Raw genomic sequence first — 56,447 nt, 5'->3', positions numbered from 1 at the left:
TCCATTGAGCAAGCCATTGAACGTGCAGGAACGAAAGCCGGCAATAAAGGCTGGGAAGCTGCAGTTACGGCCATCGAAATGGCGAACCTGACTAAAGTGCTTCAAGGCTAAGAGCGAAGACGAGAACATTGTAGGAGTTGGCTTTCACCATGGCGGTGACGTATAAGCTGGAATCGTTCGAAGGACCGCTCGATCTTCTGCTTCATCTCATCGATAAAGCAGAAATCGACATTCACGAGGTGTCCATCAGCGAAATTACGGATCAATATATGGACTACTTGAATGCGATGCAAGAGCTGGAGCTGGAGGTCACGAGCGAATTTCTCGTCATGGCGGCCACACTGCTTTCCATCAAAAGCAAACAGCTGCTGCCGAAGCCGCCGGTCATCGATCACGACGACTATAACGACGAATGGCCCGATGATGGGCTAGACCCTCGTGATGAGCTTATCGCGAAGCTGGTGGAGTACCGGAAGTATAAGCAAATCGCCGAGCAGCTCCGCGAACAGGAATTCGAGCGGAGTCTTGTCTATACGAAGGAGCCGGAGGATTTGACGCCTTTCATGAAGGCCATTCCGGAAAACCCGGTTAAAGGACTGAATATCGGCGACCTGATCGCAGCTTTTCAGAAGGCGCTGCGCAAAGCGTCAAGACGTAATGTCATTGCGACCATTCAGCGTGACGAAATTTCGGTCAAAGACCGTATACGCGATATTATCGAGGTGCTTCGCGAATTCGAAACGGTCCGCTTCTCCAAGCTGATCCGCGACGATATGAGCCGGCACGAGGTAGTCGTTACCTTCCTGGCGCTGCTTGAGCTGATGAAAATGAAGCATATTCGTTGTTATCAGCACAGCCTGTTTGAGGATATCGTCGTGCATTGGAGAGGAGAAGCAGTCGAAGGTGGATTTCTCGAAACTGAAGTCGATTATTGAGGGTCTGCTGTTCATGGCCGGGGATGAAGGGCTGACGACAAAGCAGCTATCCGAAATTCTAGAACTGGATGCAGCTGTGACGGCAGACATCGTGAAAGATCTCACGAAGGATTTAAAGAGCAAGAAGCGCGGCATACAGGTTTCCTTCGTTGCCGGTGCTTACCGGCTTACGACCAACCCTGCACATGCTGCTTACTTCGAGCGCATGGCGCACTCGCCGACTCGTTCAAGCTTATCGCAGGCGGCACTTGAGACGTTATCGATCGTTGCTTACAGACAGCCGATAACGCGTGTCGATATCGAGGAAATTCGAGGCGTGAAGAGCGATCGGGCGATTGCATCGCTGGTGAACAAAGATTTAATCGAAGAGATCGGCCGCGCCGAGCAAATCGGAAGACCGATTCTGTACGGCACGACGAAGTCGTTTCTCGATTACTTCGGACTCGCTGGTCTTGATGCGCTTCCGGAGCCATCGGCAGTCATCGACGATTCCTTGGACGAGCAGACGCAAGCGCTGTTCGAGAGGCTGGAAGGCCGTCAAATGACGCTCGAAGAGATGCCTTCGCCAATAGAAGAAAGCTAGAAACAAGAATGAGATTTGTCCGCTAGGTCATACTATATCCGACCAATTAAGGGAAACGGGGGAAACGCCATGTTAGGCTACCCGCTCGGATGGATGATCGGGACAGGTCTCTTTTTTTTGCTCTTGATCATTGCGTTATCGTCTCCCGTTGTGATTCGCGGCCATATGAAACGGATCGGCAACGACGATGATGCGGAATTGCGCATTCGGGCACTATTCGGTTTGATTCATTACCATTGGCAGCTGCCTATTGTGAAGTTCAAAGGAATGAGCATCGAATTGAAACAGGAAATGACGGCTGAGAATGCAGGCGGGGTTGATCTGGATGCCAAAATGAAAAACGTGGATTCGAATTCGATTCTGAAGTCCATCGACAAGGCGAATTTACTGCTCAAGCATACGGACGACATGCTGGGATGGGTTCGCATAACGCTGGGACATGTAAGACTGACGGAATGGCAATGGCGAACCGCAGTTGGGACAGGCGACGCGATGTGGACAGCCATGCTGACCGGCATGGTCTGGTCGGTGAAAACAACGACGATCGGCGTTCTGTCGCAGCTTGTTCGATTAACTGCGAATCCAAGCCTAGTCGTTGAACCGGTATACCAGAAGGCTCATTTCTCAACGGAAGGCCAATTCACCGCAAAGGTGCCGTTCGGTTATGCAATCTTTGCCATTATGAGGTTGTTCGGCCGGATTAAGAAGGCTAACGGCCTTCCTGGCGGTTTGCACGGCTTACAGCGTATTCTGCTCCGCGGTTGATTACATAATGCTCCTGAAGCAGGGGAACGATATGAACGGCAAGGTGCAGCTACCGACTTTGAACCAAGGAGGACTTTTTGAGATGACAGACCATCCGATTCAAGGCTTAATGCAGACAGCAATGGAAAATATCAAAGAAATGGTCGACGTAAATACGATTGTCGGTGATCCGGTCCAAACACCTGACGGCAGCGTCATCATGCCGATTTCGAAAGTAGGCTTCGGCTTTGTCGCAGGGGGAAGTGATATCCGGTTCGACGAGCACAAGCAAGGCGACACGCATAACGCAGCCGTTCAACTGCCGTTTGGCGGCGGAAGCGGCGGCGGGGTATCCATAACGCCAATCGCATTCCTTGTCGTAGGCACGCAAGGGGTACGCATTGTTCCGCTGGATAATCAGACTCATTTGATGGAAAAGGTCATTGATTCTGCGCCGCAAGTGTTCGAGAAAATTCAGAGCATGTTCAAAAAAGGCACGGCAAACAGTGACAGCGGGCTGGAATCAGTCCTCATCGAAAGTATGGATGGCCACTAATCGCATATGGAACCGTCCCTGCGGGGCGGTTTCTTTTTTTTTCAGGACGGGCTCGGTAGTATATCTCATGGACCCGTTCATATACTGGTACAAGACCATGTTCTTGCCCGCCAGTTTCGAAGGAGGAAGTGTATGAGGTCGAGATTCATCCGAAATGTGTACAAACTGCTGCTGCTTGCAACCGCGATATTACTCTTCCTGTCCGGATTGACGGCTGTTGCTGCTGCTTCGAAACAGACGGTTTCGACTCATGCCAGAGGCGCAGCGCTTATCGATGTGGAGTCAGGCCGCATTCTCTACAGCTACAACGGGGACAAGCCCATGCTCATTGCCAGCTTAACGAAGATCATGACGGCTATTGTAGCCATTGAGCACGGCAAGCTCACCGACAAAGTGAAGACGAGCATACGAGCTGCAGGCAAAGAAGGATCGTCCATCTATTTGCAGCGCGGCGAGGAAATGAGCTTGCAAAATATGCTTTACGGCTTGATGCTAAGGTCCGGCAACGATGCAGCAACAGCGATTGCGGAACATGTCGGCGGTACGGAGGAAGGGTTCGTCCATATGATGAATGAGAAGGCACAGATGCTGGGCCTCTCAAATTCCCAGTTCATGAACCCGAGCGGCCTGGACGCCGAGGGACATTATTCATCTGCGAACGATCTGGCGAGGCTGACTGCCTACGCCATGAAGAATCCGGTGTTCAAAGAAATCGTGAAGACGAAGGAGAAGAAGGCTCCTAATCCGAATGACAGCTGGGACTACCAATGGCGGAACAAGAATAAAATGCTCACGATGTACGAAGGAGCGGACGGCGTCAAAACGGGCTATACGAAGAAGTCGCTTCGTACCTTGGTCAGTTCGGCTACACGGAATGGCCAGCAGCTTGTTGCCGTTACCTTAAATGACGGGGATGATTGGCAGGATCATCGGAAGCTTCTCGATTTCGGCTTTGCGAATTTCCGCTTAACCGAAGTGACTCGCAAAGGCCAGTCGATAAACGGATATCCGCTTGCCGTCGGACGGACGCTGCTTTATCCGTTTGCGGAAGGCGAGCAGCAGCAGCTGCGCTCGAAGCTGACGCTGATTGATGCCAACTCGACAGCATACAAGCTGGGCGAGCGCGGGAAGCTGGAGTGGTTTATCGGCGAGGAGAGGATTGGCTCGACGCCGGTATTCGATCCGCAAAGTCAGCGTATTACAATGCCGGAGAAACCGGCTTGGGTGATCGGTGATCAATCGGAGTCTGCATATGGCGGCTTATCATCAGCTTCCTTCCGCAGGGCACTGACGGTCACGCTGTCTACTTTGTTTGGAGGGAAGGAGGCCGGGGGATGGTAAATTTCATTTGGCTTTTCTTTATCGCGGTCAGCTTTGTAGCAGCAATCGTGAATGGTCGAATGGAAGCCTTGACCGAGGCCGCATTTGAAGGAGCGAAGAGCGGAGTCACCGTCAGCTTCGGGCTCATCAGCGTGATGGTGTTCTGGCTGGGGCTTATGCGTATCGGCGAGGATGCGGGTCTGCTCCGCAAAATCGCCGCCTTGCTGCAGCCTGTTGTCCGATTCCTATTCCCAGACGTGCCGAAGGGTCATCCGGCCCTCGGTTACATAATGAGCAACATGAGTGCAAACATACTTGGGCTCGGCAACGCGGCTACACCGATGGGGATTAAAGCGATGCAGGAGCTGCAGAAGCTCAATCCAGATAAGGAAACCGCTTCGGCGGCCATGTGCACGCTGCTCGCGCTCAATACGTCCAGCATTACGCTTGTCCCAACGACGTTAATTGCAATTCGCATGACTTACAGCTCGGCGCATCCGGCGGAGATTGTCGGGACAACACTAGCGGCTACCTTGGTTGCGACAGCCGCGGCAATTGCTGCCGATCGCTGGTATCGCAAACGATATCGCAATAAGCCGCCGCGATTTACCAGTCGCGATGGAACGGCAGCTCCTCGAAGTGTGGAGTCGCTCACGGCAGACGGCCAAGGAAAGGGTGAGGCCGTTGTATGAATGGATAACGGCCGTCTCAGCCTGGATCATCCCGTTCATGATCGTGTTTATTCCGCTCTATGCCGCATTTAAGCGCGTACCCGTGTATGAAACCTTTATCGAAGGAGCCAAGGACGGTTTCGGCACGGCGATTAATATTATTCCGCATCTGGTCGGGATGATGGTAGCGATCAGTATGTTTCGAGCATCCGGCGCGATGGATATGATGGCTTCGCTCATACGGCCATTGTTTGATGGCTTAGGTATTCCAAGCGAAGTATTGCCGCTCGGACTGCTAAGGCCGCTTACCGGAGCGGGGTCACTTGCATTCACTACCGAGCTTATCAAGACATATGGGCCGGACTCCATGATTGGTCGGATCTCATCCACGATTCAAGGCAGCACGGATACGACACTGTACGTACTCACGGTTTATTTTGGAGCGGTAGGCATCAGGCGCAGTAAGTATGCGCTTAAAGTAGGGTTATTTTCAGACTTCGTCGGTTTTTTCGCTGCTATCATCATTTGTTTATTCGTGTTTGGTTAAGTTAACCGGATCATGCCCGCAAGCGTACTGCACGATCGTGCATTCGCTCTTGCGGGCATATTTGTTGTGCACTTTCTTTCCACCTGTCATTTAGGGTATGATGGTGGGTGAGGTGAAATCATTGGAACGTTTACAGAAGATTTTGGCGCAGGCGGGCGTTGCATCACGCCGCAAATGCGAGGAGCTCATCTTGTCCGGTCAAGTACAGGTCAATGAGGAGACAGTGACTACACTGGGAGTCAAAGCAGACCCGGCCGTTGATATCATTACGGTGAAGGGCCGCAGAATCCAGAGTGAGAGCAAGCTTTACTTGATGCTTCATAAACCCAAAGGCGTCATTACAAGTGCGAGTGACCCGCAGGGACGCAAGATTGTGGCGGATTATCTGCCCGGCATTACAGAGCGCGTCTATCCTGTAGGCCGGCTTGATTATGATACGGAAGGTTTGCTGCTGCTCACGAATGACGGCGAGTTTGCGAACTTATTGACGCATCCGAGCCATCACGTACCGAAGACTTATTGGGCCACCGTTAAAGGGGTACCGCACGGCACGGCGCTGGAGCGGCTGCAGCAAGGCATTCTGCTTGAGGACGGAATGACGGCACCTGCAGAGGTCGAGTATCACGATGTAAATACGGAGAAGAATCAGGCGACGATTACGATTACGATCTACGAGGGACGCAACAGACAGGTTCGTCGGATGTTCGATGCGATTAATCATCCGGTACTGCTGCTTCGCCGCGTACGATTCGGGGAATTGGGACTGCACGGATTGGCGCGTGGAAAGTTCCGCCATTTAACGCCCAAAGAGGTCCAAGAGCTGCGCGCAGCGGCTGTCAAGACACATAAAATTCAAAAATAACGAGCGACGGCAACCTCAATTGCCGTCGAATTTTCGTTATAATGAAAGTATTGAAATGCAAGAAAATTGCAGCATAGGAACAGGCGGTGACTAACACTTATATGAAATCGAACCGCAGACTTATTCAGATTGTTATTTTTCTAGGCGTACTGCTCCTCGGGGGTTACGCGATCGGCAATGCTCTGTTTAGTTCTCATGACGGTCTGCCGCGGAAAGGCTCGGAGCCGCCGGATTTCGCTTTGCTTGGCATGGACGGCCAAACACACCGGCTCGCAGACTACAAAGGCAAGGCACTTGTCATCAACTTCTGGGGTACATACTGTCCGGGCTGCGTAACGGAGACGCCGGATTTGGTCGCCCAATACGCGAAGCATAAAGACAAGTCGTTTGAAGTCGTCGGGATTAATCTTGGCGAGGACAAATTGACCGTTTCTAATTTTGTGAAGCAGTTTGATGTCAACTATTCCATTCTGCTTAACGAGAATAATGACGTACAGCGAAAGTACGGTTTGAAGTCGTATCCCACTACCTTCTTTGTGAAGCCTGATGGAACGATTCAAGACATCTTTGTCGGACCGATGGCGGAAGCGGACATGGACAAGCGTATCGAGAAATTGCTTCAGTCCTAGTCGAAGGAGGTTTTTTTGCATGTTGACTTTTGAAAATACGAAATGTGAATGCGGTCACCAGAATCCGGTCGGAACCGTCCTTTGCGAGCATTGCGGCAACCCGCTGGACGGCGAGGAAGCAGAGAACGATGCGCCGCTCGAAATGCGCTACGACGGCATTGCCCGTCGCTCGCAGAAGGCGAATCCGTCGCCGATTGATCGCGTTTGGAACTTTTTCTCTTCGGTTAAAATTGCTGTTCGTTTGATCGTGATTACACTGATTGCGGCTATGGTCGGCACGATTTTCACGCAAGAGAATGCCTTTATCTCATTTGATCCTACAACGTATTACGAAGAGCGCTACGGCTGGATCGGCAAATGGTATTATAAGCTTGGCTTGTCCAATACGTATGAGTCTTGGTGGTTTATCGGCCTGCTGGTTATGATCGGAACTTCGCTCGTTATATGCAGTCTTGATCGCGTGCTGCCGCTCTATCGGGCATTGAACAAACAACAAATTCGCAAGCATAACACGTTCTTGACCAGACAGAAGACCGTGTACACCGGTGATATTGAAGGATCAGCAGAGAATTGGACCGCTGCTATGGCTAAAGAGCTAAAACGCAAGCATTATAAGGTTCATCATGAAGGCGACGCATTGCTGGCGGAGAAATATCGGTTCAGTCGCTGGGGCCCTTATATTAATCATATTGGCTTGATCGTGTTCTTGCTCGCGGTGCTGCTGCGCACGCTTCCGGGCTGGGCCATGGACAATTACGTAACGGTAACGGAAGGGGATACGGTTCAAATCCCGGAGACGAACTATTACGTGAAGAACGAGAAGTTTACGATTAACTATTATACGGATGCAGAGCTTCCGGAATCGATGAAAGGAACAGCTCGGGCGAAGCTCTACGAGACGAAAGCCGTGCTGTATGAATGCGAGGCGGATTGCGATGATCCTTCCAAGCAGCCGCAGCTGAAAGAAGTGAAACGTCACGCTATTATCGTGAACGATCCGCTTTCCTATAAAGGCATCAAGGCGTATCAGTTCGGCTTCGACGAAACACCGAAGCTGAAGGCCGTTCATCCGGTGCTGATCGATCATAAGACGGGCAAGACCTATGGGCCAATCGATCTCGTCATGCGCAATCCGGAATTAACCTACAAGCTTGGACCGTACACGCTTGAACTCCGTCAGACGTACATGGATTTTGCGCTGAACTCGGAAGGCAAGCCGACTACGAAATCCAAGGAGCCGAACGCGCCGGCATTTGTGTTCGTGATGAAAGGTCCGGATTTGGCGGCGGATGGCGAGCCGTACATGTACTTCCCGAAACAAACCGACAAAGCGCGATTCAGCCAGGATCTCATCAATGGGGAAATGGGCAAAAGGTTTGAGCTGAAGGTGCCGACTATGGAAGGTGTCGAGTTCGCAGGTGTGATGACCTCGCTTAACATTCGCTCCGATCGGGCGATGCCTTATATCTGGGTAGGGGCCGGCATATCGATGTTCGGGCTGTTGCTGGGTTCTTATTGGCATCACCGCAGAATTTGGCTTCGCATAGAGGGCGGCCGCGTCACGTTAGGCGCACATACGAACAAGAATAATTACGGCATGCGTGCCGAGGTCGCTTCCGCGTTGCGCGGGTTAGGCGTCGTCGTAGAGCCGAAGACGCTCGATAACGGGAGGAACAAATCGTGAGTTTGCTTGATTTTAGCAGCGACGCGTTTATCGTCGCATTTTTTCTGTACTGCTTCGGATTTATGTTTTACGGCGTTGCCGCGCTCGGTCGCAAGTGGAGCAACCGCAGCCCGGAAGAGCATATTCGCCGCTGGGGCCGGGTCGCTTACGCGGTCTCGATACTTGGATTTGCTTCACACGTCACTTTCTTTATTACGCGCTGGATCGGCGGAGGCCACATCCCGACCAGTAACATGTATGAGTTTATGACTTTTCTGGCGATGGCCATTATGTTTGCTTTCGTCATCGTCAATGCGATCTACCGCAAACCGCTGCTTGGTTTGTTCACATTGCCATTAACGGTTATCATCGTTGCCTATGCAGCGGTATTCCCTCAAGAGGTTCAGCCGCTCATCCCGGCACTGCAGTCGATTTGGCTTAAAGTTCACGTGACGACAGCGGCAACAGGCGAAGCTTTCTTCGCAGTCGGTTTTGCAGCCGGACTGATGTACTTGCTTCGTACGGTCGACTTCAAGAAAACGAGTCCGCAAGCAAGACGCGAACAACGCTGGGTCGAATTTACACTATTTGTCATCGTGATCATCATTGCTTTTATCGGTTCGGTCTTCTCTTTCCGTGGCGCCGGTTATGAAGCGACGTTCAAGAAAGAGAATGTTGTCATTGATGACAAAGGAATTGAGAGCACGACGACTGAAACCGTTGAATACTCCCTTCCGCCAATCTTCAAGCCGTATAACAGCCAAGATGTATCGATTGATGCCTTCCTTGGCGTGAAGAAACCGCTGATGGAGACTCCTTCTTGGATGAAAGGCGTCAACGCGGCTCGTAAACTGAACACGATTACGTGGTCAATCATTAACGGGGCCATACTATACGGTATCCTGCGACTTGTCTTGCGCAAGCGGATCGGGGCCGCGATTCATCCTCTGATGGATGATATCGACGAAGATGATATTGATGAAATCAGCTATCGCGCCATTGCGATCGGTTACCCGATCTTCATGCTTGGCGCGCTAATATTCGCAATGATCTGGGCTTACATTGCCTGGTCGCGTTTCTGGGGCTGGGATCCAAAAGAAGTATGGGCGCTTATTACTTGGCTGTACTACACGGCTTACCTGCACTTGCGTCTATCGCGCGGGTGGCACGGTTCCAAATCGGCATGGCTTGCGGTTATCGGCTTTGTCATTGTGTTGTTTACGCTGATAGGGGTTAACTTGGTCCTCGTCGGCTTGCACTCCTACGCAGGCGTTTAATGAAGATTAGCAAGATTTGAAAGGAGACAACGGACATGTCTGAAGAACTTCACCGCATTCTTGTAGTTGATGACGAAGAACGAATTCGCAGGCTGCTCAAAATGTATCTGGAAAAGGAAGGCTATCTCATTGAGGAGGCTGAGGACGGAGAAACGGCACTTCGCCTTGCAACGGCAGGTGAATTCGACCTGATACTGCTGGATGTCATGCTGCCGGGAATTGATGGCGTAGAAGTCTGTTCCAGACTGCGTCAGGTAAAGGCGACGCCTGTTATTATGTTGACGGCTAAAGGCGAGGAAATGAACCGCGTGCAAGGGTTTGAAGTAGGCGCTGACGACTATGTCGTGAAACCATTCAGCCCTCGCGAAGTCATTTATCGCGTGAAAGCCATCCTACGCCGTTCGTCCGCTACCGCCTTCTTAACGAAGGAAGCGTTGACGAGCAATAATATCGTGTTCCCGCATCTCATTATCGAGCATGATGCACATCGTGTCATGGCTGGCGGTCAAGAGGTCAGTCTAACGCCGAAGGAATATGAGCTGCTTCATTACTTGGCGATTTCGCCGGATAAAGTGTTTTCCCGCGAAGAATTGTTGAAAGACGTCTGGAACTATGAGTTTTTCGGAGATCTTCGTACCGTGGATACCCATGTCAAACGACTTCGCGAGAAGCTGAACAAAGTTTCTCCGGAAGCGGCGATGATGATCACGACGGTTTGGGGCGTAGGTTATAAGCTTGAGGTGCCGAAGTAAGTGATGATCTGGCGAAGTGTTGTCGGGAAGCTATGGATTACAATTATCGCGCTTGTGGCTGTCGTATTGCTTATACTGGGGATGTTCCTGCTTCAATATATCGACATTGCCTTCAAGAACTCGCATGATGTCAAGGTGCTTTTTGTTTACACGGCCATCATCGGGTTTCTGTTATCGACGTTCTTTGCGTTCTTCCTCTCTACCAAAATCACGCAGCCGCTGCTTCAGCTGAAGAAAGCGGCTGATCTGATCTCCCAAGGCGAGTACCGTACACGAGTGCCTATTCGCTCAACGGATGAGATCGGTGATTTGGCCACCACGTTCAATAATATGGCTTCTGAGTTGGATACGTTGATCCATGACCTCAATCATGAGAAGGATCACTTGGCGAGCGTCCATCGGAGCATGGCTGATGCGGTCGTGACCTTCGATGCCGAAGGTCAAATCATACTGGCCAATCCACATGGACAGAAGTTAATTGACAAGTGGAATGAGCTGGAATGGACCGAAGATTATATTGGCTCACATACACAGGTGCCCGAGCCGATGTTTGACCTCTACCGCAAAGTGCTTCGGGAAGGTCGGGACTTATCCGATAAAATCCATGTGCAAAGCGGTGTGTGGGATGTAGTAATGGCTCCGCTCAAATCGAATCATACCGTTCGCGGCGCGGTTGCGGTGATGCGGGACGTAACGGAGGAGACGAAGCTGGAGAAGCTTCGCCGCGACTTCGTCGCTAACGTCTCCCATGAGATCAGGACGCCATTATCGATGCTGCAAGGCTACAGCGAAGCCTTGCTCGATGATATTGCAGGTTCACCGGAGGAGCGCAAGGAGCTCGCGCAGGTGATTTATGAGGAGTCGCTGCGAATGGGGCGGCTCGTGAAGGATTTGCTCGATCTGGCGAGAATGGAAGCCGGTCATATTGAGATGAAGCTGGTCGAGACGGACCTGACCGGACTTCTGAAGCGAGTACATCGCAAGTTCTTGGTACGTGCGAAGGAGCAGGACATCCATCTTCATATTGAACTTCCGCCAGATCCGCTCGTCATCGCGCAAGCAGACGAGGATCGTATGGAGCAAGTGCTGACGAACCTGCTGGACAATGCGATTCGCCATACGTCGATGCAAGCGTCAATCACGCTTAGCGCCTGCAACGTGATCGTGGATCAGAAGGCTTATGTCGAGATTAAAGTGACAGATGAGGGTGAGGGAATCCCTCAGGGTGACCTTCCGTATATTTTCGAGCGATTCTATAAAGCGGATAAAGCTCGTACGCGCGGGGCAGGCGGAACCGGCCTGGGTCTTGCCATTGTAAAGAACATTATCGAATCCCATCGGGGTCAAATTAAAGCGGACAGTGTAATGGGTGCCGGTACGACATTTACCATACTACTGCCTGTTAAATAGCCAGATCGAAGAGGGACTGTCCCAAATGTCATTCATAATGACGAAGGGACAGTCCCTTTTTCTTTGTTTAATGGGTTGAAGTCCCTTTCAAAAAAGTTTCAGAAAAGAGCTTGGTTGCTATAGAAGGCTATATTGACTGGTCAAATTATACTAATTTAAACTGAGCTTGCATTCACACTTCCACTTCAAAGGAGGATGTTTATGAAAGCCAATCAGGTGAAGAAATGGGTTCTGTTATTTATCTCTACTGTCTTGATGACCGGCATGTTTGCAGCAACGGCGACAGCAGGCGCCAACCCATGGGCCGGGGGCGATATCGTTTCGCTCAGTGTAACGAATGACGCTAGCGGTACTGCGAACAAGTATATCTACAAACGAATATCGAACAAAGCCTATACGTTTGTTTCCGGTGATTACATCGAATACGATGTAAAGATTTCGAATGGTATCGATGGCGCCGGGGGTATCGAAATTATGAACACCGATGGGACTTACTTCCGGGATACCGGATCATCCGTTTGGAAGGACCAGAACAATATAAGCGGCCATCCGAATGCAAATATCTCCGCATATGCCACTAACAAATGGTATCACCGCAAGCTGGCGGTTCCAGCCTCCATGATCGGCAAAACCTCATCCAAATGGGATATCGTCGGGGAGAACGACAGTGCTTCCCAGTCTTATTCCGCTCAGTACGACAACCTTAAAGTAACAAACGGAATTACGACCACGAAGAGCATCGTATTCGTGAACGCATCAGATTTCAACTCAGCTGCAACGGATATTGGGCCTGCTGCCGTATCCACCGGCAACGTGACAACCTCGAATATCGCATCCAACATGTCACATTTGATGGATAATCAAGCTTTTATAAAGCTGGACAAAATCAATCCCTTTATCGGCACATCGTTTTCGATGCATTTTATTTCTACCCTCAAAGTGAATGGCGAAATATGGGCGTATTACATCAAATGGGATGCCTTCGGCAAAGGCGGCGTCGGCTTAGCGAAGTCAACCGATGGCGTCAATTTCACGGATAACGGCTTTGTCTTGACGGCAGGGTCGCCGGGACAATGGGATGACTCGTTTGCTACGTTTCCCGGCATGTGGTACGACGGAGGCACCTTCTATCTCGTTTATGAAGGAACAGGTACGGGGTCACCGGGACAAATCGGCTTGGCAACTTCGACGGACGGCGTTAACTTCACTAAACAAGGCCAGATTCTGACGCATAATTCTTCAGGCTGGGAAAGCGTCAATATTGGGACACCTTCTCTCTATAAAGAAGGCAGCACATGGTATTTATTTTATCATGGGTATGACGGTTCTGATTGCCGCATCGGCGTAGCCACGGGAACGAGCTTGACCTCACTGACCAAGTATTCCGGAAATCCGGTAATCGATACCGAACCTGGCACTTGGGAGGCCGGAACGGCGGGTCATCGCGATATTGTTAAAGTAGGAAGCACGTATTATATGACCTACGAAGGCAGCGAGGATCCTCCTTACAACACGGCCAAATGGTCTTCCGGGGTGGCGAGCTCGACTGATTTGGTGCACTGGAGCAAGTTTAGTCAGAATCACATCTTGCCTCAGACGGACAATACGTTCGGAAATGATGGACCGAGCTTCTTGTCGGTGGACGGAGAGAACTTCATCTATTATCGGACCAATCCTACAAGCAGGGCGCTCATTGCCAATGAAAGCGACGGTGGTTTCGATCTGAAATGGGGGATGGCGGATGCCGGAATCGGTCATGTTATCGGACGCACCGATGGCGACGGCTGGTCGGCTTCAACCAGCTTAGACGGTCCGGATTACATGCAATATGGTCCGTATACGACTAATACACCGGTAGGAGATAACATCGCCACATGGAAAATGATGGTCGATAGCAACAGCGGGACAAATGATGTTATCAGACTCGAGGTTGTCGATGCAGACGACTCAGGTGCCGTGATCGCATCGCGTGTTCTGCAGCGCAACGATTGGAAGCAAACCAATCGATACGAATATTTCTCCGTGCCGTTTCATTGGTCTGCAGGAAGAAGCGGACATCGCATTGAACTTCGTGCACATTGGTATGATTCGACTTATGTAAAGATGCAGCTGGTCGGTGTTAGCTAAGCGCCGAAAAGTCGGTTCTTGTTGAAGGAAGTAGACAAATCTTGTTGGTCGTGAAACATTTTCATGTCAGATGCCTGCACAAAAAAGCTCCGACCCTCGAAAAGGGTCGGAGCTTATTGAAATTAATAGAGTTTAATTTCTTTCGCTTTGTTCAGATCCGGCAGATTGACCAGCTCGGCGATAACGTCCTTGGACACGCCTTTGTCTACAGTCAATACCATGATTGCAGAGCCGCCAACAAGCTCGCGACCAACCTGCATCGTTGCGATGTTCACGTTGTTGTTTCCGAGCAGCATGCCGACGTTACCGATAATACCTGGTTTGTCGTTATGCGAGATCAAGATGATGTTGCCTTCCGGAGCAACGTCAACAGGGAAACGATCGATTTGTACAATTCGTGGTCCATATCCTGTCAACATTGTACCTGTTACCAGGCGAGTCGCAGATTTAGAGCGAAGTGTAACGGTAATGGAGTTCGTGAAGTCACGTGCTTCGTGCGTCTTCTGTACCACGATGTTCACATGGCGTTCTTTAGCCAGATGCATGGAATTCACGACATTCACTTGATCCGATCCGAGGTGGTGAGAGAGCACACCGCGTACAACATAACGTGTCAACGGCTGCGTATCGACCTCTGCCAGCTCACCTGCATAGCTGACTGTAATTTCTTCTACGGCACCTTCAGTCAATTGAGCAATAAAGCTGCCCAGTTTCTCGCCTAGGCCGAAGTACGGTTGCAGCTTGTTCAGCACGTTAGCCGGAATCGGAGGCATGTTGACCGCGTTCATAAACGGTTTGTCGCGAAGGATGTTCAATACTTGTTCCGATACATCAATAGCTACGTTTTCTTGTGCTTCAACAGTAGATGCGCCAAGATGCGGGGTTACGATGATTTTCGGGTGCTTCAGGAAAGGATGATCGGCTGCAGGCGGTTCAACCTCGAATACGTCGAATGCTGCACCTGCTACGATACCTTGATCGATCGCTTCTACGAGAGCTTGCTCATCAATGATACCGCCGCGTGCACAGTTCACGATACGCATGCCTTTCTTCATTACTTCAAATTGAGCACGAGAGATCATGTGACGCGTTTCCGGCGTAAGCGGCGTATGCACCGTCATAAAGTCTGCATTGCGTACGATGTCATCTACGCTGGAGAGACGAATGCCAAGCTTTTCAGCACGCTCTTCTGTGAGGAATGGGTCATAACCCCAAATTTCCATGTCAAACGCTTTCGCGCGTTTCGCCACTTCGCTGCCGATACGGCCCATACCGAGTACGCCGAGTACTTTGCCGCGCAGTTCGACGCCAAGGAACGACTTGCGATCCCACTCGCCGCCTACTGTCTTGAGGTAAGCTTGTGGAATGAAACGAGCAACAGACATCATCATGGCAAACGTATGCTCACAAGTTGTGATTGTGTTGCCGTCTGGTGCGTTGATAACGATAATTCCGCGTTGTGTAGCTGCTTCCAAGTCGATGTTGTCCACTCCGACGCCGGCGCGACCGATAACCTTAAGCGATTTGCCTGCATCCATGATGCGCGGTGTAACGCGTGTCTGGCTGCGTACAAGAAGTGCATCGTATTCGCCGATAATGGCTACGAGCTCGTCCTCGCTTAATCCAGGCTTCTTGTCGACAACGACATCCTCTGCATCCATAAGTTTCTGAATGCCAAGATCGCTGATTGGATCTGAGACCAATACTTTAAACATGTTGGGTTGCCTCCTGAGCGTTTGTATGATGGATGTATAGTAGAAGTGAAAGACCCTCGTAAGATGCCGCACAGCGCAGCAGCTTAGGCGAGGGTCTGTCACACGATCACACGTCAAAGCTATTGTTGTACCGGATGGACCAACAGAACCAGGCTACATTAATGTTTACTATTTTAATGCAAGTAGAACTCAAATTGCAATCATTAAAACTTGCCCAAATGTGAAATTTTCGTTATGATCGACCGTAAAAAGGGGGTATTCTTGTGGAACAATGGAGTAATATCGAACCGGAGCCGTTCATGGCGCTCGTACGCGAAGGGAAGCTCTCGCCGGATCAGATCATCGATGTCAGAGAAATGAACGAATGGAATTATTATCATTTGGATAACAGCACGCTGATGCCGCTGTCGACCTTCGATGGAGACGCGGAAACGATTCAAAAGGATCGAACGGTATATGTCATTTGCGCACACGGCGTCAGAAGCGCAGCCGTCTGCCGCTATCTAAGCGAAAGAGGATACGGCAACCTCACCAATGTTAGTGGCGGAATGGCTGCGGTATCCTCTTTGGATGGTTTTCAATACGATTAAAGTCCTTATTCACTCTCCGGGAAGAAGAACGGCAGCTGTGGAAGCAGCTCTTTGGCATACAGGACGGCTTTGCTGTCACTGAAATCGCCTGATCGAACAGCTTCCGTGCTGATAAGCAGATCGACGATGGAGTCGACCGTTTTCATCTTCATGCTGCTGGCTTGTCCGGAAACAATGAATTGATCGACGCGAGATGCCAGATCCTGCGGATAGAACGGCGCCAGTGTTTTGCGGGCATTCAACATATCCGCCATCAGCTTGTTCTTAATAGTCAGCGGCAGCGTCTTCCATTGCTGGATGCTCAGTACAGAGGTGCTGTCGTAATGGTCCGGAATGTTCGGGTTGACCGACGCGCTCCATTTCAGCATCGCAATGTAGTAACTTTGCTGACCTGCCATTGCGAACTTCACACCTTGCGTGTAGTAGGCATCTTTCATTAAGGCTTTCAAGAGTTCGGTATTGTTCATGTCCTTGGCTGATCCCGCACCGCGCTGCGCGGCTTCGCTGAACATTCGCAAGCTCTTAAGCAGTTGGAGTTGAGCGGATTCGAGAAGCGGTGAGCTCTTCGGTACGGATGCATGTTCGGCCTCACCATACTTCTGCTCAGCAATGTTCGATAGTTCTTTCAACGAAGAGCTGATGTCCGTTAGCTCTTGAGAGGAAAGTTTATGGATGGTTTCGAACCAATTGGATTGAAATTCACGATAAGGCAGAAATACAGTATGATAGAATGAAACCAGATCCTGTTGTTGATAGGCACCTGCACTTGCGTTTTTGCTACTGCTAAGATGCTTAGCATTTTCAATGATTTTTGCTTCGGTTTTGTCTGAGCCTATCTTCACGCCATAGAAAAAGGCTGCCACGGCGAAAACGAGCATGAATAGGAAGCCTAAGCTAAATAGCATTTCAGTACGAGTCAGTCGTTTCTCCATGATAATCTCCTTCATCCGATATTTCGCCAAAATGCCAGTAAATATAAGGCTTGCTCTTAAAATGTTTGTCGAATTCTGGGGTTGATTAGATCGTTCTCCTAGTATAGGGGAAAACCTTTGAAAAGGAAATATGAACCTTTCATAGTGTATTAGGGAGCTGGATATGAAAAAATTCGACATTCGCAAATTGAAGATTAAACCGGTGAGCATCGATCAAATCGATGACCGGATGCTTCTTATAAATCTATATGCCACACAAGCGATTACTTTAGTTATCGGTTTCATCTGGTTATTTTTTCAGCATCGCAATCCATTTTTATTATTTGTTTTGCCGGAAGGCCTTCCATTTCTGTATTTTGGCGCCGGATTGGCAGCTGCGGTGCTCGCAATTGATCTGCTTTCGGCCCGATTTGTACCCGATGCAGCCAATGATGACGGCGGCGTCAATGATCGCATTTTTAAACGCCGCGCGATATGGCATGTGGTGGTGTTGTCCTTAATCGTTTCCATCTGCGAGGAGACGCTTTTCCGTGGTGCCATTCAACATCAATTCGGACCTTATTGGACAAGCATTATTTTTGCAACCATTCATGTACGGTATTTGAAGCATTGGATTCCGACAGGGCTTGTATTTGCCATCAGCTATGCGTTAGGCTGGATTTATATTCAAACCGACACACTATGGGCGCCCATATTAGCACATTTTCTGATTGATATGATTATGGGATTCGTAATCCGTTTCCGGAGGGAAGAATGAGCAGAGTTCAGAAATTTGGCAGCAGGAAATCGATTTCCTCGATTGCGGCGAAAAAACAGGCGGAACAGGCTGCTTCCGAAGCGGCTGCAAGCAGTGAAGTGCCTTTTCCTTCCAGAAGGAAATCACATCCTTCTAATAAGCAGCAGATGGCAGGCTGGTTTTACAAAATCATTATTTTTCTATTCTTACTCTTATTAGTTGGGCTTCTTCTTTGGGGAAAGCAGTTTGAGTAGTCGATTGAGTCCTAGGAGAGGAGTGCTTCGTTTCTCATGTTGATTTGGATTTCGGCGTTGGCGGCGGCGCTAATCGTGCTGGTTGCGGCTGTATTAGTAAGGACATCGTATCAATATACATTGGACCGGCAGACCGTCATTATGGATAGGCTGCCTTCGTCATTCGACGGTACAACCTTGCTGCTTATCACAGATATTCATAGAAGAAGTCTGTCAGATGAAGTGATAGATGGGCTTATCGCAGCCGGCGGAGCTGATTTGGTGCTGATTGGCGGTGATCTGAGAGAGCGGAGAGTGCCGCTTGCCAGGTCTAGGCGCAACATCAAGCAGCTTGCGCGAATTGCGCCGGTCTATATGGTTTACGGCAACCATGATTACGACGAGGATATGAGGCCGCTTGAGGTCATGCTGACGGAAGAGAGGGTACGCCTTCTCGTCAATGAAGCTGTTGTGTTGGAGCAAAGGGACGGCAGCCGCATTCGCCTCGCAGGCGTAGATGATCCGCGCTTGGAGCGTGATCGACTGGATTTAGCGTTAAGTGACCCGGCAGCTGACGCCGGCAGCGAGCCCCTGTTTACGATCGTTCTGGCGCATGATCCGATTCTTCTGGATCGCATGAATGCACAGCAGAAACAGGAAGTGGACTTGGTCCTCTCCGGCCATACACACGGCGGTCAAATCGCACTGCCTTATATTGGACCTGTTTTGCGCGGAACTGAGGATTCAGGTTACTGGCGCGGCTGGTTCGACTTCTCTGCACAACAAACAACCGGAGCCAGCAGAGGACCCCGGTTGTTTGTCAGTTGTGGATACGGGACTTCCAGATTGCCCATTCGGTTGCTGGTACCTGCCCAATATCACCTTATTACTTTGCGGTCTGCGGCTGTTCCGCAAGCCCTAAGTCAATCGTTGCAGGATCAATGAAGCCGTAACCTTTGCTCTCAAGTTTAGTGAGCAGCGTATCGAGTGCTTCTGTTGTCCAAGGAAGTTCGTGCATCAGGATATTCACGCCAGGGTGGAGCTGCTCAAGCACGTTGGCGATCACTTTGTCTGGTTTATCCTTTGTGCTGCTATCCCAGTCGAGCGAGCCGTTTGACCAAGTCATATAGAGCATGCCATGATCGCGAACTAGGCCTTTTACATAATCGTTACCGTTACCAAAAGGTGGGCGGAAGAACTGCGGCTCGGTGCCGACGACTTCCTTCACGATTTGCTGAACGTCCTCAATCTGATTCTTCACCGACGCTTGAGATTCTTTCTTCAAATCGATATGATCCCAAGAATGATTGCCGATCGTTTGCCCGCGATCGGCTATTTTTTTGAGCAATTCCGGATGCTTCTTTACCCGATAGCCATTCACGAAGAAGATCGCTTTCGCTTTATGTTTATCAAGCGTGTCGAGCAGGGAGCTGACCATTTTGTCTTCTTTGGGGCCGTCATCGAAGGTCAGCAGCACTACCTTATTGCTCGTAGTCGCCTTATCAATCGGAACGAAGCTGTATACTTTATTCATCTTGTACAGCTTTTTGACCGGTTGCGGATCCGTCGCGGCATTAGAATCCGGCTCAGGTGCAGTCGTATTCTCCGAAGGTGTTGTTGTCGAATTCGTACCATCGTCCTCTGCAGGCTGATTGCTCTGTCCCTGATTATCGGGCTGTTCACCGGCTGTATTTCCAGTGCCTGTCGCGGGTTTCGTGGTATTGTTTGCCTGGTTTGGCGCAGGTTCATTCACTGTCGCCTGCCCATTGTTCGCTGCATTGCCTGTTGAATCCGAAGGGGGAGTGTTAGGCTGGTTTCCGTTGCTGCTGCATCCGGATGTAACCAGCAGGGCCATCATAATGACGATGGAGATGAGGTGAGGTTTACGAATCGGCATGTTGTCGCCCTCCTGTGGCCTTGAAGTTGATTTCGCCAAAAAACAATGCACTTATTGTATCATATTTCGAAATGGAACCGAACTTTACTACTTCCTTAATTTGTGCTGGAATGACCTGAACTCGCCCTAGGCAAACTAAACGCGAGTCGTAAGCAGCATTCAGCATAGGAGGATTGCCAATGAAATTGTCCGGTTTTCTGATTGGAGGACTTGCCGGTATGGCAGCGGCGGCTTATATTGCGAAGAAGAGGCCAGGCATGTTCGCCTGGGCGAGCAGCGCAGCCGGCACTGCCGTTAACGGAATGACGAAGAGGGCGATGGGTGCGGTCATCAGTCGAAAGTTTAGCGGAGACATGGTGCAGCATGCAGCCCCAAAGCATTCAGACGCTTCCGCAAAAGGGTCCGGCAACGCTTGGGGACAGATTGAGCTGCTGCTTAACAGTGACCCTGCTGTGAAAGAGCAGGTCGATCAGATAAAAGCAGAAGCGAAACCTCACTGAACCAATTTATAGACAAATTGTTATAAATACGATAAGGACAAAAAGAATCGTTTTGCCGTTCAATTGCGTATTACCAATTGGCGGCGGGGCGATTCTTTTTTTTGCGTCTGTAGTGCATTCCACCCACAGACATGCTAACATAGCAACATAAACACATTTTAATCACCCAAATAACCGTTGCTTCATACGCTATGTATAACAGATACTATCCGCGTTCAATGTGCTTTCGAAGACGGTTTTTGCTCCGAGAATACGAAGCAGACACTACTCGAGAAGGAGGATCCTATCATGAAAATCGAACGGCTCAATCAAGACAAGATACGAATATTCCTGACGTTCGACGACTTGCTGGAACGGGGGATCCAGAAGGAAGACATGTGGCGCGAAATTCCAAAGGTGCACGAGCTGTTCAGTGAAATGATGGACCAAGCTTACAGCGAGCTCGGCTTTGACGCCAGCGGACCGCTCGCCGTCGAAGTGTTTGCCCTTCCTGCCCAAGGTATGGTCGTCATCGTTACACGAGGCAAAGTGAACGGGAAGTCCGAAGATCATATTCAAGAAGAAGACAATGAGGAAGACGTTTACGAGATGGAAGTAACGCTCGAGCAAAGTGACATTGTGCTATACGCGTTCAGAGACATCGAGGATGTCATTTCAGTTTGTAAGCAGCTTAAGAGCGCTGAACTGATTGAGGATGGACGTCTTTATGCCTACAACGGCAAATATATGCTGGCCTTTGAGCCAGTCGGCATCGAGCTTCCGCGCTACCACGCCATTATTGCGCTGCTGGCAGAGTACGGAGAGGCGACTTCCATTACGACTGCCATTCTCGAGGAGTACGGCAAAGTAATCGTCCCAGCCAAAGCCGTCAAGGAAATTTGCACTCATTTTTAAGGTAACCCGATTAGAGAAGCATCAGCTTACGGCATATTCCGTAGGTCTGGTGCTTTTTGTTTGTTGCAGCTTGTGCCCGGAAATAAGTTCACCGCATAGCCGATTCGGTTACCGCTCATATTACAAAGGAAAAGGTGGTGAACATTCCTTTGAATGGAATGGAGAGCAGCAACGTACTGACATCGACACAAACCGTGATTGAAGAAGCGCTTAGGAAGCTTGGCTACGGTGATGATATGATTGCTTTACTGAAGGAGCCGATGAGGCTGCTGACCGTGCGTATACCGGTACGGATGGATGATGGCAAGACAAAGGTGTTCGTCGGCTACAGGGCACAGCATAACGATGCGGTAGGGCCTACGAAGGGCGGAGTCCGGTTTCATCCGGATGTCAATGAAATCGAAGTGAAGGCGTTATCCATTTGGATGAGCATTAAATGCGGCATCGCCGATTTGCCTTATGGCGGCGGCAAGGGCGGTATTATTTGTGATCCGAGAAAGATGTCTTTCCGTGAGCTGGAGCGCCTAAGCCGAGGGTATGTCCGGGCGATCAGCCAAATTGTAGGACCGAACAAAGATATTCCGGCGCCGGATGTGATGACGAATTCGCAAATCATGGCATGGATGATGGATGAATACAGCCGAATCCGTGAATTTGACTCGCCTGGTTTTATAACCGGGAAGCCGCTTGTTCTGGGAGGTTCACTCGGCCGTGAGAGTGCTACTGCCAGAGGCGTAGCGATCATGATTGACGAAGCGATGGCGAAGAAAGGCATTGCGCTTAAGGGCGCGCGTGTCGTCATCCAAGGGTTCGGCAATGCAGGCAGCTACCTGGCGAAATTCATGTTTGAAGCCGGTGCGAAGGTTGTGGGTATTTCCGATGTCAACGCTGCGTTGTATAATGATCAAGGACTCGACATCGAAGATTTAATGGACCGACGTGATTCGTTCGGTACAGTCACGAATTTGTTCAAGAATACCATCAGCAACGAGGAGCTGCTGGCAATCGATTGTGATGTTCTGGTGCCTGCCGCAATCGAGAACCAAATAACGGCAAGCAACGCGAACCAAATTCGTGCTAAAATCATTGTAGAGGCCGCTAACGGTCCTACGACGTTGGAAGCAACGCAGATGATTACGGATCGCGGCATTCTGCTAGTGCCAGATGTCCTGGCCAGCGCCGGCGGCGTTATTGTGTCTTATTTCGAATGGGTACAGAATAATCAGGGCTATTACTGGTCTGAGGCCGAAGTTGATTCTAAGCTGCGTGATATGATGATTCGCGGCTTTAATAGTGTCTATGAATTGCATAAGCTTAAGAAAGTGGATATGAGGCTCGCTGCTTATATGGTGGGCGTCCGCAAAATGGCAGAGGCCGTCCGCCTGAGGGGGTGGGTGTAGCCGATTGCCGATCAAACGAGCTTTGCCTGCAACTTGCAGGGAAAGTCCGTCTCTCGGAAGGTGACTTCAACGATGCTGCTCTTTTCCATCCTGACAGCGGCGGTTGCTCCGGGCATCTCGCTGCTGACTTACTTTTATTTAAAGGACCGATATGACGCGGAGCCGATTCACATGGTCGTCCGTGTATTCTTGCTCGGTGTATTAATCGTACTGCCGATCATGGTGATCCAGCGCGGCTTGCTGCTATGGCTTGGAGATGGTCCCATTCTGTTCTCGTTTACAGTATCTGCAGGCGTTGAAGAGCTGCTGAAGTGGTTTGTGTTGTATCATATCATTTTTAACCATACCGAATTCGATGAGCCTTACGATGGGATCGTCTACGCAGTTGCGATTTCACTTGGCTTTGCAACGGTGGAGAACGTGCTCTACGCCGTTTTCCAGCCTGCGTCGGTTGGTTCCTTGCTTATTCGCGCTCTGCTGCCTGTATCCGGGCATGCCTTGTTTGGCGTAACGATGGGTTACTACGTGGGCAAAGCCAAATTTGCCCGAGAGGCGAACAAGAAGCGCAATTATCTCATGCTGGCCGCCGCAGTACCGCTCGTAGAGCATGGTGTATATGACTATATCATGGGCTCAGGCAGTACCTATTGGGTTTGGTTTATCGTACCGTTAATGGGATATCTGTGGATTAAAGGCGTGCGTAAGATGAATCGCGCCAATGCCCGATCGCCGTTTCGAATGCTGGGACATGAGGAAGAGATTAAGCTTTAGCATTTCCGTCTATAATAGGAAAAAAGCTGCATCTTACTCAGGAGGATACAATGATTTCGGCTCGTGTAAAGGTAACCATCCGCTGCAATTTATGCGGTGAGAAATTCGTCCTGCGCGGACGCAGGGAGAAAGATAAGATCGATACCGGGTTCAAACAATGTCTATGCAACAATCTGAGCGATTTCGACGTCGAAGAACTGGCATTGTAAGAACAGCCATGTAAGCAAAATCATACCAATAACATGCATAAAGCTCCTTTCCGCAAACCAAACTAACACCAGGTTTTGCATACGAAAGGAGCTTTTGCTATATGTACCGTCGTTTAAGCGCAGTGCTGTTTCCGGTGATGACACTGTTTTTTATCGGCTCAATCTATTGGGGCTATCAAGAGCATCAAGAGAAAAACTCGATCCTGATTAAGGCGGAGAATCAGTACCAACGTGCCTTCCACGATCTGACTTACCATGTAGAGCAGCTCCATCGTGAACTCGGAAACACGCTTGCCGTGAACAGCACGTCGCAGGGCTTTCATCGCAAAGGACTCGTCAACGTATGGCGGCTGACCAGCGAAGCGCAGAACGAAATCAATCAGCTGCCGCTCACGCTGCTCCCATTCAATAAAACGGAAGAGTTTTTGTCCAAAATCGCGAATTTCTCGTACAAAACCTCTGTTCGTGACTTAACGAAGCAGCCGCTCAGCCCGGATGAATATAAAACGTTGAAAACCTTATATTCCGATTCGGAATATATTTCGAAGTCCCTCTACGGGGTGCAGGATAAAGTCATCGCGAACAATTTGCGCTGGATGGACGTTGAAATTGCGATCGCTTCGGAGAAGTCGTCGCACGATAATACCATCATCGACGGCTTCAAAACCGTCGACAAGAAAGTCGGGGAATACCCGGAAATCAACTGGGGTCCTTCGGTTGCAAGCATGTATCAGAAACGTTCGATTAAGATGCTCGGCGGAAAACTGGCTACACCGGAAGACGTCAAGAAGCTGGCAGCGAAGTTCCTGAAGCTGGACAATCCCAATGACATCAAGGTGGTGGAGAACGGGAAGGGAACGGAATACTCTTCATATTCAGCCACCTATAAAGGGAATAAAGGAGACAACCCGATCGAGCTGGATTACTCGCAGAAAGGCGCTCAATTGATCTGGTTTGAGAATCCGCGCGATATCGGAAAGCCGATCGTCAGCGTTAGCGACGCGAGGAAGAAGGCAGACGAGTTCTTATCTCGCCAAGGCTATCCGAAGATGAAAGCTATTACGTATGACCGCGATGACTCGATGGCCGTCTTTACTTTCGTAGCCAATCAGAACGGAGTATTGATTTACCCGGATAAACTGACCGTTAAGATCGCGCTTGATAACGGGGATGCGGTTGCTCTGCAAGCATCGGACTTTGTTTACGAGCATCACAAACGGAAGCTGCCTAAACCGAAGCTGATGAGTGCTGATGCGAGAGCAGCGCTGAATCCGGAATTCAAAGTACAGAAGGAACAGATGGCGCTCATCGATAACGACATGGGCGATGAAGTGCTCTGTTACGAGTTCGTTGGCAAAATCAATGGCGGCGTATATAAAATTTATATCAATGCAGAAAGCGGCCTTGAGGAATCCATCGAGCAATTACCTGAATAAACGAGCGAAGGCGTGCATGGTATGCACGTCTTTTCCTGCATTCCCACCTCTCCCCAAATTTCGACATGCTGTGGTATAATCGAACCATTAGGGGAGGGAAGCTAGTATGCTGCCAAAAGTGAATCAGTTTCTATATTTGCATGTAGCTTCGTCCGATGAAGAAGAGGCCGCAATCGAGTATAAATCCAGAATCGCGGACAGTGAGAACGATGAGTTGCTGATTGATATTCCGCTTGTTGAAGGTACGGGGAAATATAAAAGACTGTTTCTCGGGGACGAGCTTTCTGCGCATTACGTTTCCGATGACGGAGTGAAGAATTATTTCAATACTCATGTACTAGGTTTTGTTGAAGACGGCGTGAAATTGATACGAATTCGTAAGCCTGAACCGGAATCAATAACCAAAGTGCAGCGTCGTAACTTCCTTCGTGTGGCCGCAGAGCTTGAAATCGCCATTCAGCTGTCGGCTAATATTAGGTTTATCGGTATGACAGACGATGTCGGCGGCGGCGGGATTTCGTTCCTGGTCGATGGCAAATGGCCTATGAAGCAGGGGACGGATTTGGAGTGCTGGCTGCTGCTGGCTTATCGAAACGGCTCAGTCGACCATTCTCATTTCAAAGCGGAGGTCGTCCGCGTGAAGCCGCTCGAATCGGGACGTAATCAAGTCATGGTGAAATTCTCGAGTATTCTCGACAGCGAACGACAGCGTATCATTCGTTATTGTTTTGAACGTCAGTTGGATTTCCGTAAAAGATAGCAAAGCTTTTGGCCCAGTTCCAGCGCTTGGTGCATAAGGAACGACAACGTGGAAAAACTACCCTTATCCGAGCAATGCCGGAATAAGGGGAGGATCCATGGTGAAGAAATCACAAAAGGACTTTTTGTCCATCTCGGACGATGTTACGAGAGTGCTGATCATTATCTTTCTGCTGCTGCTTGCTGCAGTCTTGATTAGCCAGCTCGCGCTGCAAATTCCGGCAGTGAGGCTGTGGGTAACGGGCGTGGATCGACTTGAAGGAACGCCCTTCTAGTAGGTCTTTCGTTCTTTGCACTTCATGGGCTGCTGTGGTATAATTCTCACTATCGCAGGCAGAGCCTGCTTTTTTAATGGCGATAAGAGCAACATAGCAGCCGCTTAGCACTTTCAAGGAGGGTTTACACCGCTTGGACATGGATGGGGGAAACAACGGCGGCCGCATTAACGTAGCAATCGACGGCCCTGCAGGAGCCGGCAAAAGCACCGTCGCTCGAAGAGTCGCTGCACAGTTAGGATACATATACATTGATACAGGAGCGATGTATCGAGCGGTCGCACTCGCTGCGAACCGTGCGGGCGTTTTGCCAAGTGATGGGGACAGGCTGGCGGAGCTCGTGAAGACAGTGGACATTACACTGGAACCGGGACCCGAAGGTCAGATTGTGCGGCTCGGCGGTGAGAACATCACAACCGACATACGTTCAAGAGAAGTAACGCTTAAGGTTTCGGAGATCGCTTCGCATGAAGCCGTTCGGTTGCGCCTTGTAGAGATGCAGCGGAAACTGGCAGCAGCGAAAGGTGTCGTTATGGATGGCCGCGATATCGGTACGCATGTACTGCCCGGGGCTGAAGTAAAGGTATTTCTGGTTGCTAGCGTTCAAGTTCGCGCGCTGCGCCGATACCAGGAGCTATCTGAGAGTGAGCTTGTGCCGCTTGAGCAATTGGAGCAAGAAATTGCAGATCGCGACCGAAGCGACGAGAGCAGAGAGTTTTCTCCGCTTGTTCGTGCGAAGGATGCAGAAGTTCTCGACAGCACAGAACTGACGATTGACCAAGTCGTCGCACATATTCTAGACTTATGCCGAACCAAAACGGCGGAGGCGAAGTAAACTATGGTATATAACATTTGCCGAAGCTTGCTGCGAATCATCTATGCCGTGCTATTCCGGTTCGAAGCTACCGGATTAGAGAACATTCCGGCCTCAGGGCCAGTCGTGCTTTGCTGCAATCATATTAGCTTGCTTGATCCTACAACGGTAGGCACGAAGGTGAACCGTAAAGTTCATTACATGGCAAAGGCGGAATTGTTCGAGGTCCCTTTGCTCGGTCCCTTTATTCGGACGCTAGGCGCATTCCCGGTGAAACGGGGAGGAGTCAGCAAGGATGCGATTCGCAATGCCATCAACTTGCTTAAAGAAGGCAATGTGATGGGGATTTTTCCGGAGGGCACTCGCAATGCAGGCGATAACAGCGCAGGCAAGAAGGGTGCTGCCATGATTGCGCTTCGAAGCGGAGCTGTGGTCATTCCGGTCGCAATTATCGGGAAGTATCAATTATTCCGTAAGATGCGCATCAAATATGGCAAGCCCATTGATATGACGGCCTTTATTCAGGATTCATCTTCCGATGTGCTCGAACAAGTGACAGAAACCATTATGGCGAATATTCGTTTGATGGCGAAGCAAGGGTAATTATTATTTTTTTTCATGTTTTAGACGGTGGGCCTGCGAGAGTGTTTCATTCTGAGGCTGCACGTTTAAATAAAGTTGGGGTATGATCCGAGGAGGTAATTTTAAATGTCAGAAGAAACAAAAGTGCAAGAAACCGCAGCAGCGGAAGTAAGTCAAGATGCGATGGACAATTTCGTGTCCTTGAAAAAAGGGGACACTGTGAATGGTACGATCGTCAAAATTGAAGATAACCAAGTGTTCGTAAGCCTTGGATATAAATATGACGGCGTTATTCCCCTTCGTGAGCTATCATCGGTTCAACTTGAAAGTGCGCAAAACGCAGTTCAAGTCGGCCAAGAAGTACAATTGAAAGTCGTAAGCATTGACGATGAGAAAGAAAAGCTTGTTCTCTCCAAGAAAGTAATTGACGGAGAGAAAGCATGGGATGGTCTTCAAACTCGCTTTGATTCCGGCGAAGTCTTTGAAGTTACAGTTGCAGACGTTGTTAAAGGCGGCCTAGTGGCTGACGTTGGCGTTCGCGGCTTCATTCCTGCATCCATGGTTGAGCGTCATTTCGTTGAAGATTTCAGCGATTACAAAGGACGTACGCTTCGCGTGAAAGTGAAAGAAATCGATCGCGAGAACAACAAAGTCATTCTGTCCGCGAAAGAAGTGCTGGACGCTGAGTTTGAGCAAAACAAACAAGCCGTTATCGGCAACCTGCAAATCGGTCAAGAGCTTGACGGTACTGTTCAACGTTTGACTCCGTTTGGCGCATTCGTTGATATCGGCGGCATCGATGGCTTGGTTCACGTATCCGAGCTTTCCTGGCAGCATGTAGCTCATCCGAAGGATGTTGTTACAGAAGGTCAATCCGTACGCGTTAAAGTACTTAAAGTGGATCCTGCCGCTGGCAAGATTAGCCTGAGCATCAAAGCTGCTCAACCAGGTCCATGGGAATCGACAAACGGTCAATTCAACGTAGGTGACATCGTAACGGGTACGGTTCGCCGTATCGTAAGCTTCGGTGTATTCGTTGAAATCGCACCGGGCGTTGAAGGTCTTGTACACATTTCGCAGCTTGCACACCGTCACGTAGCAACTCCTAATGAAGTTGTGAAAGAAGGCCAAGAAGTGAAAGCAAAAATTCTTGACTTCAACCCAGCTGAGAAACGCGTTTCCCTCAGCATCAAAGAAACAGAAGAAGCTCCGGAGCAAGCGCCTGATCAGAAGAGAGAGCGCAGCGACCGTGGGGAGCGTGCACCTCGCGCACCTAAAGTCGAGCTTAACAATCCAAACGTCAGCCTAAGCAACGAAAGCATGAGCTTCACGCTTGCTGAGCGTTTCGGCGACAAGCTGAGCAAATTGAAATAATTGTAATTACGATGTTATAAGAGCCTGTTACTTTGCACAATTGTGCAGAGTAACAGGCTCTTTTTGATTTCTGCCTTAATCAGGTCGAGCTGGATTAGGTTCACTCTCCTAAGCACATAATATAGGCCATAGAGAGGTGAAGCACAGTGAATGATGGGTTTATTGCGTTCTGGCTGCTGTCGATGGCTTTCATTCTCTACGTGACAGGCTGGAAAGAGCAAGTTGCGGAAGGGATGTCATCCCGGATGCTTGGATTATTTATTTTGGGAGCTTTATTGCTGCATGTCGCTGAACTTACAGTAAAGGAAAGTGTACTGATTACCGGTAGTGCAGCGCTCGCGATTGCTGTGGCATTCATTCAATTAGCCATGCTCCGTCATTTTGGAACCGTGTTGTTCGTTGTCTTCTCGGCGCTGCTTACCGGATTTATGTGGATGTGGGTGCGTTACATTTATGGCATGGATCCTGTATTCATCGTCTTGAATCCGGCATGGGATGGTCCGCTGCTTGCGGGATTATTTGCCGGTCTGCTGGCAGATCGCTTTCGCAGTCAATTCGTAATTGCCGTGTTTGCAGCCGTCTTCTCCCAGCTCGATTTGCTGATCAGTCCACTCGTCATAACGAAGCTGATGATGATCGGCTCCCCGGCGTGGTGGGATGGCTTAGTCATAGCACTTACTGCAGCACGAGTAACAGGTAACGTGAAGAACTGGGTAAAACAGAAAGCCGTCCGTTTCGTTGAAGGTCGAACAGGCGAGCGAGGAGGGAACGTATAGTACATGTGGGAGCAACTTTGGACACAGTTGAAAGCAGGACAACCGCATCATGTGCTGTATGGCATTATGTTGGGCGTCGTGTTTGGCGTAACCGCCAGATTAATTATGCTGCGAACGGACTATCGGCAATACCCGACCTATCCCCACGGCAGAATCATTCACATTTCGCTCGGCGTCATAGCCGCAGCACTAGGTGCAGTTGCAGTACCCGCGCTGTATAAGAAGGATTTCACAGCCATCACTTTTCTGACACTGGCTGCACAGCAGTTTCGTGATGTCCGCAAGATGGAACGGGAGACTTTGGATAAAATCGACAGCATGGAGCTTGTCCCTCGCGGAACAACTTATATCGAAGGGATAGCGATGGTTTTTGAGGGACGCAATTACCTCGTCATTCTATCCGCCTTATTGACTAGTCTTGCTTCATTGGCATTGGGGCTGCCTTTTGGCTTCGGGATGGGTCTGCTGTCGCTGCTGCTTGTCTATCGGTTGAAATCCGGCAAAGCCGTATCCCATATTGCCAAAGCCGAAATTGCAGATGTCAGAGTGGATGGTCCGGATCTGTATGTCGGCGACATTTACATTATGAATGTGGGATTAACGTCGAGCCAGCAGCTGATTGCCGAACGCGGACTGGGCATTATTCTGACGCCGTACAATCCGAATGGGAAAGCAACATTAAGCAACTTAGGACAAAGACAAGCCATCTTGTTCGATGTATCAACCATTCTGGGGGTGTACCGCGATGACGGCGAGCCTGCGCTTGTTCCCATGGCGAAGCTCGATATAAAAGACGGTAGGCTGGCGATATTCCTTATTCCTCAGGAAAAGGATGCAACGAAGGCGAAGATTATTGTGGAGAAGGTACCTATTCTGGAATCAGCAGTGCGTATGCCGACAGAAGCGAGTGTGAACAAGGGGAAGGGAGAACAGCATGGCTAAAATTGTGGCAATCGTGACGATGCAGCATGAGCAGGTAGGAGGAGGCGCCCCGATCTTCGTGGAACCTGACATCGCCAAACGAGAATCGACCGCATTTCTGCTCGAAAAGATATTGGATGCGAGCGTGCATGATTTGAAGAACGGCTGTTTCATATTGGTAGATCATCGCCAATAATGAAATGTTAGCCAATCCCGCTGTTTTTTGCTATGATGGTAGGCGTGAGTATTTGAGTATGCCCCTCTACTACTTGTTCTTAACATGAAGTGTAACTATTATAGTCGGCGTGAAGCCGGTTCATTATTGAGGAGTGAAAGATGTGTCTAAACCCATTATTGCCATAGTAGGTCGGCCTAATGTGGGGAAGTCTACGATATTTAACCGCGTTATTGGCGATCGGTTAGCCATTGTAGAAGACAAGCCTGGTGTAACTCGTGACCGATTGTACGGGACGGGAGAATGGAATGGTCGTGCTTTCAGTATTGTGGATACTGGCGGTATCGAAATTGACGGTGAAGATGAAATCATGAAGTCCGTTCGCATGCAAGCGGAACTGGCTGTTGAAGAAGCTGACGTCATCATTTTCATGGTAGATGCAAAAACCGGGTTGACCCACGCTGACGACGAGGTTGCACAAATGCTGCTTCGTTCACGCAAACCGATTGTGGTTGCGGTTAATAAAGTCGATAACTTAAATCGGCACGATGATATTTACGAATTTTATAACCTTGGCTTCGGTGATCCGATTGCGATCTCGGGCTCGCACGGAATGGGAATTGGCGATCTGCTGGATGCAGCGGTCGAGAAGCTTCCTGAAATTGTTGAAGATGATTACGATGATGACGTTATTCGGGTTGCGTTAATTGGACGGCCGAATGTGGGCAAGTCCTCTCTTGTTAATGCACTTCTTGGCGAAGAACGCGTCATTGTAAGCAATGTTGCGGGGACAACGCGTGACGCAATTGATACGCCGTTTGAGCGCGATGGGCAGAAGTACGTGCTGATCGACACAGCGGGGATGCGTAAGCGGGGCAAGGTATACGAGTCGACGGAGAAGTACAGCGTGATGCGTGCTCTTAAAGCGATTGAACGCGCAGACGTGGTGCTCGTACTGATCAATGGTGAGGAAGGGATCATTGAGCAGGACAAACATATCGCAGGTTACGCGCATGAAGCGGGTAAAGCTTCGATCTTTGTCGTCAACAAATGGGATGCTGTCGAGAAAGACGATAAGACGATGCAGCATTTTGAGAAGGATATCCGTGATCATTTCCTGTTTATGACGTATGCTCCGGTGATCTTCTTGTCCGCGTTGACCAAGCAACGGCTGCATAAGCTGCTGCCTGTTGTCTGTCATGTCTCGGAGCAGCATGCACTGCGTATTCAAACTCACTTGCTTAACGATGTGGTGTCTGACGCGATTGCGATTAATCCGCCGCCAACTGATAAAGGCAGACGTCTTCGGATTAACTATGTGACGCAGGTTGCGGTTAAACCGCCGACCATCGTACTGTTCGCGAACGATCCGGACATGATGCACTTCTCGTATGAGCGGTACCTTGAGAACAAGATCAGGGCAGCTTTCCAGTTCGAAGGCACGCCTGTACGTATTTTCACCAGAAAGAAATCCGACGAAGATTAAGATTACATGCTGCTGCTCGATTCTGGTGTCTCTGTTTATCGGGGCACCAGTTTCCTTATCTGAAGAAAGAGGCGAAATTATCGTGTTCACCATACTTGCGGTACTCATCAGTTATTTGTTAGGCTCGCTTTCATTTAGTATTCTAATTGCCAAATGGGTAAAAGGCATTGATATCCGCAATTTCGGCAGCGGGAATGCCGGTGCAACCAATACGCTGCGTGTGCTCGGTAAAGGTCCGGGAATCAGTGTGTTTCTGCTTGATATCGCCAAAGGAGTCGTTGCGGTACTGCTCGGCATCTATATGGCCGGAGGCGACTGGGGACCGGTTCTGTGCGGTTTAGCGGCGATTGCCGGACATAACTGGCCGGTATGGTTCGGATTCAAAGGCGGTAAAGGCATTGCCACAACGGTCGGCGTAATGGTAACGCTCGCGATTATTCCTGCCTTGATCGCAGGTGCGGTAGCGATCTTATCGATTGCGATTACGCGCTTCGTTTCGCTAGGATCGCTTATTTTTGCTGTGCTGATGCCAATCTTCGTATGGAATTTTGGCGATAAGCCATTCTCCTATGTATGGGCTAGTCTGATCGTCTGCGTGCTGGCTTTCGTTCGTCATCGTACGAACATTGTAAAGCTGCTGCAGGGGAAAGAGAATAAGCTTGGAGCGAGAAAAGGGTAAGGAGGCGAGTTCATGACGAACCGAAAAGCAGCGGTGCTCGTAGGCGGCAGCTGGGGTACTGCACTTGCGGCGGTATTAGCTGACAATAATTACGAGGTTTCCTTGTGGGCACGCAGTGAGACTCAGGTCGAAGAAATCAATACGCTGCATACCAATAGCCGATTCCTGAAGGATGCTATATTGCCGCACAACATAACGGCTACAACCGATATGGAAACAGCTGTAACAGGTGCTGAAATTGTATTGTTCGTTGCACCATCCTCAGCGATGCGCGATGTCGCGAAGCTGGCTGCTCCTTATATCGCAGAGGATGCCATCTGCATCCATGCGACGAAGGGGTTTGAGTCGGTTACTTACAAACGTATGACTACTGTGCTTCTCGAGGAATTGCTCATCACAGCAGATCGGCTGGTTGTATTGTCAGGACCAAGCCATGCTGAAGAGGTGGTCCGCAAACTGCCGACTACGGTCGTTGTTGCATCCGCAAACGTGGAAGCGGCTGAACAAGCGCAGGATGCACTCATTACACCTTATTTCCGCGTGTATACCAATAGGGATGTAATCGGAGTCGAGGTAGCCGGGGCAATCAAGAACATTATCGCGCTTGGAGCGGGACTCACCGACGGACTGGGCTTCGGCGACAATGCTAAGGCAGCGCTGCTTACGCGCGGGTTAGCCGAAATTAGTCGGCTTGGTAACGCAATGGGGGCCAATCCGCTTACTTTTGCCGGACTTGCAGGCGTAGGCGATCTGGTCGTTACGTGTACGAGTAAGCATAGCCGTAACTGGCGCGCAGGCGCTATGCTGGCTGAAGGCCTGTCGGTAGACGAAGTGTTAAGCCGTATGGGCATGGTCGTCGAGGGCGTGCGAACTACGAGTACTGCTCGTGAGTTAGCTCAAGAGTATGGCGTGGAAATGCCGATTACGGAGCAGCTATTCGCGGTTCTGTTCCAGAATAAGTCGCCACGCAGCGCCGTTGAATCCCTGATGGGTAGAGGTCGCACACACGAGACAGAGGACCTTCCGGGCGTATAGGATGGAAGTTCTTTAGCCTACACCAATCCCGTCCTTCCTTCATATGATGCTAGCAGCAGCCATCGGGGTTGCTCGCGAAGCGAGTTTTTACCATGTAAAAACTTGGAGGAGGGAAACTTTTGAGCGGAAAGAAAGATATCTCTAAAGATGTTCTGAGCGCTGTCAATAAAAAGACGGGCAAGCCAATTACCGAGAATGCGGTCAAGAAGCTAGCCAGCGGTGTTACGCAAGATACGATGCAGAGCGAAGAAGAACTGCGTAAGCTGATCCAATCCGTCTCCGCCATGGCGAAGGTGCCCGTATCGGAAAAAACGATCAATGACATCGTTGGAGCCGTCAAGAAGAGCGGCATGAATGTCAATAGCATGGAAATGCTGATGAAGCTGATGCTCAAGAAGTAATCATGAGGACTTAAGCACAAAGCGCCCGGCATTGTAAGTTTACCGCCGGTTTTCGCTTTCGCTGAAGTCCTTTTCTTTTTGCGCCAAATTCCGTTAATCGCGGCAATAGTAGCTGTTTAAACACGACAAGTGGTATAATAGAACGAATAATTGGTGCACAAGGTGGTTTGAGATCAAAATGGATCCAATGATGAAGATGTGGGTTTCATTCGTAGGTATCGGATTAATGGCAGTAGCGGCGGTATTGATATCGCTGGCAAGATTCAAGACCAAAGGCGTGCTTCGGATGCTGTTATCCATGACGGCCTTTTTCTTTCTGGTTATCGGCGGTTTTCTCGGTCTGATCTCCATTTCATAACAGCTGCCTATAAGACGAACTCGGATATGGAGTGGAAAAGGAGTAACGAACGATGCTGGAATTGAAGGGACGCTCTAAAAGTACGACGGTCTATCCGCTGCAGGGGATGTCGCTGCTCGATATGGCCATGAAGCATGATATCGACTGGGCTTTCTCTTGTTCACGGGGGACCTGTGCAAGATGCCGCTGCCTTATTGAAGAAGGCGCAGACTTTCTAGAGGAAGTAACGGATGCAGAATGGGACCGTCTTGAGCCAAGTGAGCTGGAGGAAGGCTATCGCCTCGGCTGCCAAGCGATCATCAAGAAGAATGCGGGCACGATTATTGCTGTGAACCGGCCATACTTCTGATGGACAGACGCAATCTCATGGAGGCCGCTGGGCCGTTCTACCGTGCGCTCGAAGTCATAGCAAAGGAAACGGCTCCTACTGGAGCTAAGTGGCTGATCGGCGGCAGTGCAGGGCTGCTGCTGCGAGGGCTGGCGTTAAGCGACCCGCCCCGGGACCTGGATCTATATGCAGATGATGCAGCTGCGGCTGCTCTTCATAAGGCGCTGCTTCCATACGCTGTAGATGAGCAGCATGAAAGTGTGAGTCCGATCTATCGATCGGTGCTCAGCCATTACCTGATTGAAGGTATTCAGGTTGAATTAGTCGGCGGATTTGTTGTATCTGCCGGAGAGGATCGTTATGCAGTAGAGGTCGAGGACGTTCTTGCTCCACTGCAAACGACTATTACAATAGGCGCCTGTAAGCTGGGCCTCGTCCCGCTCGCTCATGAGCTGTGGTTCAATGTGCTGCGAGAGCGAGAGGATCGCACACGGCTCATTGTTGCCCAAATGCGCCAAGAACCCGCTATCCACATGGGGGCTGCCGGAGTGATTGCGTCCGGAAATCAGCTTACCGAGAAGACGAAACAATATGTACAGCAATTGCTCAGAGGATAAATAGTACGGATTATGCAGGAAGCAGGAAGAGAGGGATTCGCCATGAATGTTCAAGTTACATTCCTCCCTTCCGGACGCAGTGTAACGGTACGTGCCGGGACAACGGTCCTGGATGCTGCCAGACGTGCCGGAGTACCCATTCGAACACGGTGTGACGGGAAAGCTGCATGTCTCATGTGTAAAGTAACAGCGCAGAACAGCTCCTCAGGACTGTCTCCGCTAAATGACAATGAGCGTTATAAGCTCGCAGGTCTAGACCGCTCGGGGACAAGGCTCGCTTGTCAGGCGAGAGTGTTTGGCCGTGCCGTAGTCGAGGTTCCGGAAGATCCGCTTCGCGCAGCAGTCAGAAGACAGATGATGCGCCAGGCGGAAGATGATGAATTATGGTAGGGGGAAGTTAGTGTCATGAAAGGCTTGAGAAAAGCGGCTGCAGCTATGGTGCTTGCACTTATGGCTGCTTTGCTGTCTGGCTGCCTGTATCCGGAAGACCAGATGGGACAATATCAGAAGCCGCCTAAAGATGCAATTCTAAATGTACAAACCGTTGTCGATCAATTCCAGAAGGATACAGGCTTGCTCCCGATGCAGAACAGCACCGAAGCGACGCCGGTTTACGAGAAATTCAAGGTTGATTTTGACAAATTGAAGAGAATGAATTACGTCTCGAGCATCCCAGAGACTGCGTACGAGCAGGGCGGAAGCTACTATTATCTCATCATTAACGAGGATACAGATCCTACTATAAAGCTTATGAATCTCGTTCTCTATCAACAAATGAATGATGTACAAGCAGCTGTTAAGTCGTATGCGGATGCGAGCAGCGGTAAACTTCCTGAAGGCCCGGCGCTTTATCCGGACTTCAAAGCCATCGATTTCGATGCGCTGGACCTGAAGGAGCCGGTACTTCACAGTATGTTCTCGGGGGGCATTTTGACCCCAATGATGGACGCTAAAGGCAATGTTTATATTGATTACGGTACGGATATTATGCAAGCCGTTTCCAAGCTGGACAGCGCCAAGAGGCCGGAGGAACACGCGGATTTACGCGCGCTCCTTGTAGATTCTTCAGACTTTGTACCTGTCAAATCTCCTGTATACCGTTTAGTAAACGGGGAGCCGCAGGCCGTTCTCAAATAACCCAATCGACTAGTTCCACCTCGGCTCTTGTCCGCTTCTGCGGGCAGGAGTTTTTTTGTCGTTCAGGCATAGCTTTGGTGTTTCTCTCATATATCTCAATCTTGGAAGGCCGGGAGCGGAGATGCTCAGCGAAATCGAAAGATTTCATGGAAGCAGTCGTCATAATGTGGCCTTGGACGCAATAAGCTATTACTAGTCCAAAATCATGTACGAGTTGCGTCGCTTGTTTGCAACTGTGGCAGGCGGGTAGCGGCGAACCCTGACGACGAACAGCAGGAGGAAAGCAGCAGTAACGGTACGTCCATGTACAGGCGAAATACGATTGGGAGGGGATATTCAGTGGAGAAAGTGGACATTTTCAAGGACATTGCCGAACGAACCGGCGGGGATATTTACCTCGGCGTCGTTGGTGCAGTCCGCACAGGCAAATCAACCTTCATCAAGCGGTTCATGGAGACGGTTGTGCTGCCGAACATCACGAACGATGCCGATCGGGTGAGAGCTATCGATGAACTGCCGCAAAGCGCAGCAGGCAAGACGATTATGACGACAGAGCCTAAATTCGTGCCGAACCAAGCTGTACAGCTTCGTGTGGCCGAGGGGCTTGATGTGAATGTCAGACTCGTTGATTGCGTTGGATATGCGGTAGTTGGTGCGAAAGGCTATGAGGATGAGAATGGCCCTAGAATGATTACTACGCCGTGGTTCGAGGAGCCGATTCCATTCCAGGAAGCGGCAGAGATCGGAACGCGCAAAGTCATTCAAGAGCATTCCACGCTCGGTGTCGTCGTGACGACAGACGGTACAATTGCGGAAATTCCGCGCAGCTCGTACGTCGAGGCAGAAGAACGCGTTGTCAATGAGCTCAAAGAGGTCGGTAAGCCGTTCGTCCTCATCGTGAACTCCACACGGCCGAAGAGCGACGAGGCACTTGCGCTTCGCAGCGAACTTCAGGCTAAGTACGACATCCCGGTCATTACGCTTAGCGTAGCGACGATGGGAGAAGAAGAAGTCATGTCGGTGCTTCGTGAAGTGCTTTACGAGTTCCCAGTGCATGAAGTGAACGTGAATCTTCCAAGCTGGGTCATGGTGCTGAACGATAATCACTGGCTGCGCAGCAACTACGAGAATTCGGTTCGCGATACGGTCAAAGATATCCGCCGTCTGCGCGATGTGGACCGAGTCGTCTCGCAGTTCATGGAATACGAATTCATCGCTCGTGCCGGACTAAGCGGCATGAACATGGGGCAAGGGGTCGCGGAAATCGACTTGTATGCACCGGATGAATTGTATGACCAAATCTTGATGGAAGTGGTCGGGGTTGAAATTCGCGGCAAAGACCACCTGCTGCAGCTCATGCAGGAGTTCTCCCATGCGAAGCGGGAATATGACCGGTTTGCGGAAGCGCTCGAAATGGTCAAAACGACAGGTTACGGCATAGCCGCGCCGTCGCTTGCCGAGATGGCGCTTGATGAGCCGGAGCTCATTCGCCAAGGCTCTCGATTCGGTGTTCGCTTGAAGGCGACTGCGCCTTCCATCCATATGATTCGCGTGGATGTGGAGTCCGAGTTCGCTCCGATTATCGGTACGGAGAAACAAAGCGAGGAATTGGTCCGCTACTTGATGCAAGATTTCGAGAACGACCCAATCAAGATCTGGGAGTCCGACATCTTCGGTCGCTCGCTCCATTCCATCGTAAGGGAAGGCATCCAAGGCAAAATTGCGATGATGCCTGACAATGCGCGCTATAAACTTCAGGAAACGCTGGGCAGAATCATCAACGAAGGCTCTGGCGGTCTGATTGCCATAATCTTGTAAAGCGGAAGAGACACGCGAACACAGCGTGTCTCTTTTTTGTCGTTTTCAGGGGTATTTCGGTGTGAAAAGCATGAAAAACCTAGAGTAATCCTCGGAAAAACTTGCTAAGCCTCTTGAAATTCTATAGCCAACTGTATTACTATAAATCTGTTCATGGTTCAGTATGCAGGATTTGCACAGAACGGAATTTCTTTGCACCAAGGCCTGCAGGTATATTTTCTGAGGTTTCGGTAAAACAGAATGATAATGATGTGCTTATGAACTGCCGTCAGGGGAGGTGAAAGAAATGAACAAAACGGAACTGATTGCGAAAGTAGCCGAATTGACTGACCTTTCCAAGAAAGATGCTTCCAAAGCGGTTGATGCCGTTTTTGATGCCATCTCCGACTCGCTGCAAGGCGGGGATAAAGTGCAATTGGTGGGATTTGGTAACTTCGAGGTGAAAAGCCGCGAAGCCCGTAAAGGTCGCAACCCGCAAACGGGTGAAGAGATCGACATCCCAGCAAGCAAAATCCCGTCTTTCAAAGCGGGTAAATCACTTAAAGATCTTGTCTCCAAATAAGAAACGGTTCAGACCGTTGATGACGTCCGGGTGCTTGCTGCATCCGGACGTTTTTCGTCTCCCAAGACAGATTCCGTTTCTATTGACAAGGGGAGTTAATTCCAGTAGACTTTTTCTTGCGGTTCTAGGGTTCGCCCGAATTCGTTCGAGAGAAGTCGTACATAACACGCCACAGCTGCTATCCTGAGCACGACGTTCGGGAGGCAGTTTTTTAACAGATACGGTTTAAGGGTTTAATTGACGATTAGGAGGCGGTATTCATGGAAGACAAGAATGGGGAATATATCGTCATTAAAGCGAAGTCCCAAGGCGTACAAGTCATCGGACTGACTCGCGGTCAAGATACGAAGTTTCATCACACGGAGAAGCTCGATAAAGGAGAAATCCTCATCTGCCAGTTTACGGACCACACGTCAGCGATCAAAATTCGCGGCAAAGCAACAGTGCTAACCAAGTATGGTACCGTCGATACAGAGGATTAAACCGAAAAGCAGGCATAGCCTGCTTTTTTAGTTTGTACACTAGAGTAGCAGGACATTCTGTGCGCGAGAGGCGGATGGTAGATGTCGCATTACAAGAGGCTGCTCTATGCGTGTGCGGTAACAGCAGCTGTTACCGTGTTACTGACAATACTCCCGTTAACGGATTCACGAATGCAGCAAGCCAAAGGCGATATTTCGGTCTTTCACCCCTTCCCGATTAAGCGCTTGAGTGCGGGGGTGATCGTAGATTCCATGCTTGGTCTTCATCTGGAGCTCGACGTGAAACGGGTAGAATGGAAAGGATCGGTGCTGTCGGTCGATTTATCTGCGGAGCATTATGGGAATGCTGTAGAGGAATGGATGAGCGATTTGCAGCGACTATTGGAATTTGCATTTGTACATACGGATAACGTGAGCCGTGTCTTAGTCCGATTCGTTACGCCTATGAAGGCGGAGAATGAGGATGAGCATCCCGTTAACAGATTGCTTGCTGCCGTCGATGTCAGGAGGAGCGATACCTGGCTGTCCACAGATCTGTCAAACTTAAGCGCCGCAGAACCATTTACGGACGAAATTTGGAGGCAGCGCCTGCGTTTGTCTATATCCCAGTTGTAGCGAAACGCCACACATAGTGCTATAATTGTTTAGATTATTAACAGATGATTGGTTTGGGGCAGCAGTAGGTTGAATCAGCTGTCATCTAAGTTTTGTCCGGAGGCTAGGCCAAATGAAACCATATAAGATACCTGAAATCGCAAAAAAGTACCTCGAATACGATATGATTCAAATGCATACGGAGCTGCCCGATTTTCCCGATTCGAGGATCAGGCTGCTCTTCACATTTCTAGCCAATCAACGAACGCCGCTGTTCCACAGTGAGCTCTATTCGCTTGTCACTTCCTTGGTACAGATGGGGATGGATACGCATGATCTCATCGATTCTGACAGCGGTCGCCTGCAAGAACGTGAGATGCGGTCACGCCAGTTGAAAGTGCTCGCAGGAGATTACTACAGCAGCCGATTCTATCAGCTGTTGTCGCAAGCGGGACAAGTGGATATGATTCGCCGCCTTAGCAGCGGTGTTTCAGAGGTCAATAAGCTGAAGGTAAACTTATACCTCAGAATGAAACAGCTGAAGCTGACGGCAGAAGAATATTTGATCCACTGCGTACAGCTGAAGACAGAGTTATTCCAAGCTTTCACAGACAGTATGGACGAGAAACTGACACGTGCCTGGACGGAACTGCTTCAAGGTTTCGGACGTTGCGAGGTCGTAATGGACGAGCTGATTCGCAGCGAGAAGCCAGAGCGATTCAGCGGAAGCTGGGCATACTGGCATGTGTGGAATAATGGAACCGACGAAGAGAAACGCAAGTTACTCGATCTTTCCACTGAGCCGTCCTACGCACAGTCATTGATCGCAAAATATGATATTCGCACACAATTGGCCGAGAAGCTGAAACAATCTGCTCTGCATGTACAATCGGTCGTTTCGTGTCTTGATTCCGATAAGCTCGTCCGCGAGTTGATGGGCATCGTAGAAACGTTTACGCGTCCTCTTGTACCTGCGGTATCGGCCCAAGGCGAGAGAAGGTAAGGAGACTACCATGCAATCCAAATCGAAGGAACAGCATGTGCATGCCGTTTTTGAAAGCATTGCACCAACGTACGACCTCATGAATGATTTAATCAGCTTCCGTCGACATAAGGCGTGGAGAAAATTTACGATGCGCAAGATGAATGTAAAGCCCGGAAATACGGCAATCGATTTGTGCTGCGGCACATGCGATTGGACAATTGCGCTTGCGAAGGCAAGTGAAAGCGGCGATGTGGTAGGGCTTGATTTCAGCGCAGGCATGCTTGAAGTAGGGAAGAAGAAAGTGAAGGGCGAGGGGCTTGATCGTCAAATCTCGCTCGTGCAAGGCAATGCGATGGAGCTGCCGTTCGAGGATAATCGTTTCGATTTCGCAACGATCGGTTTCGGACTTCGCAACGTACCTGATTTGGAGCAAGTGCTTCGCGAAATGATGCGAGTGGTGAAGCCCGGCGGACAAGTGGTATGCCTGGAGATGTCCAAACCTACTTGGCAGCCGTTCAAAGCAATCTATTATTTCTACTTCGAGCGCGTCATGCCTGCGATTGGCAAAATGGTCGCCAAGCGATACGAGCAATACAAATGGCTGCCGGAGTCGCTTAAAGCATTTCCGGACTCGAAGCAGCTTGCGGCGAAATACCGTGAAATCGGCCTTCAGCATGTTCGTGTATTTCCGTTAGCAGGCGGAGTCGCGGCATTACACATGGGGACGAAGGGAACGGACAACGCATGATTCGCAAATTCCGCATTATTTTAGAAATGATTAAGTTCGAACATACCATTTTCGCCTTACCGTTTGCTTTCATGGGCGCCATGCTTGGTGCGATCATTATGGAGAACCGGTACCCGGAATGGAGTGAAATCGGCTGGATTATCCTGGCGATGGTTGGTGCCAGGAGCGCCGCAATGGGGCTGAACCGCGTCATTGACCGCGTTATCGATGCCAAGAATCCACGTACCGCGAAACGGGCTATCCCGGCAGGCTTGCTGCGTGCAGGCGAAGTCGGCTTGTTCATAGCGGTGTCCTTTATCGTGTTATTCATTGCTGCCGCGCAGCTTGATCCGATTTGTATGAAACTGATGCCGATCGCGGTATTCATGCTTGTGCTTTATTCGTATACAAAACGTTTTACATGGCTTTGCCATGTCGTGCTTGGATTGACTATCGGTCTTGCACCGCTTGGCGGCTGGGTTGCCATTGCGGGACATTTCGAGCTGTCGGCTTGGGTGTTGTATGCAACGGTAGCTTGCTGGCTTGCCGGCTTCGATATCATATATGCTTGCCAAGACTTCGAATTTGACCGTAAGGAAGGCGTGCATTCGATTCCATCGCGGTTTGGTATGGTCGGAGCATTACAGCTATCGCGCGGGTTTCATCTGTTGACGAGTATCGGATTCATATCATTATATTGGTTAACTCCGCTTAGCTGGCTATATTTGATTGGTGCCATTATTTCCGTAGGCTTACTGTGCTATCAGCATATTCTGGTGAAACCGAATGATATGAGCCGCGTGCAAACTGCCTTCTTTACCATGAATGGAACACTCAGTGTTGTATTGTTTATCAGTGCGCTGCTCGATTTGGTGGTGCTTCACAAGTGGTAGAGCGAACTGCCGAAGTAACGCGCAAGCGTATGGTTGTCGGTATTACAGGAGCTAGCGGCGCGATCTACGGGATCAGGCTTATCAGCAGCCTTCTGGAAGGCGGGCTGAACGTACATCTTGTCGTAACGGAAGCAGGCTGGCGTGTACTGAAAGAAGAGCTTGGCTGGGACACGACGAAACGTCAGCAGGCGTTCGCCAATGTGTTTCCGGAAGAGATAGAAGCGGGGAGATTGATTTTGCATCCCAATGCGGACATCGGCGCCTCGATTGCAAGCGGTTCGTTCCAAGTGGAAGGCATGATCATCATGCCATGTTCGATGGGGACATTGGCCTCGATCGCACATGGCATTTCGGATGATTTGATGACACGTGCTGCGGATGTTATGCTGAAGGAAGGACGTAAGCTGATCCTTGTCCCTCGCGAGACGCCGCTGCATGCCATTCATCTGGAGAACATGCTGACGCTGGCTCGTCTTGGCGTTAAGCTGATTCCGGCGATGCCGGCTTTCTATCACGGGCCGCAAACAATTGACGATATCATTAATTTTCTAGTCGGGAAAGTGCTTGATCAGCTTCCGCTGGATCATGATTTGTACAGAAGATGGGGAGATGAACAGCATGGGGTTAAATCGCCCGATTACAGTCGGTCGCATTGACTATGCGAATAGTTGGCCTATTTTTCATTATGCGGAGGAGCGCTTGCCGAAGGAACGGTTCCAAATCGAGAAGCGTGTCCCGGCTGCATTGAATAAAGCTCTTCGGCAAGGTGAGATCGACATCACCTCGATGTCCTCGTTCGCCTATGCGGAAAATGCCAATGAATACTTGCTGCTGCCGAACTTATCGGTTAGTGCAAGGGGGCGCGTCAATTCGATTCTGCTGTTTCTAAAGAAACCGCTCGAAGAGGTGCTCCAAGGACGGATCGCGATGACGGCAACGTCCGCAACCTCCGTTAATTTACTCAAAATTCTAATGAAGCTTTATTATAAAGCAGAACCTTCATATATAACGATGGAGCCAAACCTGGACACCATGCTGGAGGAAGCGGATGCTGCACTTCTCATTGGGGATACAGCCATCCACGCATCATGGGCGAATAAGGAAAGAGGCATGGCCGTTATCGATTTGGGCGAGCTGTGGCGCAATTGGACAGGTTACGGTATGACTTTCGCGCTCGTGGCCATCCGCAAAGAAATTGCAGCTGCAGATCCGGAGGCGGTTTCGACTGTTCTGCAGGCGTTGACGGCAAGCAAGGACAGAAGTCTCAGCGACCTGCAGCCCCTGATTGATAAAGCCTGCACACTGTTAGGCGGGGAAGCAGCCTATTGGAAACGATATTTCAAAGAGCTGCACTATAACTTCGGAACGGACGAGCAGGCGGGTTTATCGTTGTATTTTGACTATGCGCATCAATTAGGATTGTTGTCGCATGAGGTTCAAATGCAATTTTTCTCAGACCAATCTGCCCTCAAGGTGAACAAATGAAACTACTTGATATCTATGCCAAAATGAAAAGCGATTTAGATGCAATCGAAAGTCAGCTGGCGCGCAGCGTTACTTCCGAGCATACGCTGCTCACGGATACATCGACGCATCTGCTCAAGGCAGGCGGCAAGCGGATACGTCCCGTCTTTGTGCTGCTTGCCGGTAAGTTTGGCACATACCGCCTGGATGTGCTCCAAAGAATTGCGGTACCGCTTGAACTCATTCATATGGCTTCTCTCGTGCATGATGATGTGATCGATAATGCCGAGACCCGTCGCGGTCAGCTTACGGTTAAATCCAAATGGGATAACCGAATTGCGATGTACACCGGCGATTATATTTACGGCAAAGCGCTTACGATTGTAACCGAGCTTGAGAACCCGCAAATTCATCAGATCTTATCCAAAGCCATGGTGCAAATGTGTATTGGGGAGATGGAGCAAATCCGTGACTTCTTCAATACCGAGCAATCGGTGCGCAACTACTTGCTTCGTATCCGGCGCAAGACGGCACTGTTAATCGCGATCAGCTGTCAGCTTGGCGCATTAGCGGCAGGTGCGGATCATAAGACGGCTAATTGCCTGTACCGGTTTGGCTATAATGTGGGCATGACTTTCCAAATTCGCGACGATCTGCTCGACTTGCTTGGCACCGAGAAACAGATCGGCAAACCGCCAGGTTCCGACATCAAACAAGGCAATATGACGCTTCCGGTACTGCTCGCGATGCAAGAACCATCCATTAAAGACGATTTGCTTGTAGAAATAAATAAAATCCGCGAGTCGAATGGAGCAGGTGAAACGAAAAAAGCGTTGAACATAATACGTAAGAGCGCCGGCATTCACACTGCGGATGCCATGGCGACAAGATATATGCATAAAGCGATTGAAGCTCTAAGGGAATTGCCGAACATTACGGCGAAGAAAAATTTGACGGATATTGCGCATTTTATTGCAAAACGAAACTACTAAAGCGTTTGGGAGGGAATTCAGATGGAAAGAACATTTCTAATGGTAAAGCCAGATGGCGTGCAACGCGGTTTGATCGGTGAAATCGTGTCCCGTTTTGAACGTAAGGGGCTAAAGCTCGTTGGAGCCAAATTTATGATGATCACGCCTGAACTGGCGGAACGTCATTATGCAGAGCACATCGGAAAGCCCTTTTATCCGCCGCTTGTAGCCTTTGTGACGTCAGGTCCGGTATTTGCTATGGTTTGGCAAGGGGATAATGTCATCGGACTAACACGGGCGATGATCGGCAAGACGAATGCGCTTGAAGCAGCACCGGGAACGATTCGTTCCGATTATGCAGTACATACGAATTTCAATCTTATTCATGGATCGGATTCACCGGAGAGTGCGGCACGTGAGATCGGGATTTTCTTCGCTCCTCATGAAATGGTGGACTACAACCAAACGATTCAGCAGTGGATTTAATGAACTAACGGACAAGCAATTCAACTGTGGAATTTAACTTCAGGCGGCCAAGTGTCTGCGACATCGGGGGAAAACATGATGGAGGACAAGGACTTTACGCTTTTCATCAAGAAAATCAAAGATAAAACAGCTATTGATCTTTCCCAGTACAAAGAAGCGCAGATGAAGCGGCGGTTGACGACGCTTAGGCAGAAGTACGGCTTCAATACATTCGCAGCCTATTGGGATGGCCTTGAGAAGGATAAGAAGCTGATGAACGAATTTCTCGATCGGATGACCATCAACGTGTCGGAGTTTTGGCGTAATCCGAGCCGCTGGGAAGCCATGGAGAAGAAGTTTTTACCCGAAATCGTGAAGAGTAATCCACGGGCCAAAATTTGGAGTGCAGCTTGTTCAACCGGGGAAGAGCCTTATACACTGTCCATGATTCTGGCTGAGCTCGGCGCGCAAGATAAGTCATCCATCCTTGCAACCGATCTGGATAATCTTGTTCTGCAGAAGGCGGCACAAGGCATTTATCAGGATCGTTCGATCCGCGAAGTTCCACGCACTTATATGAATAAATATTTTACGAAGCATGACGAAGATCATGTTGCTGTAGTCAATCAACTCAAGCGAAATATTACCTTTAAACAGCAGAATTTACTTCATGACACCTTTGACACCGGATTCGATGTCATCGTCTGCCGCAATGTCATGATCTACTTCACGGAAGAAGCCAAACATCTGCTCTATCATAAATTCTCGAAAGCGCTTAAGCCCGGCGGACTGCTGTTTGTAGGCAGCACGGAGCAAATTTTCTCGCCCGCGCAATATGATTTCGATTCGGTAGAAACATTCTTTTACCGCAAACGCGCGTAGCAGGGTATATCGTTTTCCATCTTCTCCAATACTAAAGCTATGAATAGTTTGGTTTAATGGAGGCGCAGCATGGATAAACGTAAGGTTATTTCGGCGTATAAGCGTGGATTCATCACGATCCAAGAATGCGCCCAAATTCTCGGCATTGATACGAGGCAAATGAACGGGCTCATGAATGATCCGCAATTGAATGAGGATTCGGATCGTCTGCGTGGACCGCAATCCGTGAATAGTTAATTTATTAAAGCTGGAAGGCTGCCCTTGTCACATCCTCTTCGGGAGGTGTGCGGGGCAGCTTTTTTAGTAAGGAGCCTTCCCAACCGGCGGCGTTCATTTCCTTGTCAAACCGGCGACGCTATACTATAATGAGCAAAGATATTTGGCAGAAATACATAACCGGAATATGCGTTTGCGGTGTTCAGAATGAGGGAGGGCTTTACCGTGAGTTTACGTTATTTGACAGCAGGAGAGACACATGGTCCACAGTTGACTGCAATAATTGAGGGGCTTCCGAGCAATTTGCAACTTGATTTTCAGGAGTTGAACTTCCAATTACACCGTAGGCAGAAGGGGCACGGCCGTGGCCGCCGCATGCAAATCGAGAAAGATACCGCTAACATTGTCGGTGGCGTTCGCCATGGTAAAACAACCGGAGCGCCTGTAGCATTGATTGTGGAGAATAATGACTGGAAGCACTGGACATCGGTGATGAACATCGAGCCGATTGAAGGCAGTGACGAAGAGAAACGCCGCGTTCATCGCCCGCGTCCCGGACATGCGGATTTAAACGGTGGACTTAAATACAATTTGAAGGATCTGCGCAATGTGCTTGAGCGCTCCAGTGCCCGCGAAACGGCAGCACGCGTAGCGGTTGGGGCAGTTGCTCGCCAATTCCTTGCTGCATTCGGCATTAAAGTAGGTGGACAAGTCATTCGAATCGGTGAAATTGAAGCGCCTGCGAATCAGCTTCCGCTGGATGAATTAGTCCGTTTGACTGAGGAGTCTCCCGTACGTGTCGTTGACAAGGAAACTGAAGAGAAAATGACTGCGTATATCGATCAGATCAAAGCTGAAGGCGATTCCATCGGCGGAATTGTGGAATGTATCGTGGAAGGCGTACCGATCGGACTTGGCAGCCACGTGCAGTACGACCGCAAGCTGGACGGTCGGATCGCTCAGGCGGTCATGTCGATCAATGCCTTCAAAGGCTGCGAAATCGGTATTGGTTTCGAAGCCGGAACCATCCGCGGCTCGCAAGTGCATGATGAGATCATGTACTCGGAAGAACGCGGCTACTATAGAGCGACTAACCGTCTAGGTGGATTCGAAGGCGGAATGACGAACGGGGAACAAATCGTCGTGCGCGGCGTTATGAAACCAATCCCGACCTTATATAAACCGCTGCAAAGCGTAGATATCGACACAAGAGAGCCATTCACTGCCCAAGTAGAACGCTCGGACAGCTGCGCCGTACCTGCTGCAAGCGTCGTCATGGAGCATGTTGTGGCATGGGAAGTAGCCAGAGCGTTTCTGGAGAAATTCGGCGGCGACTCCATGGAAGAAATTACGGCGAACTACAACAACTACTTGGCGCAGTTGAGGAGCTACTAATGAGCGGCGCTCATCGTGAACTGACCGTCGAGCTTGGCGAGCGTTCCTACCCGATCTATATCGGGGAAGGCGTGTTGGATGAAGCAGGTAGCCTGTTTACCGAACGCGGCATCAGCAAGAAGTCGCCTCTTATGATCATTACAGATACGAATGTCGTCGCACAGAAGCATTTGGACCATCTTACAAATGTGCTGACTACAGCGGGTTTTACGGTTGTATCAGCCGTAGTTCCGGCGGGAGAGGGTTCCAAATCCCTCACTCAATTGGAAAAATTGATCGGGCTTGCGCTGGAGCATGGCCTTGACCGCAAATCGACAATTGTTGCACTGGGAGGCGGCGTGGTCGGTGATCTTGCCGGCTTCGTTGCCGCATCTTTCATGCGCGGCATTAAATTCGTGCAGGTTCCGACGACGATCCTTGCGCATGACAGCAGTGTCGGTGGAAAGGTCGCGGTCAACCACCCGCTTGCGAAGAATATTATCGGAGCTTTTCATCAACCTGAGCTCGTGCTGTATGATTTGAAAACACTGCAAACCTTGCCTGAACGCGAAGTAAAGGCGGGCTTGTCGGAAGTTGTGAAGCATGGGTTGATTTGGGATGCATCTTTCGTAACTTGGTGTGACGAGAATGCAGATAAGCTGACTTCGCTTGATCCTGACGCGCTTGGCTATGCGCTCTACAAAGGCTGCAGTGTTAAAGCGGCAGTCGTCTCGAAGGATGAGCGAGAGAACGATCTTCGCGCGATTCTTAATCTGGGGCATACCATCGGTCATGCGCTTGAGGCGGTCGCTGGCTACGGAGAGCTTTTACACGGTGAAGCGATAGCGATCGGTATGGTTGGAGCTGCAAAGCTTGCGGTTCGTCTGGGGGCTTCTGAAGAGGTCTACACGGTGACCAAGCATGTGCTTCAGCGAGTAGGTTTGCCGGTGCGACTGCCTGCACATCTGGATACGGATGAAATCATGCGTGCCATGATGCACGATAAGAAGTTCCAAGAAGGTACAATGGTCTATATTGTGCCAACAGCAATTGGCGTCGTGGAAATCAACAAATCGGTTTCCACCTCTCTCATTCGGGAGATCGTGGAACAATTGAAACAGGAGGCCATCTAGCATGAGTGTACGGGGAATTCGCGGAGCGATTACGGTCGAATGGAATGAAGAACAACCGATCTTACGGGCTACAGAGGAATTGTTGCATACGATCGTAGCATCGAATGCCATCGAGCCCGAAGACATCGCAAGCGTATTTATTACGGTAACCGGTGATCTTGATGCAACATTTCCGGCTAGAGCGATTCGTGTCATGCAAGGCTGGGAGCTTGTACCGTTGATGTGCGCCGTTGAAGTGCCGGTCAAAGGCAGCTTGGCCATGTGCATCCGCCTTCTGGTTTCGGTTAACACGGAGAAGTCTCAGAAGGAAATCGAGCATGTATACTTAGGCGGTGCGAAAGCGCTTCGTCCGGATTTATCGAAATCATAGCCTATGAACAATTGCAAAGCTCATTTTTAAAGGATTGACGGATCCGTTTACGCTGGTGTATAGTGATTTCATACTTGAAGAATGAGCCGAGTTGAGCAGAGTAGTTAGTGAAGTTAGAAGAGATGAGTAGAGCTGAGCTGAGTTTTTAGTGCAAGATTGAGACGAGTGAAGAGATGACGCAGGTCGTAGTTTAGTTTAGTGCACCCTCTTGGATGATATCCAGGCTATAGGTGTATCTATTAAGCTACAATCGACGTGATTATCGTTTGCCGTATCAATGCTCATTTTCCATCTTCTGACATGATCACTCCTGCTGCGGCAGGAGTTTTTTTATTTTCCGACAAGGGGAGAGATTGGTTATGAATCAGGAGCTTCAAGGTGTTATTCGATTGTCAAGCACGTATAATTTGATTCCAATTGTCAGACATGTGATGGCGGATACAGAGACGCCAATTCGTATATTCCAGCATTTCTATAAGGAGCGCCGGGCCTTCTTGCTGGAGAGTGTTGAAGGCGGCGTGAAATGGGCGCGTTATTCCTTCATCGGTACGGACCCATTCATGCTCATCCGCGGCAAGAACGGCGAGATGGTCATTGAAGTGAATGGTAAAGAAGAGGTGCTGCGCGAGAAACCGATTGAGCTGCTCAAAGCACATTTGCGCTCCTTCCGCAGTCCTTCCATTCCAGAATTGCCGCCTTTCACAGGCGGGGCGATCGGATTCTTCGGATATGACCTGCTTCAGTACTACGAGAAGCTGCCGGCGCACCGGATCGATGATCTGAACATGAACGATCTGCAATTTATGTTCTGCGATCAAGTGATCGTCTTCGATCATTTCAAACAGCAAATTCAAGTGATCGGGAATGTACATATCCCGAATGCGGCGACAGACCATGACATTCAGGCGGTTTATGAGCAAACGGTCAGCCGCATGGAAGCAACCATCGAGCGCCTGCAGCAGCCGTTGCCGTCCGCATTGATGGCAGCAGGAAGCATCCCGGCCGATCCCGATCTCGGCGAGGTTGCTTCGAACCTGACAAAGGAACAATTCCTGGCGAATGTTGAGAAATCCAAAGAGTACATTCGTTCTGGCGATATTTTTCAAGTGGTATTATCGCAGCGCTTTAACATCGAAACAGAGGTCGATCCGCTTCATGTATACCGCGTCCTGCGCACTATGAATCCTTCGCCGTATATGTACTATCTGAAAATGGATGACGAGGTTATTGTCGGTACTTCACCGGAAGCACTGGTTAAGGTTGATGGTGAACGAGTGGAGACACGCCCGATCGCCGGAACGCGACCGCGCGGCAAAACGCCGGAGCAGGATCTGGCGCTTGAGAAAGAATTGCTCGCGGACGAGAAAGAACGCGCAGAGCATCTGATGCTCGTCGATCTGGGACGCAATGATATCGGGCGCGTATCGGAATTCGGAACAGTCCGCTGCGATTCGTATATGGAGATTGAGCGCTACTCCCACGTGATGCATATCGTTTCGAACGTTTCCGGCAAGCTGCGCGAGGATAAAGACTTCTTCGATGCATTCGTCTCCTGTATGCCGGCGGGTACCGTATCCGGTGCTCCGAAGCTCAGAGCCATGGAAATTATCGCGGAGCTGGAGAACGAGGCACGCGGCGCATATGCCGGTGCGATCGGCTATCTCGGTTTCGGCGGCAGCCTTAATACCTGTATCACGATTCGTACGCTGATCTTCAAGAATGGTAAGGCCTATGTTCAGGCTGGAGCGGGCATTGTTTGGGATTCCATACCAGAGAATGAGTATATGGAAACCGTCAATAAAGCGATGGCTATGCTCAAGGCGGTTCGAGCTGCGGAAGCCATCTTCGCAGTGCCTGATCGCACGAGCAGCATGATCAATATGGATTACTATGCAGGTGCGAAAGGGTGAGCGGGGGCATGGCAGTTACGAATGAATTGATGACAATGCAGCGGGCACTGAACGTAGTGGTTGGCGGGACTAACCTGACGCGGGAAGAAGCACGCGGCGTCATGGAGATTATTATGAGCGGTGAAGCTTCGGGTGCGCAGATCGGCGCGATCGCTACGGCGCTTCGAATGAAAGGTGAAACCAAAGACGAGATTACGGGATTCGCAGAAGCGATGCGTTCGTTTTCCAATCATGTTCAAACGGAACGCAACGGTCTTCTGGACACCTGCGGAACAGGCGGATCCGGCATTCATAAATTCAATATTTCGACAGCTTCTGCTATCATAGCTTCAGCAGCCGGCGTCCGAGTTGCCAAACACGGCAACCGCGCAATGTCCGGTAAATCCGGCAGCGCAGATACGCTTGAAGCGCTTGGCGTCAACATTACGCTGTCTCCGGAGCAGGCAGCTCGCTGCTTGGATGCCATCGGGATTTGCTTCATGTTTGCACAGCTGTATCATCCATCCCTAAAACATGCGGCTGGCCCAAGACGAGAAATCGGAATCCGGACCATCTTCAATATGCTCGGTCCATTAACGAATCCGGCAGGCGCTGATCGTCAGCTTCTCGGAATTTATGATCAATCCAGAACGGAAACGATTGCCTCCGTATTAGGCGAGCTAGGCTTGAAGCGTGCAATGGTTGTGAGCAGCTTTGATGGGCTGGATGAAATCAGCATTTCTTCCCCGACGCAAATATCGGAGCTGCTGGGTGGCACCGTTCGCACGTATACCATCACGCCTGAGGAGCTTGGTTTGACTACACGTTCGCTGAGCGAAGTCATCGGCGGCGATGCGAATGAGAATGCGCGCATCATCCGTTCGATCTTTAATGGCGATGACTATGGCGCATATCGCGATATTGTGCTTGCTAATGCGGGAGCTTGTATTTTCGTCGGCGGCGGTGCCGATTCCCTTCAAGCAGGTGTCGAAGTGGCACGAACCGTTATTGATTCCGGCAAGGCAGCCACGAAGCTGCGGCAGTTGATCGAAACGACAGGAGAGTTGAGCCATGTTTCTAGATAAAATCGTTGCATCCAAACGGAAAGAAGTAGATGATCTGGCGGAACATTTCTCGATTCAAGTCGCAGAGCGTCAGATCGCAGAATTACCGCCCTGCCGAGGCTTCGAACGCAGATTAACGTCTGGGACGAAGCGGGATCTGGGCTTGATCGCAGAAGTAAAGAAAGCATCGCCCTCGAAAGGACTCATCCGGCCTGATTTTGACCCTGTCGCGCTTGCCCGCATCTATGAGGAAGCAGGCACGGACTGTATTTCAGTGCTGACGGACGAGGATTATTTTCAAGGCAAGAACGAATATTTGACGGCCGTATCGCAAGCTGTCCGAGTTCCTTTACTTCGTAAAGATTTTACGGTTGATCATCGTCAAATTTATGAAGCGCGCTTGATCGGTGCGGATGCTATTCTGTTGATTGCAGCCATACTCCGTCCTTCACAGCTTGCGGATTTCTATGAAACGGCTCGAGCGATCGGGCTTGATGTGCTCGTGGAAGTCCATGATGAAGAGGAAATGGAGTCTGTTCTAGGGTTAGGCAAAGCCACATTAGTAGGCATTAATAATCGGAATTTGCACACCTTTGTAACGGATATTAAGACGACAGAACGACTGATTGGCATGGTGCCTCCCGGCATAACCGTTATCAGCGAGAGCTCGCTCTCTTCGCAAGAAGATATCGCGTTTGTGAAGAGCGTCGGTGCGAAAGGCGTGCTGATCGGCGAGCATTTCATGCGTCAGCCGGATGTAGGCGCAGCAGTGGAGCAGCTAATGGGACCGGTGAACGCGTAATGTCGGCTGCAGAGAAACAAGACAATCGAGGTACGTCCAATCCGGCGCGTATCAAAATATGCGGTTTGCGAGACGCGGCAACCATTCGCGAGATGAATGGACTTCCCTTTGATGAAATTGGTTTCGTGTTTGCACCTAGCAAACGCCAAGTGTCGCCTGAGCTTGCCGGGACGCTCATCGAGGAAACTCGGAAGCTTCGTGCCCAGAGTGGTCTCGCTCCATCGACGGTAGGTGTGTTCGTCAATCCCAGCCTGCAAGAGCTTCAATCCGTTCTTGCATCTGCGCCGCTGGACGTCGTGCAGCTGCATGGCGAGGAATCACCTGAGTTGTGCGCGCAGGTTAAAGAAGCGTTGAACGTGCAGGTATGGAAGGTGTTTTCCGTTAAGGATACGGATGGAGACGTCTCAAGTGGAGCTTCAAGACTTGAAGCTTACGCGGGAGTAGTAGATGGATTTCTCATTGATACTGCAGGCGGCGGAACCGGACAAACTTTTGCATGGCATGTGATCGACCGATATATGGAAGCTGCGGCAGCCATCGGCGTACCGCTGTATGTAGCAGGCGGGCTTCATCCGGATAATGTAGCGGATTTAGTCAATCAATATGCTCCGAGCGGCGTAGATGTGTCGAGCGGAGTGGAGACAGACGGCTTGAAAGATATTCATAAAATTCGATTGTTTGTAGAAAGGGTGAGAAGCGTATGAACCAAGTCCCGGACGTGAACGGGCGCTTCGGTAAATTCGGCGGACGATATGTGCCTGAGACGCTCATGAACGCGCTGCTTGAATTAGAGGAAGCCTACCAGCACTACTCGAAGGATCCAGCATTTATTGCAGAGGTTCGTTACTTATTGACCAAATATTCAGGTCGACCTACGTCGCTGTATCATGCACAGCGTTTGTCCGATCATCTTGGCGGCGCTCAAATTTATTTGAAACGCGAAGATTTGAACCATACCGGTGCGCATAAGATCAACAATACAATTGGTCAAGGCGTACTGGCCAAGCGAATGGGCAAAACGAAGATCATCGCCGAAACAGGTGCAGGCCAGCACGGTGTCGCATCCGCAACGGTAGCGGCGCTTCTGGGCATGGAATGCAAAGTATTCATGGGCGAGGAAGATACGAGGCGCCAAGAGCTGAATGTATTCCGCATGAAGCTGCTCGGGGCAGAAGTCGTTCCCGTGATGTCAGGTACACGCACACTCAAGGATGCTTGTAATGAGACACTTCGCTACTGGGTCAGCCATGTAGACGATACGTACTATATCCTTGGATCCGTAACCGGACCGCACCCATACCCGATGATGGTTCGCGACTTCCAACGTATTATCGGCGACGAATCCAGAGAGCAAATTCTGAAAGAAGTCGGACGTTTGCCAGATTATGTCGTTGCAGCTGTCGGCGGGGGCAGTAATGCCATCGGTATGTTCTATCCATTCATCGGTGACGATGGGGTGAAGCTGCTCGGCGTAGAAGCTGCCGGTCGCGGCGTGGAAACCGAAGAGCATGCCGCAACGATGACGAAAGGTCGCCATGGCGTATTCCAAGGTTCGCTCAGCTACGTGCTGCAGGATGAGCATGGGCAAGTACAGCCGGCGCACTCGATTTCGGCGGGCCTTGACTATCCGGGAATTGGCCCGGAGCATGCCTATCTGAAAGACACCGGCCGTGCCAATTATGTGCCGATTACAGATGCAGAGGCGCTCGAAGGCCTGCAGCTTCTGTCGCGTACAGAAGGAATCATTCCGGCACTGGAGTCTGCCCATGCCATTGCGGAAGTAATGAAGCTTGCTCCTACGCTTAGCCGCGATCAAATCATCGTGGTCAGCTTGTCAGGACGCGGGGACAAAGACGTGCAAGCGATTATGGGCTACTTGGGAGGCGACGAAAACCATGGCCATTAATGAAATAGATGCATCGTTTCAGCGGCTTCGTGAAGAAGGTCGCACGGCATTAATCCCTTTCCTTACGATCGGCGATCCTGATCTGAACACTTCAGTGGACATCATCGGTGCATTGGAGCAGGCTGGCGCTGATATGGTGGAGCTCGGCGTTCCTTATTCCGATCCGCTGGCGGATGGTCCTGTCATTCAACGCGCTTCCGAGCGTGCCTTGAAGAACGGCCGAGTTACGTTGGTCGATTGCATTCAGGTTGCCGAGAATGCGCGTCAAGCCGGCATTAAACTGCCATTCATTCTGTTCTCGTACTATAATCCCATTCTGCAATATGGGCTGGAACGGTTCTTTGACCTCGTAACCGAGAAAGGAATCAGCGGCTTAATTATTCCGGATTTGCCGATTGAAGAGGATGCTGAGGTTCGCGCAATGGCTGAGGCGGCAGATATTCATCTCATTCCGCTTGTTGCCCCTACATCCAATGACCGTGTGAAGCGAATTGCTTCCATGGCGCGCGGATTCGTCTATTGCGTATCCTCGCTTGGCGTTACTGGTGTACGCGCTGACTTCCATAGCGGAATTGACGAGTTTCTTGCAACGGTTCGCGAAGCAACAACGACACCGATCGCGGTTGGCTTTGGGATTTCCAGCCGCGAGCAGGTGGAACGCTTCGGCAAACAGGCCGATGGCGTCATCGTAGGAAGCGCGATCGTTCGCAAGATCGAAGAGGTTGTACCGTTGCTGCAAGCGGC

General features: G+C 50.1%; 67 protein-coding genes (2 of these 67 only partly in view). 64 read left to right on the top strand and 3 right to left on the bottom strand.

Annotated elements, in window-relative coordinates; translation table 11 throughout:
- From ribE to BLW29_RS05155, 15 genes are all read left to right on the top strand, one after another.
- On the top strand, positions 1-111 hold the end of the coding sequence (ribE, locus tag BLW29_RS05225; protein ID WP_090976805.1) for a 6,7-dimethyl-8-ribityllumazine synthase. Its footprint begins 360 nt before the window's first position; 111 of the gene's 471 nt are visible here — the last part of the coding sequence; its start codon lies off the left edge, out of view; the stop codon is at positions 109-111.
- Between the two features lie 38 nt (positions 112-149).
- Positions 150-935, top strand: coding sequence for a segregation and condensation protein A (locus BLW29_RS05220; RefSeq protein WP_090976803.1), 786 nt, complete (start codon positions 150-152; stop codon positions 933-935).
- Positions 904-1,518 carry an SMC-Scp complex subunit ScpB gene (gene scpB, locus BLW29_RS05215; protein ID WP_090976801.1) on the top strand — a complete coding sequence of 205 codons (615 nt, stop codon included), beginning with the start codon at positions 904-906 and terminating at the stop codon, positions 1,516-1,518. The genes BLW29_RS05220 and scpB overlap by 32 nt, the downstream gene beginning before the upstream one ends.
- 69 nt (positions 1,519-1,587) lie before the next feature.
- A complete protein-coding gene (locus BLW29_RS05210; protein ID WP_090976799.1) occupies positions 1,588-2,283 on the top strand; it encodes a DUF2953 domain-containing protein in 696 nt (231 codons plus the stop codon).
- Positions 2,284-2,365: 82 nt separating this feature from the next.
- The gene (gene ytfJ / locus BLW29_RS05205; protein WP_090977165.1) at positions 2,366-2,818 is read left to right on the top strand and encodes a GerW family sporulation protein; all 453 of its coding nucleotides are present in this window, start codon (positions 2,366-2,368) and stop codon (positions 2,816-2,818) included.
- Between the two features lie 132 nt (positions 2,819-2,950).
- Positions 2,951-4,159 carry a D-alanyl-D-alanine carboxypeptidase family protein gene (locus tag BLW29_RS05200; RefSeq protein ID WP_090976797.1) on the top strand — a complete coding sequence of 403 codons (1,209 nt, stop codon included), beginning with the start codon at positions 2,951-2,953 and terminating at the stop codon, positions 4,157-4,159.
- Positions 4,153-4,830, top strand: coding sequence for a nucleoside recognition domain-containing protein (locus BLW29_RS05195; protein ID WP_090976795.1), 678 nt, complete (start codon positions 4,153-4,155; stop codon positions 4,828-4,830). The genes BLW29_RS05200 and BLW29_RS05195 overlap by 7 nt, the downstream gene beginning before the upstream one ends.
- 37 nt (positions 4,831-4,867) lie before the next feature.
- Positions 4,868-5,356, top strand: a complete 489-nt coding sequence (locus tag BLW29_RS05190; RefSeq protein WP_177186497.1) for a spore maturation protein — start codon at positions 4,868-4,870, stop codon at positions 5,354-5,356.
- Positions 5,357-5,477: 121 nt separating this feature from the next.
- Positions 5,478-6,218: a pseudouridine synthase gene (locus tag BLW29_RS05185; RefSeq protein WP_090976791.1), complete on the top strand. Its 741-nt coding sequence runs from the start codon at positions 5,478-5,480 to the stop codon at positions 6,216-6,218.
- A gap of 86 nt (positions 6,219-6,304) precedes the next feature.
- Positions 6,305-6,847, top strand: a complete 543-nt coding sequence (locus BLW29_RS05180; RefSeq protein ID WP_371264670.1) for a redoxin domain-containing protein — start codon at positions 6,305-6,307, stop codon at positions 6,845-6,847.
- A gap of 19 nt (positions 6,848-6,866) precedes the next feature.
- The gene (locus tag BLW29_RS05175) at positions 6,867-8,531 is read left to right on the top strand and encodes a cytochrome c biogenesis protein ResB (protein WP_090976787.1); all 1,665 of its coding nucleotides are present in this window, start codon (positions 6,867-6,869) and stop codon (positions 8,529-8,531) included.
- A complete protein-coding gene (gene ccsA / locus BLW29_RS05170; protein WP_090976785.1) occupies positions 8,528-9,787 on the top strand; it encodes a cytochrome c biogenesis protein CcsA in 1,260 nt (419 codons plus the stop codon). Before BLW29_RS05175 ends, ccsA begins: the two co-directional genes overlap by 4 nt.
- Positions 9,788-9,822: 35 nt before the next feature.
- Entirely contained in the window at positions 9,823-10,539 is a 717-nt protein-coding gene (locus BLW29_RS05165; protein WP_090976783.1) for a response regulator transcription factor, read from the top strand.
- The gene (locus BLW29_RS05160) at positions 10,540-11,949 is read left to right on the top strand and encodes an ATP-binding protein (RefSeq protein WP_090976781.1); all 1,410 of its coding nucleotides are present in this window, start codon (positions 10,540-10,542) and stop codon (positions 11,947-11,949) included.
- 201 nt (positions 11,950-12,150) lie between these two features.
- Positions 12,151-14,076, top strand: a complete 1,926-nt coding sequence (locus tag BLW29_RS05155; RefSeq protein ID WP_177186489.1) for a glycoside hydrolase family 130 protein — start codon at positions 12,151-12,153, stop codon at positions 14,074-14,076.
- A gap of 122 nt (positions 14,077-14,198) precedes the next feature.
- On the opposite strand, the gene serA is transcribed toward BLW29_RS05155, so the two are convergent.
- Positions 14,199-15,791, bottom strand: a complete 1,593-nt coding sequence (gene serA, locus BLW29_RS05150; protein ID WP_090976777.1) for a phosphoglycerate dehydrogenase — start codon at positions 15,789-15,791, stop codon at positions 14,199-14,201.
- 263 nt (positions 15,792-16,054) lie between these two features.
- On the opposite strand from serA, the gene BLW29_RS05145 reads away from it, so the two are divergent.
- Positions 16,055-16,381 (top strand): rhodanese-like domain-containing protein, encoded by a 327-nt coding sequence (locus tag BLW29_RS05145; protein ID WP_256208348.1) that lies wholly within the window; start codon positions 16,055-16,057, stop codon positions 16,379-16,381.
- Positions 16,382-16,386: 5 nt separating this feature from the next.
- Here BLW29_RS05145 and BLW29_RS05140 read toward each other — a convergent pair whose 3' ends face one another.
- Entirely contained in the window at positions 16,387-17,313 is a 927-nt protein-coding gene (locus BLW29_RS05140; RefSeq protein ID WP_090976775.1) for a hypothetical protein, read from the bottom strand.
- Between the two features lie 163 nt (positions 17,314-17,476).
- On the opposite strand from BLW29_RS05140, the gene BLW29_RS05135 reads away from it, so the two are divergent.
- The 3 genes from BLW29_RS05135 to BLW29_RS05125 are packed head-to-tail and all read left to right on the top strand — an operon-like array spanning position 17,477 to position 19,227.
- The gene (locus BLW29_RS05135) at positions 17,477-18,070 is read left to right on the top strand and encodes a CPBP family intramembrane glutamic endopeptidase (protein ID WP_090976774.1); all 594 of its coding nucleotides are present in this window, start codon (positions 17,477-17,479) and stop codon (positions 18,068-18,070) included.
- Positions 18,067-18,303: a hypothetical protein gene (locus BLW29_RS05130; RefSeq protein WP_090976772.1), complete on the top strand. Its 237-nt coding sequence runs from the start codon at positions 18,067-18,069 to the stop codon at positions 18,301-18,303. The genes BLW29_RS05135 and BLW29_RS05130 overlap by 4 nt, the downstream gene beginning before the upstream one ends.
- Positions 18,304-18,339: 36 nt before the next feature.
- A complete protein-coding gene (locus BLW29_RS05125; RefSeq protein ID WP_090976771.1) occupies positions 18,340-19,227 on the top strand; it encodes a metallophosphoesterase in 888 nt (295 codons plus the stop codon).
- Here the strand turns inward: BLW29_RS05125 and BLW29_RS05120 are convergent.
- A complete protein-coding gene (locus tag BLW29_RS05120; protein ID WP_090976769.1) occupies positions 19,169-20,179 on the bottom strand; it encodes a polysaccharide deacetylase family protein in 1,011 nt (336 codons plus the stop codon). The genes BLW29_RS05125 and BLW29_RS05120 overlap by 59 nt on opposite strands.
- A gap of 179 nt (positions 20,180-20,358) precedes the next feature.
- On the opposite strand from BLW29_RS05120, the gene BLW29_RS05115 reads away from it, so the two are divergent.
- The 45 genes from BLW29_RS05115 to trpA all read left to right on the top strand — a co-directional run.
- On the top strand, positions 20,359-20,679 hold the full coding sequence (locus tag BLW29_RS05115) for a hypothetical protein (protein WP_090976768.1): 321 nt from the start codon (positions 20,359-20,361) through the stop codon (positions 20,677-20,679).
- Positions 20,680-20,967: 288 nt separating this feature from the next.
- Positions 20,968-21,573 carry a genetic competence negative regulator gene (locus BLW29_RS05110; protein ID WP_090976766.1) on the top strand — a complete coding sequence of 202 codons (606 nt, stop codon included), beginning with the start codon at positions 20,968-20,970 and terminating at the stop codon, positions 21,571-21,573.
- A 158-nt stretch (positions 21,574-21,731) separates the two neighbouring features.
- Positions 21,732-22,973: a Glu/Leu/Phe/Val family dehydrogenase gene (locus BLW29_RS05105; RefSeq protein WP_090977162.1), complete on the top strand. Its 1,242-nt coding sequence runs from the start codon at positions 21,732-21,734 to the stop codon at positions 22,971-22,973.
- A gap of 72 nt (positions 22,974-23,045) precedes the next feature.
- Positions 23,046-23,744, top strand: a complete 699-nt coding sequence (gene prsW, locus BLW29_RS05100) for a glutamic-type intramembrane protease PrsW (RefSeq protein WP_090976764.1) — start codon at positions 23,046-23,048, stop codon at positions 23,742-23,744.
- A gap of 50 nt (positions 23,745-23,794) precedes the next feature.
- The gene (locus BLW29_RS31335) at positions 23,795-23,953 is read left to right on the top strand and encodes a hypothetical protein (protein ID WP_177186488.1); all 159 of its coding nucleotides are present in this window, start codon (positions 23,795-23,797) and stop codon (positions 23,951-23,953) included.
- Between the two features lie 101 nt (positions 23,954-24,054).
- Entirely contained in the window at positions 24,055-25,389 is a 1,335-nt protein-coding gene (gene ypeB, locus BLW29_RS05095) for a germination protein YpeB (protein WP_090976762.1), read from the top strand.
- Between the two features lie 106 nt (positions 25,390-25,495).
- Entirely contained in the window at positions 25,496-26,149 is a 654-nt protein-coding gene (locus tag BLW29_RS05090) for a flagellar brake protein (protein WP_090976760.1), read from the top strand.
- 97 nt (positions 26,150-26,246) lie between these two features.
- On the top strand, positions 26,247-26,423 hold the full coding sequence (locus BLW29_RS31330; RefSeq protein ID WP_177186487.1) for a hypothetical protein: 177 nt from the start codon (positions 26,247-26,249) through the stop codon (positions 26,421-26,423).
- A 139-nt stretch (positions 26,424-26,562) separates the two neighbouring features.
- The gene (gene cmk / locus BLW29_RS05085; RefSeq protein ID WP_090977160.1) at positions 26,563-27,258 is read left to right on the top strand and encodes a (d)CMP kinase; all 696 of its coding nucleotides are present in this window, start codon (positions 26,563-26,565) and stop codon (positions 27,256-27,258) included.
- Positions 27,259-27,261: 3 nt separating this feature from the next.
- Entirely contained in the window at positions 27,262-27,840 is a 579-nt protein-coding gene (locus BLW29_RS05080) for a lysophospholipid acyltransferase family protein (RefSeq protein ID WP_090976758.1), read from the top strand.
- A 105-nt stretch (positions 27,841-27,945) separates the two neighbouring features.
- A complete protein-coding gene (rpsA, locus tag BLW29_RS05075) occupies positions 27,946-29,193 on the top strand; it encodes a 30S ribosomal protein S1 (protein WP_090976756.1) in 1,248 nt (415 codons plus the stop codon).
- 146 nt (positions 29,194-29,339) lie between these two features.
- On the top strand, positions 29,340-29,969 hold the full coding sequence (locus BLW29_RS05070) for a YphA family membrane protein (protein WP_090976754.1): 630 nt from the start codon (positions 29,340-29,342) through the stop codon (positions 29,967-29,969).
- 3 nt (positions 29,970-29,972) lie between these two features.
- A complete protein-coding gene (locus BLW29_RS05065) occupies positions 29,973-30,911 on the top strand; it encodes a YIEGIA family protein (RefSeq protein WP_090976752.1) in 939 nt (312 codons plus the stop codon).
- Positions 30,904-31,086, top strand: a complete 183-nt coding sequence (locus tag BLW29_RS05060; RefSeq protein ID WP_090976750.1) for a capping complex subunit for YIEGIA — start codon at positions 30,904-30,906, stop codon at positions 31,084-31,086. Before BLW29_RS05065 ends, BLW29_RS05060 begins: the two co-directional genes overlap by 8 nt.
- 142 nt (positions 31,087-31,228) lie before the next feature.
- Entirely contained in the window at positions 31,229-32,551 is a 1,323-nt protein-coding gene (gene der / locus BLW29_RS05055) for a ribosome biogenesis GTPase Der (protein WP_090976749.1), read from the top strand.
- 79 nt (positions 32,552-32,630) lie between these two features.
- Positions 32,631-33,230: a glycerol-3-phosphate 1-O-acyltransferase PlsY gene (gene plsY, locus BLW29_RS05050; RefSeq protein ID WP_090977158.1), complete on the top strand. Its 600-nt coding sequence runs from the start codon at positions 32,631-32,633 to the stop codon at positions 33,228-33,230.
- A 12-nt stretch (positions 33,231-33,242) separates the two neighbouring features.
- Positions 33,243-34,265, top strand: a complete 1,023-nt coding sequence (locus BLW29_RS05045) for an NAD(P)H-dependent glycerol-3-phosphate dehydrogenase (protein ID WP_090976748.1) — start codon at positions 33,243-33,245, stop codon at positions 34,263-34,265.
- A 119-nt stretch (positions 34,266-34,384) separates the two neighbouring features.
- Positions 34,385-34,666 (top strand): stage VI sporulation protein F, encoded by a 282-nt coding sequence (locus BLW29_RS05040; RefSeq protein WP_090976747.1) that lies wholly within the window; start codon positions 34,385-34,387, stop codon positions 34,664-34,666.
- Between the two features lie 178 nt (positions 34,667-34,844).
- Positions 34,845-35,024: a DUF2768 family protein gene (locus tag BLW29_RS05035; protein ID WP_090976746.1), complete on the top strand. Its 180-nt coding sequence runs from the start codon at positions 34,845-34,847 to the stop codon at positions 35,022-35,024.
- A 52-nt stretch (positions 35,025-35,076) separates the two neighbouring features.
- On the top strand, positions 35,077-35,373 hold the full coding sequence (locus tag BLW29_RS05030; RefSeq protein WP_090976745.1) for a 2Fe-2S iron-sulfur cluster-binding protein: 297 nt from the start codon (positions 35,077-35,079) through the stop codon (positions 35,371-35,373).
- Entirely contained in the window at positions 35,373-35,969 is a 597-nt protein-coding gene (locus BLW29_RS05025) for a hypothetical protein (protein ID WP_090976744.1), read from the top strand. The genes BLW29_RS05030 and BLW29_RS05025 overlap by 1 nt, the downstream gene beginning before the upstream one ends.
- Positions 35,970-36,011: 42 nt before the next feature.
- Complete coding sequence (locus BLW29_RS05020; RefSeq protein ID WP_090976743.1) at positions 36,012-36,359, top strand: 2Fe-2S iron-sulfur cluster-binding protein; 348 nt, start codon at positions 36,012-36,014, stop codon at positions 36,357-36,359.
- A gap of 15 nt (positions 36,360-36,374) precedes the next feature.
- Positions 36,375-37,106, top strand: a complete 732-nt coding sequence (locus tag BLW29_RS05015; protein ID WP_090976742.1) for a hypothetical protein — start codon at positions 36,375-36,377, stop codon at positions 37,104-37,106.
- 339 nt (positions 37,107-37,445) lie between these two features.
- On the top strand, positions 37,446-38,924 hold the full coding sequence (gene spoIVA / locus BLW29_RS05010) for a stage IV sporulation protein A (protein WP_090976741.1): 1,479 nt from the start codon (positions 37,446-37,448) through the stop codon (positions 38,922-38,924).
- A gap of 286 nt (positions 38,925-39,210) precedes the next feature.
- Entirely contained in the window at positions 39,211-39,486 is a 276-nt protein-coding gene (locus BLW29_RS05005; protein ID WP_090976740.1) for an HU family DNA-binding protein, read from the top strand.
- A gap of 260 nt (positions 39,487-39,746) precedes the next feature.
- Positions 39,747-39,968 carry a trp RNA-binding attenuation protein MtrB gene (mtrB, locus tag BLW29_RS05000; protein WP_090976739.1) on the top strand — a complete coding sequence of 74 codons (222 nt, stop codon included), beginning with the start codon at positions 39,747-39,749 and terminating at the stop codon, positions 39,966-39,968.
- 81 nt (positions 39,969-40,049) lie between these two features.
- Complete coding sequence (locus tag BLW29_RS04995; RefSeq protein WP_090976737.1) at positions 40,050-40,583, top strand: hypothetical protein; 534 nt, start codon at positions 40,050-40,052, stop codon at positions 40,581-40,583.
- Between the two features lie 112 nt (positions 40,584-40,695).
- Positions 40,696-41,565, top strand: a complete 870-nt coding sequence (locus tag BLW29_RS04990) for a heptaprenyl diphosphate synthase component 1 (protein WP_090976735.1) — start codon at positions 40,696-40,698, stop codon at positions 41,563-41,565.
- Positions 41,566-41,575: 10 nt separating this feature from the next.
- Positions 41,576-42,295, top strand: a complete 720-nt coding sequence (locus tag BLW29_RS04985; protein ID WP_090976733.1) for a demethylmenaquinone methyltransferase — start codon at positions 41,576-41,578, stop codon at positions 42,293-42,295.
- Entirely contained in the window at positions 42,292-43,167 is an 876-nt protein-coding gene (locus BLW29_RS04980) for a UbiA-like polyprenyltransferase (protein WP_090976731.1), read from the top strand. Before BLW29_RS04985 ends, BLW29_RS04980 begins: the two co-directional genes overlap by 4 nt.
- Before the next feature lie 29 nt (positions 43,168-43,196).
- Complete coding sequence (locus BLW29_RS04975) at positions 43,197-43,823, top strand: UbiX family flavin prenyltransferase (RefSeq protein WP_090977156.1); 627 nt, start codon at positions 43,197-43,199, stop codon at positions 43,821-43,823.
- Positions 43,786-44,652 (top strand): menaquinone biosynthetic enzyme MqnA/MqnD family protein, encoded by an 867-nt coding sequence (locus BLW29_RS04970; RefSeq protein ID WP_090976729.1) that lies wholly within the window; start codon positions 43,786-43,788, stop codon positions 44,650-44,652. The genes BLW29_RS04975 and BLW29_RS04970 overlap by 38 nt, the downstream gene beginning before the upstream one ends.
- Positions 44,649-45,623 (top strand): heptaprenyl diphosphate synthase component II, encoded by a 975-nt coding sequence (hepT, locus tag BLW29_RS04965; protein WP_090976727.1) that lies wholly within the window; start codon positions 44,649-44,651, stop codon positions 45,621-45,623. The genes BLW29_RS04970 and hepT overlap by 4 nt, the downstream gene beginning before the upstream one ends.
- Before the next feature lie 21 nt (positions 45,624-45,644).
- Positions 45,645-46,088, top strand: coding sequence for a nucleoside-diphosphate kinase (gene ndk / locus BLW29_RS04960; RefSeq protein ID WP_090976725.1), 444 nt, complete (start codon positions 45,645-45,647; stop codon positions 46,086-46,088).
- A gap of 78 nt (positions 46,089-46,166) precedes the next feature.
- Positions 46,167-46,949, top strand: coding sequence for a CheR family methyltransferase (locus tag BLW29_RS04955; RefSeq protein WP_090976723.1), 783 nt, complete (start codon positions 46,167-46,169; stop codon positions 46,947-46,949).
- A 69-nt stretch (positions 46,950-47,018) separates the two neighbouring features.
- Complete coding sequence (locus tag BLW29_RS31325; RefSeq protein WP_177186486.1) at positions 47,019-47,186, top strand: hypothetical protein; 168 nt, start codon at positions 47,019-47,021, stop codon at positions 47,184-47,186.
- A gap of 204 nt (positions 47,187-47,390) precedes the next feature.
- Positions 47,391-48,560: a chorismate synthase gene (aroC, locus tag BLW29_RS04950; RefSeq protein WP_090976721.1), complete on the top strand. Its 1,170-nt coding sequence runs from the start codon at positions 47,391-47,393 to the stop codon at positions 48,558-48,560.
- Entirely contained in the window at positions 48,560-49,672 is a 1,113-nt protein-coding gene (aroB, locus tag BLW29_RS04945) for a 3-dehydroquinate synthase (RefSeq protein ID WP_090976719.1), read from the top strand. The genes aroC and aroB overlap by 1 nt, the downstream gene beginning before the upstream one ends.
- A gap of 1 nt (position 49,673) precedes the next feature.
- Complete coding sequence (gene aroH / locus BLW29_RS04940; protein ID WP_090976717.1) at positions 49,674-50,042, top strand: chorismate mutase; 369 nt, start codon at positions 49,674-49,676, stop codon at positions 50,040-50,042.
- A 359-nt stretch (positions 50,043-50,401) separates the two neighbouring features.
- The gene (gene trpE / locus BLW29_RS04935; protein WP_090976715.1) at positions 50,402-51,952 is read left to right on the top strand and encodes an anthranilate synthase component I; all 1,551 of its coding nucleotides are present in this window, start codon (positions 50,402-50,404) and stop codon (positions 51,950-51,952) included.
- An 8-nt stretch (positions 51,953-51,960) separates the two neighbouring features.
- On the top strand, positions 51,961-53,016 hold the full coding sequence (gene trpD, locus BLW29_RS04930) for an anthranilate phosphoribosyltransferase (protein WP_090977154.1): 1,056 nt from the start codon (positions 51,961-51,963) through the stop codon (positions 53,014-53,016).
- Entirely contained in the window at positions 53,003-53,797 is a 795-nt protein-coding gene (gene trpC / locus BLW29_RS04925; protein WP_090976713.1) for an indole-3-glycerol phosphate synthase TrpC, read from the top strand. The genes trpD and trpC overlap by 14 nt, the downstream gene beginning before the upstream one ends.
- Entirely contained in the window at positions 53,797-54,501 is a 705-nt protein-coding gene (locus BLW29_RS04920) for a phosphoribosylanthranilate isomerase (RefSeq protein WP_090976711.1), read from the top strand. The genes trpC and BLW29_RS04920 overlap by 1 nt, the downstream gene beginning before the upstream one ends.
- Entirely contained in the window at positions 54,498-55,703 is a 1,206-nt protein-coding gene (gene trpB / locus BLW29_RS04915; RefSeq protein ID WP_090976709.1) for a tryptophan synthase subunit beta, read from the top strand. The genes BLW29_RS04920 and trpB overlap by 4 nt, the downstream gene beginning before the upstream one ends.
- On the top strand, positions 55,699-56,447 hold the 5' portion of the coding sequence (trpA, locus tag BLW29_RS04910) for a tryptophan synthase subunit alpha (protein ID WP_090977152.1). Its footprint extends 61 nt past the window's final position; the window shows 749 of its 810 coding nt (coding positions 1-749); the start codon lies at positions 55,699-55,701; the stop codon falls past the right edge of the window. The genes trpB and trpA overlap by 5 nt, the downstream gene beginning before the upstream one ends.

This window comes from Paenibacillus sp. CF384, assembly GCF_900106745.1.
Lineage (GTDB): Bacteria > Bacillota > Bacilli > Paenibacillales > Paenibacillaceae > Paenibacillus_Z.
This window is presented reverse-complemented; position numbering and strand designations above follow the sequence as displayed.

What these genes read in the sequence shown, in the direction of transcription:
- BLW29_RS05220 (WP_090976803.1), top strand. Translation starts at nt 150, where the DNA reads ATGGCGGTGACGTATAAGCTGGAATCGTTCGAAGGACCGCTCGATCTT.
- BLW29_RS05210 (WP_090976799.1), top strand. Translation starts at nt 1,588, where the DNA reads ATGTTAGGCTACCCGCTCGGATGGATGATCGGGACAGGTCTCTTTTTT.
- ytfJ (WP_090977165.1), top strand. Translation starts at nt 2,366, where the DNA reads ATGACAGACCATCCGATTCAAGGCTTAATGCAGACAGCAATGGAAAAT.
- BLW29_RS05200 (WP_090976797.1), top strand. Translation starts at nt 2,951, where the DNA reads ATGAGGTCGAGATTCATCCGAAATGTGTACAAACTGCTGCTGCTTGCA.
- BLW29_RS05195 (WP_090976795.1), top strand. Translation starts at nt 4,153, where the DNA reads ATGGTAAATTTCATTTGGCTTTTCTTTATCGCGGTCAGCTTTGTAGCA.
- BLW29_RS05190 (WP_177186497.1), top strand. Translation starts at nt 4,868, where the DNA reads ATGATCGTGTTTATTCCGCTCTATGCCGCATTTAAGCGCGTACCCGTG.
- BLW29_RS05175 (WP_090976787.1), top strand. Translation starts at nt 6,867, where the DNA reads ATGTTGACTTTTGAAAATACGAAATGTGAATGCGGTCACCAGAATCCG.
- BLW29_RS05165 (WP_090976783.1), top strand. Translation starts at nt 9,823, where the DNA reads ATGTCTGAAGAACTTCACCGCATTCTTGTAGTTGATGACGAAGAACGA.
- BLW29_RS05155 (WP_177186489.1), top strand. Translation starts at nt 12,151, where the DNA reads ATGAAAGCCAATCAGGTGAAGAAATGGGTTCTGTTATTTATCTCTACT.
- serA (WP_090976777.1), bottom strand. Translation starts at nt 15,791, where the DNA reads ATGTTTAAAGTATTGGTCTCAGATCCAATCAGCGATCTTGGCATTCAG.
- BLW29_RS05140 (WP_090976775.1), bottom strand. Translation starts at nt 17,313, where the DNA reads ATGGAGAAACGACTGACTCGTACTGAAATGCTATTTAGCTTAGGCTTC.
- BLW29_RS05135 (WP_090976774.1), top strand. Translation starts at nt 17,477, where the DNA reads ATGAAAAAATTCGACATTCGCAAATTGAAGATTAAACCGGTGAGCATC.
- BLW29_RS05130 (WP_090976772.1), top strand. Translation starts at nt 18,067, where the DNA reads ATGAGCAGAGTTCAGAAATTTGGCAGCAGGAAATCGATTTCCTCGATT.
- BLW29_RS05125 (WP_090976771.1), top strand. Translation starts at nt 18,340, where the DNA reads ATGTTGATTTGGATTTCGGCGTTGGCGGCGGCGCTAATCGTGCTGGTT.
- BLW29_RS05120 (WP_090976769.1), bottom strand. Translation starts at nt 20,179, where the DNA reads ATGCCGATTCGTAAACCTCACCTCATCTCCATCGTCATTATGATGGCC.
- BLW29_RS05115 (WP_090976768.1), top strand. Translation starts at nt 20,359, where the DNA reads ATGAAATTGTCCGGTTTTCTGATTGGAGGACTTGCCGGTATGGCAGCG.
- BLW29_RS05110 (WP_090976766.1), top strand. Translation starts at nt 20,968, where the DNA reads ATGAAAATCGAACGGCTCAATCAAGACAAGATACGAATATTCCTGACG.
- BLW29_RS05105 (WP_090977162.1), top strand. Translation starts at nt 21,732, where the DNA reads ATGGAGAGCAGCAACGTACTGACATCGACACAAACCGTGATTGAAGAA.
- prsW (WP_090976764.1), top strand. Translation starts at nt 23,046, where the DNA reads ATGCTGCTCTTTTCCATCCTGACAGCGGCGGTTGCTCCGGGCATCTCG.
- BLW29_RS31335 (WP_177186488.1), top strand. Translation starts at nt 23,795, where the DNA reads ATGATTTCGGCTCGTGTAAAGGTAACCATCCGCTGCAATTTATGCGGT.
- ypeB (WP_090976762.1), top strand. Translation starts at nt 24,055, where the DNA reads ATGTACCGTCGTTTAAGCGCAGTGCTGTTTCCGGTGATGACACTGTTT.
- BLW29_RS05090 (WP_090976760.1), top strand. Translation starts at nt 25,496, where the DNA reads ATGCTGCCAAAAGTGAATCAGTTTCTATATTTGCATGTAGCTTCGTCC.
- BLW29_RS31330 (WP_177186487.1), top strand. Translation starts at nt 26,247, where the DNA reads ATGGTGAAGAAATCACAAAAGGACTTTTTGTCCATCTCGGACGATGTT.
- cmk (WP_090977160.1), top strand. Translation starts at nt 26,563, where the DNA reads ATGGATGGGGGAAACAACGGCGGCCGCATTAACGTAGCAATCGACGGC.
- BLW29_RS05080 (WP_090976758.1), top strand. Translation starts at nt 27,262, where the DNA reads ATGGTATATAACATTTGCCGAAGCTTGCTGCGAATCATCTATGCCGTG.
- rpsA (WP_090976756.1), top strand. Translation starts at nt 27,946, where the DNA reads ATGTCAGAAGAAACAAAAGTGCAAGAAACCGCAGCAGCGGAAGTAAGT.
- BLW29_RS05065 (WP_090976752.1), top strand. Translation starts at nt 29,973, where the DNA reads ATGTGGGAGCAACTTTGGACACAGTTGAAAGCAGGACAACCGCATCAT.
- BLW29_RS05060 (WP_090976750.1), top strand. Translation starts at nt 30,904, where the DNA reads ATGGCTAAAATTGTGGCAATCGTGACGATGCAGCATGAGCAGGTAGGA.
- BLW29_RS05045 (WP_090976748.1), top strand. Translation starts at nt 33,243, where the DNA reads ATGACGAACCGAAAAGCAGCGGTGCTCGTAGGCGGCAGCTGGGGTACT.
- BLW29_RS05035 (WP_090976746.1), top strand. Translation starts at nt 34,845, where the DNA reads ATGGATCCAATGATGAAGATGTGGGTTTCATTCGTAGGTATCGGATTA.
- BLW29_RS05030 (WP_090976745.1), top strand. Translation starts at nt 35,077, where the DNA reads ATGCTGGAATTGAAGGGACGCTCTAAAAGTACGACGGTCTATCCGCTG.
- BLW29_RS05025 (WP_090976744.1), top strand. Translation starts at nt 35,373, where the DNA reads ATGGACAGACGCAATCTCATGGAGGCCGCTGGGCCGTTCTACCGTGCG.
- BLW29_RS05020 (WP_090976743.1), top strand. Translation starts at nt 36,012, where the DNA reads ATGAATGTTCAAGTTACATTCCTCCCTTCCGGACGCAGTGTAACGGTA.
- BLW29_RS05015 (WP_090976742.1), top strand. Translation starts at nt 36,375, where the DNA reads ATGAAAGGCTTGAGAAAAGCGGCTGCAGCTATGGTGCTTGCACTTATG.
- BLW29_RS05005 (WP_090976740.1), top strand. Translation starts at nt 39,211, where the DNA reads ATGAACAAAACGGAACTGATTGCGAAAGTAGCCGAATTGACTGACCTT.
- mtrB (WP_090976739.1), top strand. Translation starts at nt 39,747, where the DNA reads ATGGAAGACAAGAATGGGGAATATATCGTCATTAAAGCGAAGTCCCAA.
- BLW29_RS04995 (WP_090976737.1), top strand. Translation starts at nt 40,050, where the DNA reads ATGTCGCATTACAAGAGGCTGCTCTATGCGTGTGCGGTAACAGCAGCT.
- BLW29_RS04990 (WP_090976735.1), top strand. Translation starts at nt 40,696, where the DNA reads ATGAAACCATATAAGATACCTGAAATCGCAAAAAAGTACCTCGAATAC.
- BLW29_RS04985 (WP_090976733.1), top strand. Translation starts at nt 41,576, where the DNA reads ATGCAATCCAAATCGAAGGAACAGCATGTGCATGCCGTTTTTGAAAGC.
- BLW29_RS04980 (WP_090976731.1), top strand. Translation starts at nt 42,292, where the DNA reads ATGATTCGCAAATTCCGCATTATTTTAGAAATGATTAAGTTCGAACAT.
- BLW29_RS04975 (WP_090977156.1), top strand. Translation starts at nt 43,197, where the DNA reads ATGGTTGTCGGTATTACAGGAGCTAGCGGCGCGATCTACGGGATCAGG.
- BLW29_RS04970 (WP_090976729.1), top strand. Translation starts at nt 43,786, where the DNA reads ATGGGGTTAAATCGCCCGATTACAGTCGGTCGCATTGACTATGCGAAT.
- hepT (WP_090976727.1), top strand. Translation starts at nt 44,649, where the DNA reads ATGAAACTACTTGATATCTATGCCAAAATGAAAAGCGATTTAGATGCA.
- ndk (WP_090976725.1), top strand. Translation starts at nt 45,645, where the DNA reads ATGGAAAGAACATTTCTAATGGTAAAGCCAGATGGCGTGCAACGCGGT.
- BLW29_RS04955 (WP_090976723.1), top strand. Translation starts at nt 46,167, where the DNA reads ATGGAGGACAAGGACTTTACGCTTTTCATCAAGAAAATCAAAGATAAA.
- BLW29_RS31325 (WP_177186486.1), top strand. Translation starts at nt 47,019, where the DNA reads ATGGATAAACGTAAGGTTATTTCGGCGTATAAGCGTGGATTCATCACG.
- aroB (WP_090976719.1), top strand. Translation starts at nt 48,560, where the DNA reads ATGAGCGGCGCTCATCGTGAACTGACCGTCGAGCTTGGCGAGCGTTCC.
- aroH (WP_090976717.1), top strand. Translation starts at nt 49,674, where the DNA reads ATGAGTGTACGGGGAATTCGCGGAGCGATTACGGTCGAATGGAATGAA.
- trpE (WP_090976715.1), top strand. Translation starts at nt 50,402, where the DNA reads ATGAATCAGGAGCTTCAAGGTGTTATTCGATTGTCAAGCACGTATAAT.
- trpD (WP_090977154.1), top strand. Translation starts at nt 51,961, where the DNA reads ATGGCAGTTACGAATGAATTGATGACAATGCAGCGGGCACTGAACGTA.
- trpC (WP_090976713.1), top strand. Translation starts at nt 53,003, where the DNA reads ATGTTTCTAGATAAAATCGTTGCATCCAAACGGAAAGAAGTAGATGAT.
- BLW29_RS04920 (WP_090976711.1), top strand. Translation starts at nt 53,797, where the DNA reads ATGTCGGCTGCAGAGAAACAAGACAATCGAGGTACGTCCAATCCGGCG.
- trpB (WP_090976709.1), top strand. Translation starts at nt 54,498, where the DNA reads ATGAACCAAGTCCCGGACGTGAACGGGCGCTTCGGTAAATTCGGCGGA.